Annotated in this window: 43 protein-coding genes (2 of these 43 only partly in view); 14 read left to right on the top strand and 29 right to left on the bottom strand. The window is 69.1% G+C overall.

What is annotated here, in order from left to right; genetic code table 11:
• Nucleotides 1–170 carry the start of a response regulator transcription factor gene (locus VXM69_RS11490; protein WP_049030065.1) on the bottom strand. Its footprint begins 508 nt before the window's first position, so 170 of the gene's 678 nt are visible here — the first part of the coding sequence; its start codon is at nt 168–170; its stop codon lies beyond the left edge, outside the window.
• A gap of 377 nt (nt 171–547) precedes the next feature.
• On the opposite strand from VXM69_RS11490, the gene VXM69_RS11495 reads away from it, so the two are divergent.
• Nucleotides 548–1,039 (top strand): hypothetical protein, encoded by a 492-nt coding sequence (locus VXM69_RS11495; protein ID WP_034189422.1) that lies wholly within the window; start codon nt 548–550, stop codon nt 1,037–1,039.
• Nucleotides 1,040–1,066: 27 nt separating this feature from the next.
• Here VXM69_RS11495 and VXM69_RS11500 read toward each other — a convergent pair whose 3' ends face one another.
• The 8 genes from VXM69_RS11500 to VXM69_RS11535 form a co-directional block, all read right to left on the bottom strand.
• Nucleotides 1,067–1,573: a hypothetical protein gene (locus tag VXM69_RS11500; protein ID WP_034189421.1), complete on the bottom strand. Its 507-nt coding sequence runs from the start codon at nt 1,571–1,573 to the stop codon at nt 1,067–1,069.
• 132 nt (nt 1,574–1,705) lie between these two features.
• Entirely contained in the window at nt 1,706–3,127 is a 1,422-nt protein-coding gene (locus VXM69_RS11505; protein ID WP_124607708.1) for a sigma-54 dependent transcriptional regulator, read from the bottom strand.
• Between the two features lie 111 nt (nt 3,128–3,238).
• Nucleotides 3,239–3,823: a hypothetical protein gene (locus VXM69_RS11510; RefSeq protein ID WP_367188623.1), complete on the bottom strand. Its 585-nt coding sequence runs from the start codon at nt 3,821–3,823 to the stop codon at nt 3,239–3,241.
• Nucleotides 3,824–3,978: 155 nt separating this feature from the next.
• Nucleotides 3,979–5,577 carry a chemotaxis protein CheA gene (locus tag VXM69_RS11515; RefSeq protein WP_367188624.1) on the bottom strand — a complete coding sequence of 533 codons (1,599 nt, stop codon included), beginning with the start codon at nt 5,575–5,577 and terminating at the stop codon, nt 3,979–3,981.
• Nucleotides 5,578–5,621: 44 nt separating this feature from the next.
• Nucleotides 5,622–5,903: a hypothetical protein gene (locus VXM69_RS11520; RefSeq protein WP_069707110.1), complete on the bottom strand. Its 282-nt coding sequence runs from the start codon at nt 5,901–5,903 to the stop codon at nt 5,622–5,624.
• A gap of 73 nt (nt 5,904–5,976) precedes the next feature.
• Nucleotides 5,977–6,567, bottom strand: coding sequence for a hypothetical protein (locus VXM69_RS11525; RefSeq protein ID WP_367188625.1), 591 nt, complete (start codon nt 6,565–6,567; stop codon nt 5,977–5,979).
• A gap of 111 nt (nt 6,568–6,678) precedes the next feature.
• Nucleotides 6,679–7,002 (bottom strand): hypothetical protein, encoded by a 324-nt coding sequence (locus VXM69_RS11530; RefSeq protein WP_069707117.1) that lies wholly within the window; start codon nt 7,000–7,002, stop codon nt 6,679–6,681.
• Nucleotides 7,003–8,075: 1,073 nt separating this feature from the next.
• The gene (locus VXM69_RS11535; protein WP_367188626.1) at nt 8,076–8,474 is read right to left on the bottom strand and encodes a hypothetical protein; all 399 of its coding nucleotides are present in this window, start codon (nt 8,472–8,474) and stop codon (nt 8,076–8,078) included.
• 410 nt (nt 8,475–8,884) lie between these two features.
• Between VXM69_RS11535 and VXM69_RS11540 the strand changes: the two genes are divergently transcribed.
• Nucleotides 8,885–9,109 carry a hypothetical protein gene (locus VXM69_RS11540; protein ID WP_226104081.1) on the top strand — a complete coding sequence of 75 codons (225 nt, stop codon included), beginning with the start codon at nt 8,885–8,887 and terminating at the stop codon, nt 9,107–9,109.
• Between the two features lie 44 nt (nt 9,110–9,153).
• Here the strand turns inward: VXM69_RS11540 and VXM69_RS11545 are convergent, their stop codons facing one another.
• A complete protein-coding gene (locus tag VXM69_RS11545) occupies nt 9,154–10,077 on the bottom strand; it encodes an AraC family transcriptional regulator (protein ID WP_059556784.1) in 924 nt (307 codons plus the stop codon).
• A 180-nt stretch (nt 10,078–10,257) separates the two neighbouring features.
• Here VXM69_RS11545 and VXM69_RS11550 point away from each other — a divergent pair, with 180 nt between their 5' ends.
• The 7 genes from VXM69_RS11550 to VXM69_RS11580 all read left to right on the top strand — a co-directional run bounded on the left by VXM69_RS11550 (nt 10,258) and on the right by VXM69_RS11580 (nt 30,392).
• On the top strand, nt 10,258–10,719 hold the full coding sequence (locus tag VXM69_RS11550) for a (2Fe-2S)-binding protein (protein ID WP_011354470.1): 462 nt from the start codon (nt 10,258–10,260) through the stop codon (nt 10,717–10,719).
• Nucleotides 10,720–10,721: 2 nt separating this feature from the next.
• Nucleotides 10,722–12,932, top strand: a complete 2,211-nt coding sequence (locus VXM69_RS11555; protein ID WP_367188627.1) for a molybdopterin cofactor-binding domain-containing protein — start codon at nt 10,722–10,724, stop codon at nt 12,930–12,932.
• Between the two features lie 313 nt (nt 12,933–13,245).
• Nucleotides 13,246–13,644, top strand: a complete 399-nt coding sequence (locus VXM69_RS11560; RefSeq protein WP_034189412.1) for a winged helix-turn-helix domain-containing protein — start codon at nt 13,246–13,248, stop codon at nt 13,642–13,644.
• A 372-nt stretch (nt 13,645–14,016) separates the two neighbouring features.
• Nucleotides 14,017–15,171: a type III secretion system cytoplasmic ring protein SctQ gene (gene sctQ, locus VXM69_RS11565; protein ID WP_367188628.1), complete on the top strand. Its 1,155-nt coding sequence runs from the start codon at nt 14,017–14,019 to the stop codon at nt 15,169–15,171.
• Nucleotides 15,172–15,174: 3 nt separating this feature from the next.
• Nucleotides 15,175–15,849: a type III secretion system export apparatus subunit SctR gene (sctR, locus tag VXM69_RS11570; protein WP_367188629.1), complete on the top strand. Its 675-nt coding sequence runs from the start codon at nt 15,175–15,177 to the stop codon at nt 15,847–15,849.
• Nucleotides 15,846–16,634 carry a lytic transglycosylase domain-containing protein gene (locus tag VXM69_RS11575; RefSeq protein WP_367188630.1) on the top strand — a complete coding sequence of 263 codons (789 nt, stop codon included), beginning with the start codon at nt 15,846–15,848 and terminating at the stop codon, nt 16,632–16,634. The genes sctR and VXM69_RS11575 overlap by 4 nt, the downstream gene beginning before the upstream one ends.
• Nucleotides 16,635–16,880: 246 nt before the next feature.
• Nucleotides 16,881–30,392, top strand: a complete 13,512-nt coding sequence (locus VXM69_RS11580) for an LWXIA domain-containing protein (protein WP_367188631.1) — start codon at nt 16,881–16,883, stop codon at nt 30,390–30,392.
• 40 nt (nt 30,393–30,432) lie between these two features.
• Here VXM69_RS11580 and asnB read toward each other — a convergent pair whose 3' ends face one another.
• The 15 genes from asnB to VXM69_RS11655 all read right to left on the bottom strand — a co-directional run bounded on the left by asnB (nt 30,433) and on the right by VXM69_RS11655 (nt 46,731).
• Complete coding sequence (asnB, locus tag VXM69_RS11585; protein ID WP_367188632.1) at nt 30,433–32,400, bottom strand: asparagine synthase (glutamine-hydrolyzing); 1,968 nt, start codon at nt 32,398–32,400, stop codon at nt 30,433–30,435.
• Between the two features lie 276 nt (nt 32,401–32,676).
• Nucleotides 32,677–33,708 (bottom strand): EscU/YscU/HrcU family type III secretion system export apparatus switch protein, encoded by a 1,032-nt coding sequence (locus VXM69_RS11590; RefSeq protein WP_034189406.1) that lies wholly within the window; start codon nt 33,706–33,708, stop codon nt 32,677–32,679.
• Nucleotides 33,709–33,724: 16 nt separating this feature from the next.
• A complete protein-coding gene (gene sctT / locus VXM69_RS11595) occupies nt 33,725–34,534 on the bottom strand; it encodes a type III secretion system export apparatus subunit SctT (RefSeq protein WP_034189405.1) in 810 nt (269 codons plus the stop codon).
• The gene (locus VXM69_RS11600) at nt 34,528–35,175 is read right to left on the bottom strand and encodes a hypothetical protein (protein WP_175029176.1); all 648 of its coding nucleotides are present in this window, start codon (nt 35,173–35,175) and stop codon (nt 34,528–34,530) included. Before VXM69_RS11600 ends, sctT begins: the two co-directional genes overlap by 7 nt.
• Complete coding sequence (sctN, locus tag VXM69_RS11605) at nt 35,168–36,547, bottom strand: type III secretion system ATPase SctN (RefSeq protein WP_034189403.1); 1,380 nt, start codon at nt 36,545–36,547, stop codon at nt 35,168–35,170. Before sctN ends, VXM69_RS11600 begins: the two co-directional genes overlap by 8 nt.
• Nucleotides 36,544–37,173, bottom strand: coding sequence for a type III secretion system stator protein SctL (gene sctL, locus VXM69_RS11610; protein ID WP_034189402.1), 630 nt, complete (start codon nt 37,171–37,173; stop codon nt 36,544–36,546). Before sctL ends, sctN begins: the two co-directional genes overlap by 4 nt.
• Nucleotides 37,155–37,904 (bottom strand): SctK family type III secretion system sorting platform protein, encoded by a 750-nt coding sequence (locus tag VXM69_RS11615; protein WP_367188633.1) that lies wholly within the window; start codon nt 37,902–37,904, stop codon nt 37,155–37,157. Before VXM69_RS11615 ends, sctL begins: the two co-directional genes overlap by 19 nt.
• On the bottom strand, nt 37,901–38,782 hold the full coding sequence (gene sctJ / locus VXM69_RS11620; RefSeq protein ID WP_034189400.1) for a type III secretion system inner membrane ring lipoprotein SctJ: 882 nt from the start codon (nt 38,780–38,782) through the stop codon (nt 37,901–37,903). Before sctJ ends, VXM69_RS11615 begins: the two co-directional genes overlap by 4 nt.
• 50 nt (nt 38,783–38,832) lie before the next feature.
• Nucleotides 38,833–39,312 carry a hypothetical protein gene (locus VXM69_RS11625; protein ID WP_034189520.1) on the bottom strand — a complete coding sequence of 160 codons (480 nt, stop codon included), beginning with the start codon at nt 39,310–39,312 and terminating at the stop codon, nt 38,833–38,835.
• A gap of 148 nt (nt 39,313–39,460) precedes the next feature.
• Nucleotides 39,461–39,673, bottom strand: coding sequence for a hypothetical protein (locus VXM69_RS11630; protein WP_034180511.1), 213 nt, complete (start codon nt 39,671–39,673; stop codon nt 39,461–39,463).
• A 141-nt stretch (nt 39,674–39,814) separates the two neighbouring features.
• The gene (gene sctD, locus VXM69_RS11635) at nt 39,815–41,149 is read right to left on the bottom strand and encodes a type III secretion system inner membrane ring subunit SctD (RefSeq protein ID WP_034189399.1); all 1,335 of its coding nucleotides are present in this window, start codon (nt 41,147–41,149) and stop codon (nt 39,815–39,817) included.
• On the bottom strand, nt 41,130–43,166 hold the full coding sequence (gene sctC, locus VXM69_RS11640) for a type III secretion system outer membrane ring subunit SctC (protein ID WP_069706830.1): 2,037 nt from the start codon (nt 43,164–43,166) through the stop codon (nt 41,130–41,132). The genes sctD and sctC overlap by 20 nt, the downstream gene beginning before the upstream one ends.
• Nucleotides 43,166–43,444 (bottom strand): type III secretion system export apparatus subunit SctS, encoded by a 279-nt coding sequence (gene sctS, locus VXM69_RS11645; RefSeq protein WP_006480854.1) that lies wholly within the window; start codon nt 43,442–43,444, stop codon nt 43,166–43,168. The genes sctC and sctS overlap by 1 nt, the downstream gene beginning before the upstream one ends.
• A complete protein-coding gene (gene sctV, locus VXM69_RS11650) occupies nt 43,441–45,648 on the bottom strand; it encodes a type III secretion system export apparatus subunit SctV (RefSeq protein ID WP_367188634.1) in 2,208 nt (735 codons plus the stop codon). The genes sctS and sctV overlap by 4 nt, the downstream gene beginning before the upstream one ends.
• 255 nt (nt 45,649–45,903) lie before the next feature.
• Nucleotides 45,904–46,731: an autoinducer binding domain-containing protein gene (locus tag VXM69_RS11655; RefSeq protein ID WP_034189396.1), complete on the bottom strand. Its 828-nt coding sequence runs from the start codon at nt 46,729–46,731 to the stop codon at nt 45,904–45,906.
• Nucleotides 46,732–47,015: 284 nt separating this feature from the next.
• On the opposite strand from VXM69_RS11655, the gene VXM69_RS11660 reads away from it, so the two are divergent.
• Entirely contained in the window at nt 47,016–47,912 is an 897-nt protein-coding gene (locus VXM69_RS11660; RefSeq protein ID WP_059556957.1) for a LuxR family transcriptional regulator, read from the top strand.
• A gap of 85 nt (nt 47,913–47,997) precedes the next feature.
• Here VXM69_RS11660 and VXM69_RS11665 read toward each other — a convergent pair whose 3' ends face one another.
• Together VXM69_RS11665 and VXM69_RS11670 are read right to left on the bottom strand one after the other, a co-directional pair.
• Nucleotides 47,998–49,644: an Nramp family divalent metal transporter gene (locus tag VXM69_RS11665; RefSeq protein ID WP_034189395.1), complete on the bottom strand. Its 1,647-nt coding sequence runs from the start codon at nt 49,642–49,644 to the stop codon at nt 47,998–48,000.
• A 121-nt stretch (nt 49,645–49,765) separates the two neighbouring features.
• On the bottom strand, nt 49,766–49,903 hold the full coding sequence (locus VXM69_RS11670) for a hypothetical protein (RefSeq protein ID WP_167361904.1): 138 nt from the start codon (nt 49,901–49,903) through the stop codon (nt 49,766–49,768).
• A 1,083-nt stretch (nt 49,904–50,986) separates the two neighbouring features.
• Here VXM69_RS11670 and VXM69_RS11675 point away from each other — a divergent pair.
• Nucleotides 50,987–51,256, top strand: a complete 270-nt coding sequence (locus VXM69_RS11675) for a hypothetical protein (RefSeq protein ID WP_034189394.1) — start codon at nt 50,987–50,989, stop codon at nt 51,254–51,256.
• A gap of 119 nt (nt 51,257–51,375) precedes the next feature.
• Nucleotides 51,376–52,863 carry a carbohydrate porin gene (locus tag VXM69_RS11680; protein WP_175028965.1) on the top strand — a complete coding sequence of 496 codons (1,488 nt, stop codon included), beginning with the start codon at nt 51,376–51,378 and terminating at the stop codon, nt 52,861–52,863.
• 79 nt (nt 52,864–52,942) lie between these two features.
• Here VXM69_RS11680 and treA read toward each other — a convergent pair whose 3' ends face one another.
• Nucleotides 52,943–54,670: an alpha,alpha-trehalase TreA gene (gene treA, locus VXM69_RS11685; protein WP_367188635.1), complete on the bottom strand. Its 1,728-nt coding sequence runs from the start codon at nt 54,668–54,670 to the stop codon at nt 52,943–52,945.
• 136 nt (nt 54,671–54,806) lie between these two features.
• Nucleotides 54,807–55,436: a TetR/AcrR family transcriptional regulator gene (locus VXM69_RS11690; protein WP_367188636.1), complete on the bottom strand. Its 630-nt coding sequence runs from the start codon at nt 55,434–55,436 to the stop codon at nt 54,807–54,809.
• 212 nt (nt 55,437–55,648) lie between these two features.
• Between VXM69_RS11690 and VXM69_RS11695 the strand changes: the two genes are divergently transcribed.
• Nucleotides 55,649–57,037 (top strand): MFS transporter, encoded by a 1,389-nt coding sequence (locus VXM69_RS11695; protein ID WP_367188637.1) that lies wholly within the window; start codon nt 55,649–55,651, stop codon nt 57,035–57,037.
• 398 nt (nt 57,038–57,435) lie between these two features.
• Nucleotides 57,436–57,671, top strand: partial view of a polyprenyl diphosphate synthase gene (gene uppS / locus VXM69_RS11700; protein WP_367188638.1) — the start only. 535 nt of this gene lie beyond the right edge of the window; only the first 236 of its 771 coding nucleotides appear in the window; it begins with the start codon at nt 57,436–57,438; its stop codon lies beyond the right edge, outside the window.

Below are 57,671 nucleotides of genomic sequence, written 5' to 3' on the forward strand. Positions count from 1 at the left end.
ACCAGCACGACATCGCAGTCGACCGCGCCGAGCGACGCGACCAGTTCGGCCGTGCTCCGGCAGACCGCGACGAGCTCGATCGCGCAGGCGCTGCCGGCGACCTGCTCGATGCCGGCCAGCGTCAGCGGCCAGTCGTAAGCGACGACGATGCGAACATTGAATTTCCTCATGCGCAGTTCCTGGTGGTTCGCCGGCCGCGCGGCGCGGTACGCGGGCGGCCGGCCAAGCGTTGAAAGGATGGGCAGGCTATTTTTAGCCTGCCACCCGATTCTAGGAAGCCGTGCGCGGGCGGGATATCGGACGGCACGTGGATCGGCCGCCGGGGAGGTAATACAAGTTTGATATTTGCGCGGGTTCAGGCGGCCGGCGGCCAGCGGCGACGGTCGCGGCATCGGCCCGATGGCCAAGGTTGCGCGCCATGCGGTCGCCAGCAGGTAAAATTACGGTCTTTGCATGCCACTCCGGGCTCGCCGGCGGCGAGCGATGCGCCGCTACCGGCCGCGCGCCACCGCCCTTTTGCCGGCTGCCCGCACTCGCCCCTTTCCTCATGACCGACTCCGATCTGCAATCCGACGACACCTCCATCCACGAAGACGGCCTCTGGCGCGACAACGGCTGGACGGCCCGCATCATCAAGAACGAAGACGACGACGGCTGGGCCGTCGAGATGATCAAGGACGGCGAGTCCGAGCCCGCGCTCGTCGGGCCGTGGACGATGGGCCGCGACAAGAAGAATCCGAAACCGATGGACGCGAACGCGTTCCGCACGCTCGTGAAAACCGCGACCGAGGTGCTGATGCGGCACGAGCAGCAGCGGCGCGCGATGCTGCACAAGGAAGTGACGGTCCAAGGCGACGACGGGCAGGAGGTATCGGTGACGCTCGACATCGTGCCGGACGAGTTCGAGCCGTACGCGCAACTGAAGGCATTCGATTCGTATGGCGAGCTGCTGGCCGAAGCGAAGGTGTCGGCCGGGTTCAAGCTCAACAAGGCCAGCGCGGAACGCTGGGTCGCGTCGGGCTTCGAGCGGCCGGCCTGAGCGGGCGCGACGCGCCGGCGCGCGCGATCAGGTGCCGGCGCCCTGCTCCGCACGCGCGAGCCGGCGCGCCGCCAGCTTGCGCCGCACGAACTGCTCGAACTGCTGCGTCGCGACCTCCGGATCGCGCGCGGCCAGCCCGAGCGCGTTGCGCACGAGCTGGATCGGCGTCAGCACGATGCCCCACGGCAGCCCCCACCAACCGAGCGCGGCCGACGCGAGCAGCGCGAGCACCTGCTTCCGGCGTCCGCAGCGGCGGCAACACACGTGGCGCCGCGTCGCCCAGCGGGTGACGAACACGAGCGACACGACGCGATGCGACGCATGGACGTCGACCGGCCGCCCTTCGCGCAGGCAGATCGGGCACGGCCCGTAGCGCCAGTCGTCGACATACTGCCGGACTTTCGCGTCGGGCACCCGTTCGGCCTCGACGATGATCGGATGCGCGCGGGCGCACACCCGGCTGCAATAGCGGCGGCCGTCGATCGACCGGCCGCCGACCAGGAACGTCCTGCCGCAGTGACTGCACTCTGTCACGATAACCCTCGGATAAGCGTGATGCGCCGCGTGTCGGCCGCAAGCGCGGCGATGCGCCGGCGGTCCGCACGGGTCATTTCCTGTCTTAACGGCCGCTGTCGCGCAGTCTTGAGCGCCGCGCACCGGCGCCCATCAGCCGTGCAGCCCGTGCGCGGTCATCAGGCGGTACAGCGTCGCGCGCGAAATGCCCAGTTCGGCCGCGACGTCCGCATGCTGGTGGCGGTTGCGCAGCAGCGTTTCCTCGATCGCGCGCCGCTCGGCCTGCCGGCGCGTTTCCGCCAGCGTCGGCGGCCGCCGCGACGTGTACGCATGCAGTTCGAGATCGGCCGCCGAGATCAGCGGGCCGTTCGTCATCACGACCGCGAACCGGATCCGGTTGATCAGCTCGCGCACGTTGCCCGGCCAGGGATAGTTGTGGATCGCCTCGACCGCGCAGGGCGTGAAGCCGCGAATCCGGTGCGAACCGTCGCCGCGATAACGCCGCAGCACGTAATCGGCAAGCAGCATGATGTCGCGGCCGCGTGCGCGCAACGGCGGCTCGTCGATGCGCAGCACGCACAAGCGGTAGTACAGATCGGCACGGAACCGCCCTGTTCGCATCGCGGCCTCGAGATCGACGTGGGTCGCCGATACGATCCGTACGTCGACCGCGATCGACTGGTGCCCGCCGAGCCGCTCGATCTTGCCCTCCTGCAGGAATCGCAGCAGGCTCGCCTGGCTCTCGAACGGCATGTCGCCGATCTCGTCGAGAAACAGCGTGCCGCCGTGCGCGGCCTCGATACGGCCGATCTTGCGCTGGTGCGCGCCCGTGAAGGCGCCGCGCTCGTGGCCGAACAGTTCGGCCTGCAGCAGCGTGGACGGGATGGCCGCGCAGTTCACGGCGACGAACGGCGCATCGGCCCGCAGTGACTGCTGATGGATCGCCGCCGCGGTCAGCTCCTTGCCGGTGCCGGATTCGCCGGCGATGAACACGGTGGCGTCCGTGTTCGCGACCTTGCGGATCGTCGCGAACAGCCGGCGCATCGCGTCGCACGAGCCGATCATCGCGCCGGCGGGCGGCACGCCATCGGCAGCCGGGTCGCCGTCCGCGAGCTTCAGCATCCCGTACGCATGGCCGACCAGATAGCCGATCGTCGTATAGGCCGTCGCGTTGCGCACGTAGTCGAAACAGCAACGACGGATCAGGCGCGCGATCGAGAGGTCGCGCAGCCGCTCGCCGTCGGCGAGCGCGACCCAGCCGACGCGCGAGTCGCGCAGCAGCGCCTCGAACGACGCGATGTCGGGCGAACCGAAACTGCCGAAATCGACGATGCCGGCATGCGGGCGGTTCGCCTTGACGAGATTCAGTGCGTCCGCAACGGTTTTCGCGCGCCACACGTCCCAACCGCGCGACGCCAGGCAGTCGGCGAGCGCGGCGTCGTGCCGCTGCGACAGGTAGACGAGCGGCCGCGACGGCACCGCATGATTGCGCCGGGCGGCGACGAACGACATCGCGCCGGCCTCCCTTTCGACATCCTGCGGGCCCGACACTCTCAGCTGGCAGCAATAGTTCACGATGGCCTCGCCGCGTAGGGTTGGTTGTCGGAACGGCCATTGCCGGATCGCATGCGGCGGGGCCCGTGGTCCCGCGGCGCGGCGCCGCCCCGTCCTCGAATCGATGTTTCGTTATCGGCAGAACACGACGCGCTGCGTGTAGATCTGCGGCTCGATGGCCGGCTTCACCGACGTGTTGAGATCGTCGCGATAGGCATGGTAGGTCTTGCCGTTCACCGTCACGTCCTCGGCCCGGGCCGTCTCGATCCTGTCGAGCCCGCTGTGCTGCCACCCGCTCACGCGGTCCGCCGCCGTCACGCTCGACTCGCCGGCGATCTTCTGCGTGATCGCGCTGCCGTCGCTCCACGGCTGCGTCTGCATGTCCTCGGCATGCTGCATCGCGCCGACCGTCTTGCCCGTCGACGTCGGGTCGTTCTGCGCTTCGAACGGCGCGCCGCGACCGTATACCGGCGACTTCCACGACGGCGCATGACCTTGCTCCGGCATCATGTAGACCATCTGCGGATCGCCGATCATCACCATCGGCGCGCATGCGGTGTTGTCGGCGCGGCCCAGCGTCGTCAGCGCCTGCTGAACGCTCACGGCATTCGCGGCGGTCTGCTCGCTCAGGATCACGAACACCGCGGGATTCTGGAAAACCGTCTGCGCAGCGGCTTGCACGCTGACCAGCAGCAAAGCGACCAAAAAGATCCTCATGATTGAGGCCTCCTTGCATCCTCGTCAGGCAAAAAGAGGTGTTGATCTCGGGGATGGGACCAACACCCGTCCAACCGGAAACGTCCATCGGGCATCGGGGCCGGGCGCCGGCCGGGCGACCGGCATTCGGCCGCGCGGCAGACAGCCCCGCGTGCTTACGACGACGTGCTCGTCGAGATGACGGCCGGCGCCGGCGCAACCGGTGCGGCCGGTGCGGCCTGCTGGTCGACCGTGGCCGGCGGCAACGCCTGGGCCGGGTCGCTCAACGCCGGCATGTCGGCGGCGGGCGCAGCCGGTGCGGCAGCGGATTCGGCCGCTTCTGGCACCTTCGCGTCGGCAGTCGGCATGTCGGCCGGCGCTGCTGCCTCAGGCAGCGCGGCTTGCGGAGCGGGCGCTTCGACAGTCGCTTGCGGCGCCGGCTCGGCAGCCTTTGCATCGGCTGCCGGCGCCGTGACGACGGCAGCGGCCGGCATCGGTTCGGCAACCGGTTCGCCTGCGGCCTGCGCTGCGTTGTCGGTGGCGGCCGGCATCGGCTCCGGTGCCTTGTCGGCGACGGGCTGCACGGGTTCGGGCGCCTTCGTGTCGGCAACCGGCTGCGCGGGCTCGGGCGCCTTCGTGTCGGCAACCGGCTGGGCGGGCTCCGGCGCCTTCGTGTCGGCAACCGGCGTGGCAGGCGCTTGTGATGCCTTGTCGGCCACCGCCGGCGCGGCAATGACGGCCGCAGCCGGCACGGCTGCCATCGCGGCTGCCGGTACGACCGCGGCGGCAGGCGCGGCGGCGACGGCAGGTGCCGCAGCAACCGCGGGCGCCGCTGCCGCCGGTGCAGCCACTGCCGGCGCCGCGGCGGCAACAGCGGGCGACGCGACCGCCGGGGTGGCCGCGGCGACGGCCGGGGCGGCGGCGACCGGCGCGACCGCCGGCACCGGAATCGGAACCGGCACCGAAACAGGCGCTGCCTGCACCGACGTCGTCTGGATCGGACGCGTCGGCGCGGATGCCGGCGCGGCCGAGCCGAGCGGCGGCAGGCCCATGCGGTCGCGCACGATCGGGTCGCGATACTTCACGTCGTCCGCGACGGTCGCTTCCACGCTCGGCGCCACGTTCGAACGCGCGAGCGGCGCGGTCGTGCCCGGGCACAGGTGGCCGGTCGCTTCCACCGCGCGCCGGTTCGCATCGCTCTGGCACAGCAGCGCGAGCGCCACATCGGTCAGGCCCATCGCACGGAATTCACGCGCATCGAGACGCCGGACGCAGGCCTGGTCGACCAGCGTCGTGCCGCCCGTCGCGCCGAAGCCCGGGAACGACACACCGACGCTCACCGAACCCATGCAGGTATCGGACAGCGTGGTCGTGAGGCCGGGCGCCTGGATCGACGGGTTCGTCTTGATCGTCTGCGTACCGGAGTAGTTGACGTTTTCCGAGGTCTGGGTGTTGTACGGGTTGGTGCCGGGCGCGCCCGACGACTGCAGCGACTGCGGCGTCACATTCGTGCCGCCGCTGGTGCTGGACGGCATCGTCACGTTGACGTTCACGCTCGAATTGCCGCTGCTGCGCACCCCGCTGGAGCTGGTGGCATTGCCGCCGCGCGAGCTCGTGGTGTTCGTGTTCATGCTCGAACCGCCACCCTGGCTGACGGCCGTCGACGACGTCGAGGACTGCGCGCTCGACGTCGAGTCGGCGGTTTGCGCGTGGGCACCGATCGTGGTCATCGCGAACATCGCCGCGCATGCCACCTTGATCCTGTTGCTGTTCATTTCACTCTCCGGACGAGGTTTGACCTCCGACCCAGGCAACCGTACTAATTCCCCTGAATGCCTTCAGTTTTCGCTGCTTCCCCGAACTGCTTCCAGCCGCTGCCCAGCTGGGACCACGAGCCGGCCGACACGCCCTGCCACTGCTGGGCATCCGGTCCGCCGATGGCATTGCCCGACGAAAGCGTTTGTTGTTCTGACGGTTTGGTTGTCTGGTCAGGATTGTTTGACGTCTGCATAGTCGATTGCCCACCATCGGCAGCACGGTCAGCGCCATACGCCGTCAGAGACGCGAACATCAGAGCGGCGGCAATCAGGTTCTGCTTCATGCCAACTCCTTACGTGACAACAATGCGGAAAAGAGACCAGCGTCGCTGGGAAACTGGTCCCCCCCACACCTGACTAATGACTGCTCCCGGTCGCGCTCGAACTGCCCTGGCTTCCGCCCGATGCGGACGGCGAACCGGCCGGACCGGTACTCCACACGGTCGACGAGTTGTAGTGATTCGAACCCGCGATCGCGCCCGACCCACCACTGCCCGTCAGCCCGGCGGCGCCCGCGTTGGCGTTGCCGTTGTCGTTCGCACCCGTGGCCGTGTAGTGGTTCGCGCCGAGTACGATCGTGGCGGTCACCCCTCCCGACAGCGCATTCGCGTTCTCGTTCGTTTTGCTGTTTCCAGCGAACGAGCCTGCGGCACCGATACCGCCGCCTGCCGCGAACGCGCCTCCGTTCGTGCCCGAACCGCTGGCCGTCGAAGTCGAGTTGTGGAAGGCGGATGCGGTGCCGGCGGAACCGGCGGGTGTCACGGTACTGCCGGCGCTTGCACCAGCCGTCGATGTCGAATTGCTCGTATAGCTGCCGGACCCGACCAGTACCGAACCGGACACACCCGCTGCGACGGATTGCGTCTGGTTGTTCGTGAACGAACCTGCTGCCAATGCGGCCGACGATAGGACGGTGAGCGCTGTCGCTAATATGACTTTGGCTTTCATAGCAATTCCTTGCTGTGAGGAAGTTCGACGGTGGCGGAGCCGGGCTGGCCCTCGCGGGGCAGAACCCGGCATCCGTACCGCCAGCCAATGACGAACGCTACGCGCCGCGGCTTAGTGGTGATACGTCCAGCCGGTCGAACCGGCATTCGCGCCGCTGCTGCCACCAGCCTGTGCGCCGCCGAAGCCGAAGCCGCCGACGGTCGACGTTTGGGTGTGGTTCGTGTACGAGATCGAACCGCTGCTGCCGCCACCGGCCGTTGCACCGGCTGCGCCGAGTGCCGAGCCCGAATCGGTTGCGGAGAAGTGGCCGAACCCGACGACCCCGGCCATCGTCTGGCCACCGCTCGACGAATTGCTGCTCGACACCGTGCCGCTGCCTGCAAACGCTGCACCCGAAACCGCCAGAACTGCTGCTGCAATCAGAAGCTTCTTCATGGTCGACTCCATAACGGCGTGGAGAGAATGAGCAAGGAAGACTGCACGCCATCAACCTTCCTGCCTCGAGCAATCCTTAAAAAATAAGGATTACTATCAAATCAAGAAATTCGTGCTGGCTCTTAATTTTAATTTTTTGTCTATTTTTGACAGCCGAAGTCTAGTTTTATGTTTTCAGCTTGTCCAAAATTTATGCGTAGGTGTTTTCTATTATTTTTATGACCATTGAATATTTTTAAAAAAACACCTCCAATTTCGCAACCGGAATGACGCGCGCATCCTCCGGCTCACGATTTTCGATACCCCGTCGAAAACGGATACCGGCATTGGCATTCGTTTCGAAATCAAAAATGCGCGAATATATACCACCGCAAAATACGACAGCCGTTCAAATGGCGCTCGTCAGCCGAGCGACGACGGTGCCGCATTGCAGACAGATGGCATGTTTGCTCCCTGAGCTGGCGAAGAAAGGGCGTCCGGACAATCCGGCCGACGTGCGTTCGATCTAATCCGGCCGACGTGCGTTCGATCTAATCCGGCCGGCGCCGGTACTGGCCCGGCGCGATCGAAACCGCCCTGCACGGTTGAAGACGAAACGGCGTCACACTGTCCGGCACGAACAGCCTGACCCATCCGGGTGAACTGAATGAAAGGGGGCACCCCTGTCGCCCGCTCGTCACGAGGCGCGACAACCGCCGCGGCAGGCGGCCGGCGCGGACGCCGGGAAAGCGATGGAATACCCGCGACGCCGGCACTGCGTCGTGAGCAACACCCCGATTTCTCCGACTACCCCATTGGTGCGCAAAATACGCGCGGATCACACTACTGCTTATGGTCTTCATCGCCGTTTCCCCGACTGCTCACTGACGAGTTGGTCGCCCCCACATCTTTGTTGCATCGTGTCGACCGCCCGCCGATGCGTCCAATACCGCAAGCAGCGTGCCACGCGTTGCGCCATCGTTCGTTGCGCGCGCCGAACCGCCGCCAGGCCGCGGCTTTTCGCCGGAAACGTCGTTTTTTGTTTCAGGAATGTATCGCGGCAAAGGTTTGGCACACGTCGCGATCGCTGCGCTTCATGACGCAATCCCGTGATTAGACGGACGAATCCAGCCCGCGGCGCGTTGCCGGACGGCAGGTTGAACGGGTGTTTCAAACTTGAGAAGCGCGCCGCGTCGCCCGCCGGGCGGCATCCGTGTTTCCACTGACGAACGACGCTTCGATGCGTATGCGGCCCGGCTTCCGTGCGAAAACGAACGAGAATCGATCCACCCTGCGTACGGCCCCGGCGCCAGACGCAACGGCCTTCGATGCGTCTTCGGCTTGCTTATCCCCGGTTCGGCAAAACGAATTTGATTCATTCGTGAAAATACCGACACGATCGCGCGACGAAAAATGTTGCCATCGCGACCGTTACCGGCGTAATAATTAAAACAAATGTAAACATGGAATGCCGGCAAAAGCACAAGCACCATTTTTCATTCCGGCTCAACCCACCTTTCACGCCGGATACACCCCGAGGATGCGACACATTCGAGAAACGTTTTCAAGCATTTATCCGCTCGATTCTCATCGATGAAACATGCCGATTCAACGTGCGCCTTACGTTAACAATCTCGTAAAAGCCTGATTTATCGAGCGTTTCATCGTATCGAATCGCATTGATCCGGCGCTCGCCCGGCTCATTCGCCTGTCCCCACGATTCACGCGTGAAACGCCTGCACGCCTGTCGATCGGCGAAGGCATGGCCGTGCCCGCGCCCGGCGGCGGCGTGTCGTCCGTGGCATGCCGATTGCCTGATGTCCGGCTCTCACCGAGCGGCACGCCACGGCACACGGAGCACCGGCGGCGGCCCGCTCGCAACCTGCGTGTCGGGGAAACGGCGATGAAGATCACCACCGATCGATCGGCGCTTGCGCCATTCAAGCATCAACGGGGTTGTCAGCGAAACCGGAGCGCCTGTCGTGGCGCTTCGTCGACATCGGAACAGGCGGACCGGCGCTTGCCGAAACGGCACCCGTGCAGCGGGATGGAGCGCGTGCGCGACGCCGTCGGACAGATCGACCTGTGGTTCCTCGAGATGCTCGACGAAGGAGACGGCGATGAATGACCGCGCACCGCCCGAGACACGTGCCGGCCGGTGCCGGCGGCACCTCAGCCGAGCAATTCCTTCTTCCGCAGGTGCACGACGTCGCGCATCGGCGGCGCGCCGAACAGCCGGCTGTATTCGCGGCTGAACTGCGATGCGCTTTCGTAGCCGACGACGGCGGCGACCGACCCGACGTCGCCGCCCTGCCGCAGCAACAGCCGCCGCGCTTCGTGCAGCCGCAACTGCTTCTGGTACTGCAGCGGGCTCAGCGTCGTCACGTGCTTGAAATGATGGTGCAGCGACGACACGCTCATGTTGACCGCCTGCGCGAGCGACTCGACGCGCATCGGCTCCGCGAAGTGATCGCGGATCCATTCGATCGCGCGCGCGATCCGGTGCGTCTGGCTGCCCGCGATGGCCATGTGTCGCAGCCGCGTGCCCTGCCCGCTCGTCATCAGCCGGTACAGCACTTCCTTTTCGATCAACGGTGCGACGACCGGAATGTCGGCAGGCGTATCGAGCAGGCGCAACAGTCGCAGCGCGGCGTCGAGCAGCGGCGGCGTCAGTTCGGCGAGCGCGATCCCCTCGCCTTCCGGACCCGCATCGGGCTCGGGCAGCCGCATCTCGGCCGCCAGCTCGACGATGCGCTGCGGATCGAGCGTCAGCGACAAGCACAGGTACGGCGCCTCCGGCGACGCGCGCGTCACGCGCGAGAGGATCGGCAAGTCGATCGACGTAATCAGGCAATTGTGCGTGTCGTATTCGTAAGCGTGACCGGCCACGATCACGCGCTTCGCGCCCTGCGCGGCGATCACCAGCGCGGCCCGCGACACGCCGCAGCCGAGATCGACCGGACGCGTGTGCCGATGCAGCATCAAGCCCGGCACGGCCGTCGAATGCGAGCCGTCGGCCGGTGCGAAACGGCCGATCAGCGATGCCAGCTCGCGCCGCCCGGATTCGCGCGACGCCACGATATCGGTCATGTCCATGACGCATCCTCGAATGATTTCCCGTGTCGCGGGAGCATAGCGAAACGGCCCGCCGCGTGCCGGGGATTTGCAGGATTGTTCAATAAATTTGCAGGATTGGGTAGACGCAAAAAGCGGCGGCTCGCGCACACTCCCGGCTAACCTGCCCGTATGGCGGGTTTTCCCCATGGAGACATAAAAATGCCTACCTCGTTTGTCCTGAACGGCAAGAACGTCACGCTCGACGCCGATCCGTCGATGCCCGTCCTCTGGGCGATTCGCGAACACGCGGGACTGACCGGCACGAAGTTCGGCTGCGGCATGGCGCAGTGCGGCGCGTGCACCGTGCATCTCGAAGGCCAGGCCGTCCGCTCGTGCGTGCTGCCGCTCGCCGGCATCGCGGGCAAGCACATCACGACGATCGAGGGCCTGCAGAGCAAGCCCGCGCACGCCGTGCAGGCCGCCTGGGTCAAGCTGCAGGTGCCGCAATGCGGCTACTGCCAGTCCGGCCAGATCATGTCGGCCACCGCGCTGCTGGAACAGAACCCGAAGCCGACCGACGCGGACATCGATGCCGCGATGAACGGCAACCTGTGCCGCTGCGCGACCTACGCCCGCATCCGGGCCGCGATCCACGACGCAGCCGCGACGCTGGGAGCCTGACCATGACGATCGAACTCGACAACACCGGCTCCGTGCGTCCGTCGCGCCGCACGTTCCTGAAGACCGCGGGGGCCGCGGCCGCGGTCAGCCTGACCATCGGCTTCGACTTCACCGGCTTCGGCCGCCGCGCGCTCGCCGCGACCGCGCCCGAAGCCGGTTTCGCGCCGAACGCATTCCTGCGCATCACGCCCGACGGCACCGTCACGGTCATCGCGAAGCACGTCGAAATGGGCCAGGGCGCGTATACGGGCATCGCGACGATCGTCGCCGAGGAGCTCGACGCGAACTGGTCGAACGTGCGCGTCGAAAGCGCGCCGGCCGATGCGAAGCGCTACGCGAACCTCGCGTTCGGCACGATGCAGGGCACCGGCGGCAGCTCGGCGATGGCGAACTCGTGGCAGCAGCTGCGCGAAGCGGGCGGCAAGGCGCGCGCGATGCTGGTGTCGGCCGCCGCGGCCCGCTGGAAGGTGCCGGCCAGCGAGCTGACGACCGCCAATGGCGTCGTCACGCACGCGAAGAGCGGCAAGACGGCGCCGTACGGCACGCTCGTCGCCGATGCGTCGAAGCTGCCCGTGCCCGACAAGGTCACGCTGAAGCAGCCGGCCGATTTCAAGCTGATCGGGCACCGGATCCCGCGCGTCGACGCGTCGGCGAAATCGAACGGCACCGCGCATTTCACGCTCGATACGACCTTCCCCGGCATGCGCATCGCGCTGCTGCAGCGCGCGCCGCGCTTCGGCGCCACGGTGAAATCGTTCGACGCGACGGCCGCGAAGGCCGTGCCGGGCGTCGTGTCGGTCGTGCAGGTGCCGGGCGGCGTGGCAGTCGTCGCGAACGGCTTCTGGGCCGCGAAACAGGGCCGTGACGCGCTGAAGGTCGAGTGGGACGACGCGCACGCGGAAAAACGCGGGTCCGGCGAGATCATGCGCGAATACCGCCAGCTCGCCGACAAGCCCGGCACGTCGGCGCGCAAGGACGGTGACGCCGACGCGGCGATCGCGGGCGCGGCGCGCAAGATCAGCGCGTCGTACGAATTCCCGTATCTCGCGCACGCGCCGATGGAGCCGCTCGACGCGGTCGTCAAGCTGACGGCGAACAGCTGCGAAATCTGGGCCGGCGACCAGTTCCAGACCGTCGACCAGGCCAACGCGGCCAGGACGGCGGGGCTGAAACCCGAACAGGTGCAGATCCACACGCTGTATGCGGGCGGCAGCTTCGGCCGGCGCGCGAACGCGTGGTCGGACTACGTGGTCGAGGCCGTGTCGATCGCGAAGGCGCTCGGCGCGGACGGCAAGCCCGTCAAGCTGCAGTGGACGCGCGAGGACGACATCCAGGGCGGCTTGTACCGCCCGATGTACTTCCACAAGCTCGACGCGGGCCTGACCGCGGACGGCAAGCTGGTCGGCTGGCGCCACCGGATCGTCGGCCAGTCGATCCTCGCCGGCACGCCGTTCGAAGCGTTCATGGTCAAGAACGGCGTCGACGCGACGTCGGTCGAGGGTGCGGCGAACCTGCCGTACGCGGTGCCGAACGTGTCGGTCGAGCTCACCACCGCGAAGACCGGCGTGCCGGTGCTGTGGTGGCGCGTGGTCGGCAGCTCGCACACGGCCTACGCGGTGGAGGCGTTCATCGACGAAGCCGCGCACACGGCGGGCAAGGATCCGTACGCGTTCCGCCGCGACCTGCTCGAGAAGGAACCGCGGATGCGCGCGGTACTGGATCTCGCCGCGCAGAAGGCCGGCTGGGATCCGGCCAAGCCGCTGCCGAAGGGCCGCGGGCGCGGGATCGCGGTCGCCGAGGCGTTCAAGAGCTATGTCGCGCAGGTCGCCGAGGTGTCGGTCGACGCGGACGGCAAGGTGAAGGTCGAGCGCGTGGTGTGCGCGGTCGATTGCGGGATCGCGATCAATCCCGACATCGTCGCCGCGCAGATGGAGGGCGGCATCGGCTTCGGGCTCGGCGCGGCGATGCACAGCGCGATCACGCTGAAGGACGGCCAGGTCGAGCAGCGCAACTTCGACGGCTACCAGGTGCTGCGGATGGCCGAGATGCCGAAGGTCGAAGTGCATATCGTGCCGTCGGCCGAGGCGCCGACCGGCGTCGGCGAGCCGGGCGTCGCGCCGGTCGGCCCGGCCGTGGCGAACGCGATCTTCGCGGCGACGGGCAAGCGGCACTACGTGCTGCCGTTCGATGCGGCGGAGGGCGCGAAGGCCTGATGTGCAGGCGCACCGGCCGCGGGGCGAAACGCCCCCGTGGCCGGTCTCCATCCAGCCGCCCCTCGCGTTACGTCAGACGTAACGCCCGTCACCCGTAACATCCCCACCCGATGCTACGTAACAATCCTTCAATGATGCTCGGACCCCTTCAGTGTCCGCCGCGCCTCTCCCGTTAAAAATTCTTTTAAATTCAAGGCTGCCGGGCCGCGCGCAGCCGTGCCGCCGCCGGTCGGCGCTCGATAATCCTCTGCCTGGCCCGAAAGTTGCAGCACAGGACCCGCAAACACTCCTTAATGGACATGTGAGGGCCACCATGGATTGCAAATACCTGTACATCGACAACATAAAAATCAACTTCGTGCGCCGCACGATCGAAATCGACAACAAGGTCGTTGACGTGACGCCGCGCGAATTCGACGTCGTCGAATTCCTGCTCGACAACATGAACAAGATCGTGCCGCGGCAGGCAATCCAGGAAGCCGTGTGGGGCCGCGAGCTCGGCGTGTCGTCGCGCACGCTCGACACCCATATCTCGCGGATCCGTTCGAAGCTGCAGCTCGAACACGACAAGAACCTGCGGATCATCCCGATCTACGCGGTCGGCTATCGCCTGGTGCTGTTCGGTGCGGCCATGACGCACGTCGAGCGCCACGATGCCGCGCCGGTCCTGCGTGCCGCGCCGCAACCGGCGATGGCCGCCGACTACGCGTGACGCTGCCCCCGCGCGCCGCCTGCTCGCGGCGCAGCGGCCACGTCCCCCCCACCGCGCTGCGCCCAGCCGCAGCGCCTCGCGGCCTGCCAGCCGGATCCGGCCTGCACGCCCTCCGGCCCGCCAGCCAGTCGCGACCCGACCGCCGCCTCCGGGCGGCGGTTGCTTTTGGGCGCCGGCCGCCGCCTGCCCGGCTTCATCACGCTTCGTAGCACCCCGCTAGCTCGATCGCCGCACGATGCGTGCGACTACGGATTCCGGCCCGGCACGCGGCCATGGCCGTCCCTACAATCGACGCAGCAGCCGCGCGCCCTACGGCGCCGCCGGCCCCGGAACAACCCGTCGAATCAACGCCGAATCCGCCCCGATCCCGCCGTGCCTGCGCAGTTCCTGACGAATGCCGACGCCGGCGACGCCGCGAGCCGGGCGATGCCCGCCGCTTCCGCGCCCCCCGCCGCTGCGCCGGCGGCGGTCGCGCTCGACGCGTCGCCGTACCTGCCGCGCCTGTCCGCCGCCGCCGCGCGCGGGCTGTCGCACGCGTACGGCGCGACGGGCGCCGTCCCGGTCACGCTCGGCGAGCACGCGTACGAGGTGCGCTGGCGCGTCGACGCGGAGCCGGCCGCCGATGCGCACGCGTACCGCTTCGTCATCGGCCCGGCCACCGGCACGCTGTGGATCGATCCGGTCGCGGAAACGGAATGGCTCGGCGACGCAGCCGATCCGGCCGTGCCGGCCGTGATCCGCGCGGCGCTGCTCGCCGACCTGGGCGCGCCGCTCGCGGCCGTGCTGCAGGCCGCGACGCGGCAGCGCGTGGAGCTGCTGCCGCCGCCCGAGCGCGTGCCGGCCTGGCGTGCGGCGCCGGCCGCGCTGCGCTTCGAGCTGCGGCGTGCCGATGCCGCGTGGCGTTGCCATGGCGCGCTGCTGTTCGACGTGCCGGATGCACTGGCCGTGTTCTTCGCGACCGCGCCGGCCGCGCTCGCCGATGCGCGCGCGGCCTACGCGAACCTGCCCGTGCCGCTCGTGTTCGAGATCGGCCGCACCGAGCTGACGACGGCCGAACTGGCCGACGTCGTCGGCGGCGACATCATCGCGATCGAACGCTGGCAGGCGCACGAGCAGAACCTGCTGTGCGTCGCGCGACTGCCGGCCGCGCCGGCGTGGGAAATCACCGGACGGCCGTCGGGCAACCGGCTGACCGTCGAACGAATCAGGGAGATGCCTTTGGAACCGACCCGCACCGACCACGCGCCCGTCACGACACACGATGCGCCATCCGCCGATGCGCCGCGCACGCTCGACGGCCTCGCGGTCGACCTGCGCTTCGAGCTGCCGCCCGCGTCGATGCCGCTCGGCGAGCTGAGCACGCTGCAGCCGGGCGCCGTGATCGAACTGCAGCAAGGGATCAACCAGAGCGTGATCCATCTCGTCGCGAACGGGATGCTGATCGGCACCGGCCACCTGATCGCGGTCGGCCAGAAACTCGGCGTGCGCGTCGTCACGCTGACGCAACCCGCGCCGCGCGAGCGCTGAACGATGGGCAACCTGCCGAACCCGGTCGCGCTGATCGCGGTGATCGCCGCGCTCGGCATCGCGCCGTTCGCGGCGCTGATGGTGACGAGCTACACGAAGCTCGTGGTCGTGCTCGGCCTGCTGCGCTCCGCGCTCGGCATCCAGCAGGTGCCGCCGAACCTCGTGCTGAACGGCATCGCGCTGATCCTGTCGCTGTTCATCATGGCGCCCGTCGGGATGTCGATCCGCGATGCGCTGCAGGCGCGCCACTTCGACGCGTCGGGACAGCTGTCGACGGCCGACGTCGGCGCGCTCGCCGATGCCGCGCTGCCGCCGATCAAGGAATTCCTCGTGTCGCACACGCGGCAGCGCGACCGCGAGTTCTTCGTGCGCACCGCGACGTCGGTCTGGCCGAAGCACCGCGCCGACGGCATCAAGGACGACGACCTGCTCGTGCTGGTGCCGAGCTTCACGCTCGCCGAGCTGACGAAGGCGTTCCAGATCGGTTTCGTGATCTACATCGTGTTCATCGTCGTCGACCTGCTGGTCGCGAACATCCTGCTCGCGCTCGGGATGCAGATGATCTCGCCGACGACGATCTCGGTGCCGTTCAAGCTGCTGCTGTTCGTCGCGCTCGACGGCTGGTCGCTGCTCGTGCACGGGCTCGTGATGTCGTACCGCGTGGCGGGTGTGGGATGAACGCGCGCGGCCTGCGAATCACGGCGGCGTGCCTGTGCGCGCTGGTCGTGCTCGCGCTGGCGGGCCTGCAGCCGCGTGACGCGCGGGCGGCCGGCGCCGCCGCGGGTTTCGCTCGACTCGCGCGCGCCTGCGCGCCGAACGTCGATCCCGACACGCTCGCCGCGCTGGTGCGCACCGAGTCGGGCTTCAATCCGTATGCGATCGGCGTGGTCGGCGGCCACCTGACGCGCCAGCCCGCGTCGCTCGACGAAGCGCGCGCGACCGCGCGCGAACTGTCGTCGCGCGGTTACAGCTACAGCGTCGGCCTCGCGCAGGTGAACGCGCGCAACTTCGCGAAATACGGGCTCGACGAAACGACGATGTTCGAGCCATGCCGCAACCTGCAGGCCGGCGGCGCGATCCTGACCGAATGCTTCGCGCGCTCGTCGGGCACCGGCCGCGCCACGCAGGCCGCACTGCGCGCGGCGCTGTCGTGCTACTACAGCGGCAACTTCACGACCGGCTTCTCGAGCGGCTACGTGAGCCGCGTCGTCGCGAGCGCGCAGCGCAACGCGCGCGAAGGCGGCGTCGAACCGATCCCGGTGGTGCGTGACGTGCCGCCGCCGGCGCGGCAGCGACGCATGGACGCGGCCGCGACCACGCCGCCCGATCGCGCGCGCAGGCTGCCGTTGCCGGCTGCCTCCGCCGACCCGCCGTCGTGCCATGCGCGCCCGGTCGTGATGATGTGCCACGGCTTGTCGGCGAGCCAGACGAAGCGGCTGTGCGTGCGGTGTCTCGATCAGTGACCGCATGAGCGCGCGCGGCGCCCTGCACGCGCGTCGCTTTCAGGGGTCCGAACCACGCCGCGCGGCACGGCTGCCGCACGCGGCGCCCGTCTCGTAGCCCGCGCGGCGCCCGGGCGCCGGCCCCTTCCTGCCGCTACGAAACAGCGGTGTTCCCGTCGCCGGGGGCGTCCGTACACTCGAACGATCACGTCGCGGCGCGCAGGGCGCCGCGCGTGCCGCGCATTGGGCGGTTCAACGGAGACGAGCATGCTGTTGATCGACGGAGTGGGACTGGGTGTCAACTGGCAGCGCTTCCTGTCGGAAACGCTGAATCCGGTCGTCGCACCGCCGCCCCCGCCGCCTCCGCCGCCGAAAAAGGACGATCCGGCCGCCGGGCCCGCGAACCCGAGCGTCGCCCCGCCGATTCCCGTCACCGCATCGCTGGCCACCGATCCGTCGAAGCCGACCAACGCCGAGATCCAGTCCGCGACGTCGCTGATCCAGAACATGGCCGCGCAATATACGGCGCCGCCGCCCGACATCACCGTCGAGAACGACAAGACGCGCGCGGTGCAGAAAGCGATCCAGGACGCGCAGACGAACTACGACAACGCATCGCAGACGCTGCAGGGCGCGCAGAACGTGCTGCACCTGGTCAACCGCGATCCCGAGTCGACGGCCGACGACCGCAAGACCGCGCAGGCCGACTACGCGAAGGCGCGCACGGCGGCCGACACCGCGCAGCGCGAGCTGAACGTGACCACCGACGCCGGCTACATGATCCTGTACGGCGAACAGGCGAACGCCGACATGCCGGCCGGGATGAAGATCGACGATTCCGGCAAGGTGACGGACGCCGGCGACGCGCAGCACGCGGCCGACCAGCAGTTCAAGACGCTGCTGGCCGCCTTCCCCGATCATGCGAACGATCCGAACTGGGTACCGCAGCCGGGCGACTGCAAGAATCCGCTGCAGATCCGGCTCTACGACGACTGGCAGACCGCCAGCGCGAAGGCGGCCGTGGGCGCGTCGAAATACTTCGCGGACGTCGCGAATTCCAACCTCGCGTATACGCAGTTCCAGTCGTACCTCGCCGATCCGGACTACAAGGCCGCGCTCGATGCGGGCGTCGGGCGGCTGAACGATGCGCTGCAGCCGCTGGAACTGCAGGTCACGATGCCCGATGCCCCCGCTTCACAGGATGCCGCGCAGCAGGCGGTCACGTCCGCCGCGAAGGATGCGAACTACGCGAACGCCGCGTACGGCGCGGCCAACGACAGCCTGGCGCTCACGAACGCGCAGCAGCGCTACGATTCGGCCAGCGGCAAGGAAGGACCGACGGTGGTCGTCGCGAATGCGGTGTCGGACGCGAAGACCGCGCTCGCCCGCGCGCAGACGGCCGCGAACACGAGCGGCGGTTATCTGCAGATGCTGTCCGCGCAGCGGCAGGTCGACGCGCTGCAGGCCGACTATACGAAGAAGCTGGACGCATCCAACGCGTGGCACAAGGACAATCCGCACGCGATGATCAAGGATCCGCAGGTCGATATGGACCTCGGCGATGCGTATGCGAAGCTCGATCAGGCGAAGCAGCAGGCAAGCATCGCGCACGACGGTTTCGTCGTCGCGTACGGTGCGACGCTCGCGCAGAAGTACGACGATCAGGCATCGCAGATCAAGGCGCAGGTGAACGCGCAATCGATATTCACGAAGCCGAGGCTTCAACCGCCGCTGCTGACGCCGTCGCTGTCGACCGCGAACGGCCTGCCGGGGCTGCCCGCATCGTCGTTGTCGACGGCGACGTCGGCCGCTCCCGCCGGCACGCCAACGCTGCCGAGCGCATCGCCGCTGGCCCCGCCGACGTTGCCCGGGTCCAACGGCGCAGCGTCGCTGCCCGCGTCGCCGCTGCTCGACAGCCCGTTCCTGCTGCCGCAGTCGTCGGGCCCGTCCGCCGCGCAGGCCGGCCCGACGATGCTCGACGTGAAGCGCATGCAGACCGTCGCGGGCGCGATCCGCGCGGCCGACGGCCGGATGTCGGATTCGGTCAACGAGCGCGCGACCCAGCTCGCGCTGTCGCAGGCGCGCATCCAGCAGACGCAGGCGAAGAGCACGCTCGCGTCGGTGCAGAAGCAGTACGACGACTGGGCAGCCGCGAATCCGCCGCCGATGCGTTTTCGCACCGTCGCGGGCGACGACATGATCCCGGCGCCGTCGATGCCGCGGCCCAACCTGTACCAGGACCCGCTCGACAAGGCGAAGGCGGCCGTCACGCAGGCCGACAATGCGGTGCAACGTCTGCAGCTGCTGAGCGAGACGTCGCATCAGCAGGTATTGATGGATCAATTCGACGCGGGACTCGACGAGCGGCTGCGCTACGCGGCGCCCGACTCTGACGCCGGCAACGACTACAAGAAGGCGCTGCACGACTTCTACGAGGCGCACCGCGGCGAGCTGTCGAACTCGCTGCTCGACGCGGCGAGCGCGAGCACGCAGAACGGCGATACGATCGCGTTCGGCAAGCTGACCGACAACGAGCAGCGCAACCTCATCGGCGTCGCGCTCGGCATGCAGCCCGACGTGCCGAACACGGCATCGTCGAGCGATGGCTCGGATCCCGTATCGCCGACGAAAGACGACGTCGCGCGCTACACCGACAAGGACAAGCTGTCGACGATCAACAGCGTGCGCGACAAGCTGCTGTCGATCGGCGGCGGCGCGACGACGCAGGTCAACGTGCTGCCGATGGTCTACGCCGCCAAGGATGCCGGCATGACCACCAGCGCGCTGTTCAAGGTCAGCGGCAAGGACGGCACGCAATACGTCGACGAGACGGCGAGCACCTACAACGACATCAACGACTACATCGACAACAACGAGCTGTCGAAGGACGGCACCGTCGATATCGCGACCGGTCACAACGCGGACGGCTCGCTGCAGCTCGTGTCGAAGGCCGCGCATCACGAAAGCGGCTTCGACAGTTTCCTGAACACGCTGACCAGCACGGGCCTGAACATCGGCATGATGGTCGGCGGGATGGCGCTCGAAGGTCTCGGCACGCTGCTCGACGGCACCGGCATCGGCGCGATCGTCGGCGTGCCGCTGAACATCCTCGGCGCGGGGATGATGTACACGGCGATCGGCGCGACGATGACGAGCGCGGGCCTCGATCTGGCCAACCGCGCCGACCACGGGCGCAGTCTCAATCCGTTTACCGACGCGGGCGCACGGGCCGACTTCATCAACCTCGTGCCGATGGGCGCGGCGGGCGCCGCGAAGCTCGCCGGCAGCAAGCTGTTCACGCGCGCGGTCACGGCGCTCACGCGCACGCCGAAGGTCGCGTCGGTGCTTACCACCGGCGCGCGCGCCACCGCGGTCGTGACGGGCGTGGGCGGCGCGGTCGAGGCGTTCGGCGAAGCGGGCTACGACTATTTCGTCAAGGGCGACACGAAGGCGGCCGGCGAGCAGCTCAAGTCCGGGATCACCAACGTCGCGCTGATGGCCGCCGGTGGCCTCAAGGAACGCGCGGTGACGTCGGTGCGCACGCACACCGGCCGGCCGGTGCCGATCCGCGGGGCCGACGGCGACACCGTCACGGTCGACAGCCAGATGCTCGGCCGGATCCTGAACAAGGGCGACGTGTCGTCGCTCGCCTACGGCCGCACCCGGGCGACGCTCGACGGGGAAGCCGTGAAGGTGTCGCCCGACGGCATGCTGATGGTCGGCGACAAGATCCTGACCTACGACAACCAACCGATCCGCGTGCTCGACAAGACGTCCAGCAAGCAGATGCCGCCCGGCAAATCGGTGGTGCTCGGCGAGGACGGCACGCTGTCCGTCGTGTCGGCCTCGCCGAAGGAATGGACCAACGGCACGCGCATCGACGACGTGACGGGAACCGGCGAGCGCCTGTCGTTCGGCCCGGACGGCGAGATGACCACGACGCCGAACGTCGTCCCGAAGACGCGGCTCGAACTGCTCGATCACACCCTTGCGCAGACGAGCGAAGCGATCCGGCAGGCAAGCGGCGCCGACACGCAGGCGCCGCGCAGCCTCGCGCAGACGGCCGCCGAAAGCGAAACGGCCAGCACGGCGAACAACGCCCGCAGCACCCAGCGCGCGAGCCAGGAACGCGCGCGCGTCGATCAGCAGCACGACGAAACCGAACTGGACCGCACGTCGGCCGCGCGCAACGACCGGCGCAGCGAGGACGCGCAGGCGTTGCGCACGCGGCCCGCCGACCTCGAGGAACCCGCCGGCGGCGGCACGCGAACGAAGACGGATGGCTCGCCGCCGCGCGTCAACGTGAAAATCGTCGACCTGACGGACGAAGCGCCGGCCGCCCGGGCGGCCGCGCGCGATCCGGCCGGCGTCGCGGTCCCGCGCGGGCCGAGCGCCGAACCGCTGGAGGTCGGCGACCGCACCGTCTATGTCGTGCGCGACCGTACCGCGCAGGACGCGCCTGGCGCACGGCCGTCCGCGTTGCGCCCGCAGGATCTCGACGAGCCGGTGATCGTCGTCGCGGGCGAACATGACGCGGCACTGGCGCCCGAACTCGCGAACCGCTGGCAGAAGCCCGTCTACGCCGCCGCACCCGACGCGTTCGGCGCCGACGGCCAGCTGCGCGCCGACGCACGCGTGCTGCGTTTCGATCCCGCGCCGGAAACCACGGCGGCCGAAACCGGCTTGCCGGGCGCGGCCGCGGCCGACGAAACGCCGCCGGCATCGCCCCGCCCGGCTGCCGGCGACGACACGGTGATCGTGCTGGCCGGCAAGCGCGGCCCGAACGAACCGGCGATGCCCCGTACGGCCGCGCCGCCCGAGCCGGTCAAGGCGCTCGACGGCGTGTTCAGCGCGCCGAACCGCGTGCTCGTGCTCGTCAAGCCGGAACGCCCCGGTGCGCCCGAGCGGAACGCGGAGCGGGAAACGGCCGCGGCCGACCGCGGCACGCGCGCGATCGACGACGCGGGCGACCAGACCGCACGCGCACCGACCGGCGGCGAACGTCGCGCCGCAGCGAACGACGACATCGGCCTCGCCGCCGCGCACCCCGAAACGACCGAGACCGTCCCGCCCGACCCCGGCGCATCGAAGCCGGGCTGGGTCACGCGGATGCAGATGCGCTTCGGCGGCGCGGCGCTGCCCGAAGCCGCACAGGCGCTCGCGATGCAGTCGGGCACGCTCGCCACCCAACTGCGCATGCTGCAGGACGCCGGCTGGCGCGTGACGCTCGGCAAGCGCGGCGGCGGCAGCCGCATCGACCCGCGCAAGCGTCGCGTGACGATCGACGGCGCGCTCCAGCATCCGGGCAGCATCACATATACGCTCGCGCACGAAGCGCGCCATGCGGTCGAGGCGATGGCCGGTGTGCTGAATCTCGACTACGGCAACCGCAGCCGCTTCACGCGCAAGGCGCTCGAAGCCGAGGCGCGCGCGCAGATCAACGCGTTCGAGGCACGCTACGAAATCAAGCTCGCGGGTGGCGGCGACATTGCCGCGCATGTGCGCCTGCCCGGTGCGATCGAGCGCGAAGGCGCCGCGTGGCGCGCGCCGTCGCACGACTACGCGGGCACGGTCGGACGCCTCGTCGACGCATTCGCGGATGCGCCCGTGTCGGGCCGCGACGGCGAGACCTACCGCGACTTCTACGACGACGTATGGTCGCGCCAGAAGCGCCGCGGCGGCATCCCGCGCCGGATGCCCGCGCCGCAAACGCACGAGACCGCCGACGCGCCGCGCGGCGTGCGCAGCTTCGACGAACGCGTCGCCTGGAGCCGCGCGCATGCCGACTATGCATCGCCGTTCGGCGACGGGCCCGTGCCTGCCGCGGCCGACCTGCAAGCAGCGCGCAGCCGCCACTTCACGATGCTGCAGGACGAAGGCGTGCTGATGCTGCATGCCGACACGTTGCCGGACGGCACGCTGCTCGCGGGTGGACAACCGGCCAGCGTGCATGAATACGCGCTCGACCAGGCGCCGTCGTTCCTGATCAAGGACGGCTATTCGATCGTGCTGTCGGCGAAGCACGGCGGCGATGCGGCTGCCGCGCAGCTCGCGAACCTGTGGCAGCGGCCGGTGTATGCGCCGCCCCCGCACGCGGTCGGCGAACGCGCGGCGCTGCTCGACACCGGCGTGTTCCGCCGCTACGACCCGGCGCCCGCGGCACCGCACGATCTCGGGCCGCTGGCGGCCGACGCCGAAGGCGTGCACGTCGAGGGCAATCCGGCCGCGCGGATCGACGTCGAGCGTCACGTCGGCGAACTGCTCGGCGCCGGCGGCGAAAAAACCGTGTTCGCGCTCGGCCACGATGCCGCGCTCGCGGTTTACGACCACGGCCCGCATACGTCGGAAGCCCGCCAGATCGAAGCGGCGATCGACGAGAGCATCGCACTCGACGATCTCGCCGCGTACGACCTGAAGACCGTGACGATGCACGGTCCGTTCTCCGCGCTGAACCGCGTCGCCGTGCTGTACCGGCCGCTGGGCGTGTTCCACAGCTACGGCTTCGAGACGGGCGCGCTGCCGCGCGTGGTGTCGCGCGCGGCGCTCGAGCATATCCGGCAGATTCGCGAAGTCGTCGAACGCACGGGCATCGGCTTCGACCTGCAAGGCCTCTTCACGCGCGGCGGCGATTTCCTGCTGAGCGACCCCGGCCCGATCGGCACGGGCGCGGGCGCGCACTTCACCGCGCTGCAGCGGCTCGCGGTGATCGAGCGCGCGCTGACGCAGGGCCTCGAGCGCGGCAACATCGAACTCGCGCATCCGCGGCTCGCCGAAACGCCGCCGCCCGATGCGTTCGTGCAAAAACCGTCGGTCATCACGCGCGTGCGGATGCGCTTCGGCGGCGCCCCGCTGCCGAAGGAAGCGTACCGGCTGATCGACGCGTCGAGCCTGCTGTCGCAGCAGCTTCGGCTCGGCACCGACGCCGGCTGGAAAGTCGTGCGCGGCAAGCCCGGCGGCGGCAGCAAGATCGATACGCGGCGGCGCCGCGTCACGATCGACGGCGGCCTGCGGTCGACCGGATCGATGGTCTACGTGCTCGCGCACGAGGCCCGCCATGCGCTCGAGGCCGCGACCGGCACGCTCGGGCTCGACTACGGCTCGACGCAGGGTTACGTGCGTAGCGCGCTGCTCGCCGAGGCGCGCGCGCAGGTCAACGCATTCGCGGTGCGCGACGAGATCCGGGCGAACCTCGGCGTCGACATCGGCCGCCACGTCGCGCTGCCCGAGGCGATCGCCAACGAATACGGCCGCGCGCGGCCCGGCGACGCCGCCTCGCTCGCGCGCCTCGCCGACGCGTTCGAGCACAGCCCGACGTCGCTCGACGGCGGCGTGACCTACGGCGAGCTGTATCGGCGCCACGCGCAGGCCGCGCGGCGTACCGGGGTCACGATGCCGGCGCCGCGCGACACGGCCGCCACGCTCGCCGAGGAAACGGCATGGTCGCGCGCCCGCCCGGTGAAGGCGTCGCCGTTCGACGGCAAGCCGGTAGCCGGCGTCGACGCACTGACGCTCGACCGCTCGGGCCCGCTGTCCTACGACCGCGACGGCCGCATCGTGATCGTGCATGGCGTCACCGACGCGCAAGGCCGCCTCGTCGATCCGGACGGCCGGCCATACACGCCGGTCGAGGTCACGCTCGCGCACCGCTCGGTGCTCGGCCTGCCCGGCTCGTCGGTGATCCTCTCGGCACGCAACGGCCGCGACGCCGCCGCGTGGCTCGCGAACGTCTGGCAGCGCCCCGTCTACGCCCCGCCGACGATCGCGGTCGGGCTCGGTGCCGAGGCACGGCTCGGCCATACGAACGCGTGGCTGCGTTACGATCCGGCGCCGCACCTGCGCCCGGACCTCGGCGCGCTCGAGGTCGACGGCAACGGCGTCCACGTCAGCGGCGATCCGGCCGCCCGCGTGCCGGTCGAGCGCTTCACCGGCGCGGCAACCGGCGCCGGCATCGAGAAGACCGTGTTCGAGCTCGGCCGCCGCAATGCGATCGGCCTCTACCTGGGCACCGACAATCGCGCGATCCTCGGTCACATCGAATCGATCCGCCTCGAACAGGAAGGCCTCGCGGCGCTGCGCGCGCACGGGCTGCGCACGCTCACGGTCGGCGGCCCGTTCGCGGCCTTCGATCGCGTGGCCGTGATGTACGCGCCGTTCGCGTCGCTGAGCAGCCACGACGTGATGGCCGGCGTGCTGCCGGCGCGCGTCACCCGCGACGCATTCGCGCAGCTCGACCGTGCGCGCGACATCACCGCGCGGCACCGCCTGTACTACGACTTCGAAGGCGTGTTCGACGCGCACGGCGACTTCTACCTGAGCGACCCGTCGACGGTCATGACCGATGCGCCGAAGCTGAACGTCGAAGGCATCGTCCGCGAGATCGGCGCGCTGCGCGTGACGCTCGAAGACGGCATCGCGCGCGGCGCGATCGAGCTCGCGCATCCGGGCATCGCCGAACACCTGCCGCCCGACGCATTCGTGCAGAAGCCGTCCGTCATCACGCGCATCCGCATGCGTTTCGGCGGCGCGCCGCTGCCGAAGGCCGCTCATGCGCTGATCGACCGCTCGAGCCTGTTGCGCCAGCAGGTCGCGCTGGCCGGCGAGGCCGGCTGGCAAATCGTGGTGGGCCGGCCCGGGCGCGGCAGCCGGATCGATACCGCGAAGCAGCGGATCGTGCTCGACGGGCAGTTCCACGGCACCGGCACGCTCGTCTATACGCTCGCCCACGAAGCGCAGCACGCGGTCGAGACGATCACGCGCCGCCTCGCGCTCGATCGCTCGTCGCCGGAGGCGCTGACCGACAGTGCGCTGATGGCCGAAGCGCGCGCGCAGGCGAACGCGTTCGCGGTGCGCCGCGAAATCCTCGACGACGGCGGCATCGACATCGCCCGGGACGCCCGCCTGCCCGACGCGATCGCACGGGAAGCCGACCACGTGATGCCCGGCGACGAAGCCGGGCTGCGCCGGCTCGCGGCCGCCTTCGGCGATGCCGCGCCGTCCGTGCCGGGCCACATGAACTATCGCGCGTACTACGCGAACCAGGCCGACGCGATGCATGCGCGCGGCGTGCCGCGCGAGATGCCGGCGCCGGCACCGCAGCCGGCGTCGAACGTGCCGGCCGCCGCCGCGACGGCGGACGCCGCGAGCCGCCGGCATGCGCTCGATCACCTCGCGTCGCACGGCAAGCGCGACCTGGTCCGCATCGACGGTTCGCAGCTCGCGTCGCTCCAGCAGATGAAGGAGGCGTTCGGCACGAATGCGCACGTGCTGATCGCCGAGCATGAACCGCGGCCGGACGCGTCCGTCGAGGCGCGCCATGCGCAGCCGAAGTTCGTCGCGAGCATGCGCACCGACGGCAACGGTACGTTCGTCGACAAGGCGTCCGCCGATCCGGCCGCGCCGATCCCGGACGCGGTCTATCGCGCGCTGAAGGACAACGGTGGCGCGCAACGGGCGGACGTCGATTTCTACGTGTCGCCCGTGTCGCTCGCGCAATTGCGCGAGTACGGCGGCGCCGCGCGGATCACCGCGCGCAGCGACGGCCGCACCTGGGAAGCCGAACAGGCGGCGGCGACGCCCGACGCGAGCGTCGTCACGACGCTGAAATCGCTCGCCGACGCGCCGCGTTTTCGCCGGCCGAAGCAGGCGGCGAAGGCGGCCGGCGACGGCGCGACCCTTTACGCGATCGACAAGGAAACCGGCAAGGTGCTCGGCTACGCGACGCGCAACGCCGCGCACGACTGGACCTATCACGAGTCGACCTCGCTCGGCGACGCGACGATCGCACCGCGCGATCTCGGCGCCGCGTTCCGCCGGCGCGCGCGCAATCTGTCCGGCGGCCGGCGCGGCGTGCGATTCGTCGTGACGGACGTCGCGCACGACACGGTCGAGCGCTACGGCGGCTTCGCGCCGGCCGCGATGCGCAAGGCGCTCGGCGACGAGAAGCCGCCGATGCAGAAACTCGGCACGCGTGTGCAGCGCGGCCTCGCGAAGGCCGATCCCGGCGTGCGCCGCAAGATCGCCGAGATCGACGGCGCCGACAGTCCGTTGCTGCCGCCGAAGCTCGTCCCGGACAGCGAACAGCTCGCGATCGACTTCAGCGGCGCGAACACGCTGCATCTGATGCGCGCGCTGGAGCTGAAGGCCATCCGCGGCGATCACTACGTGTACGTGTACGAGACCGATCATCCGGTCGCCGAATCGCTGCATGCGCGCCGCGGCATCATCGCGATCCGCGACGGCAACGCGCGTTGGTACGACGACGCCGAGCAATTGCGCGACCGGCCGGACGCGGGCCGCCCGCTCGACGAGATGCCGCTCGGGCGCGGCCCGTTCGGCGCGAATCAGCACTTCCTGCTGTCGACGCTCGCGCCCGATGCGTTCGATCCGCGCGCGACCGCCACGCAGAAAGCCGCGCTTGCGCAACGGCTCACGCAGTTGCTCGACGAGAAATCGAATTTCGATGCGCTGCCGGCGAAATTCGACCTCGCGACGCGCTGGATCCGCACGCAGATCGCCAGCCAGATCGATCGCGTGAAAGCCGCGCAAGCCGACCTCGCCGCCGCCCAGCAGGCCGCGCAGCCGGCGGGCGGCGGCACGACCCGCCCCGCCGGCCGGGTGCGCAACGCGCTGCGCGGCAAGGGCGGCCGGCGCAGCCGCCGCGCCGCGAATGCGTCGAATGCGTCGAACGTGCCGGCCGCGCCGAAGCCGCCGAAAACGCCGGCCGCCAAGCCGCTGACGCTGCGGCCATACCAGCCGAGCCTGGGTTCAAGCACGGTCGCGGAATGGGTGATGCGCTACGGCGCCGCCAAGGTGGCCGACTGGTTCCCGACGGTCGACCGCGTGAAGGCGGTCGCCGCACGCCGGAACCAGCCCGATGCCGGCGGCCTCGCACTGACCGACGAACCGCAGACGATCCTGGCCGACGCACCGATGCTGAAAGCGCTCGGCATCCCCCTTGGTCTCGCGCGCGAGGTGTCGAGCATGCCGTCGCGCGGGCCGGTCGCCGATCCACGCGGCGATCACAACCGGTTCGTGAAGTGGATGCAGGCGTACGCCACGCGCCACAGCGCGGCACGCATGATCGACAAGCGCGCGATCCAGGCGTTCGTGCGCGCGCCGGCCGAGATCCAGGACCGCGTCGCACCGATGGCGCGTGCGTTCAACCTGCGCGACGATCCGGCGCTCGCGGTGCGCTACATCGACCAATATGGCGGCGCGATGCCGGTGGTGTCGATTCCGGTCGATCCGCACACGCTCGCGGCCGCGCGCGGCGGCAAGCACGACCCGGCGTTCATCCGGCGCGCCCGCCAGTTCGGGTCCCCGATCGGCGCGCGCTACAACGAGGCCAACGCGACGATCACGCGCGAGGCGCCGGACGGCACCACGCGCACGCTCGAGCTCGACGACATCGCGCATCTGCACCAATGGCTCACCGCGGCGTCGCGCTACGGTTTCCAGCTTCGTCTCGAAGCGGCGGCCGGCCGCCCGCTCGTGTCCGCGGACGACCGCCGCACGATCGCCGGCACCAACGACAGCTACGCCGAATACACGCGGCTCATGACGTCGTTCGAGCGCTGGTCGCACGATCACCCCGGCGCACCCGCGCCGAACGTGATGCTGAGCTTTCACGGGTGGGACGCCGTGCTCGAACCGGTGCCCGGCGCCGGCCACGTCGAGCTGCTCGATGCGCTGCTCGACCGCAAGGCGATCGACTGGCTGCACGTCGGGCTGTCGTACGGCACGCACGGGACCGACTTCATCGCGAACCAGGACCTGACGCGGGCGCTGGCGGAACGGATCGTCGACTATTACCAGACCGACCGTCACGGCAAGTTCGCCCGGCTGCACGGCGCCGACGCGCTCACGCGCGTCTTCGAACCGGTAAGCCCCGAGGCGTTCGCGAACCAGCAGCAGGTGCTGTTCGCGGAAATCGCGCGCATCGGCAAGTCGAAAGGCCTGTCCGACGACGCGCTCGCGACGCTGCGCAGCGAACTGTACGAACGCAACACGACCGCGCTCGTCAACCAGGCCCGCAAGGCGACGATCGAGCATGCGATGACGCAGTGGGCGTCGGCCGACCATCCGCCCGCCACGCGCACCGAAAAACTCGCCCGCCGCTTCGGCGAACGCTGGCTCGCGGAAGCCGGCGGCCGCGCGCCCGCGCGCGGCACCGTCGTGACGAGCGCCGATCCCGCCGGGCCGCTGGCCGACAGTCGCGCCTACTGGCAGTCGGTGGTCGAGCGTGAAGCGCTGAAGAACGATCCGTCGAAGCCGATCAGCGTCGGCCGACAGATCGCGGCGAACCCGAAACAGGCCAAGATGATCGAGGAACTGCAGGCGCTCGCGCAGATCAACGCGCTGCGCGTGCACCGGCCGTCGTTCCGCAAGGCGGAGCTGTGGAAGTCGATCGGCTTCAGCTCGCTCGTCACCGGGGCGGGCGCGCTCGTGATCGCCGATACGCTCGGTGCGACGCACGTGCTGCGGCACGACATGCTGAGCAGCGCGACGTCGTCGTTCCTGCTGGGCTCGCGTCTCGGCCGCGTGTTCCAGGTCATGCACCAGGGCGCGGTGCGCAGCCTGCAGGCCGGCGATCCGAAGGCCGCGCAGGCGGTCCTCACGCGGCTCGAAGTGACGCTGTCGCGGCAGTTGCGCTCGGGCGCGCACGATTACGGCCAGAACCGGCGCGCCCAGCTGGAGCAAATCTCGAACGAAGCGCGTACGCTGGCCGCGCAGTACGTCGAACTGAATCGCGTCGGGCTGATGAGTTTCGACGACGCGACCACCCACATCAAGGCGCTCGCCGCGGACGTGCTCGCGCAGATGCAGGGCACCGTCGGCGGCACGTCGCTGCAGCAGCTCCATACCGGCAACCCGCGTCACCTGTTCGGCATCGCGGGCCGCGCGGGCGCCGCGATCACGTCGACCGCGACGCTCGCGGTCGGCATCAGCGGCGTCGTGCACGCGCACGGCGCGTTCGATCTCGCCTACGGCTCGGCCGCCATCGCGAGCGGTGCGTTGGGTGCCACGTACGCGGGGCTCGTCTATACGATCGGCGCGCACCGCGTGAATGCCGACAAGCGCAGCCGCATCGTGCGCTTCACCGATTCGGCGAGCGACTTCATGGCCGTCGCGTACGGCGGTCTCGGCACCGGCGTGCAGTGGAGCGGCGGCCATTACGATCTCGCCATCGCGACCGGCGTGTCCACCGCGCTGCTGCTCGGCGGGCGTCTGAACACGCATTTCCCGAACGCGACGCCGCTGATCAAGAAGATCCCCACGGCCGTCGTGCTGATTCCGGTCGGCGCGTTCGCGTACAAGCTGATCGAAGGTCTGTGGACGACGTTCTTCGGCTCGGGGTCCGGCGCGTCGAATCAGTCGAATCAGTCGAATTCGTCGCAATCGCATCTCGCGCCCGGCGCGTCGCCGAGCGCTTCGGCCCATCCTTCGGCCAGCGCCGCGCCGAGCGCTTCGGCGACCGCGTCGCCCGGTACCTCGCCTGCCGCGCCGGCTTCACCGTCGGCCAGCGCCACGCCGTCGACCGCGCAACCGTCCGGGTCGCCGCAGCCCTATATCGTCGTGGCCGGCGATTCGCTGTGGGTGATCGCCGACCGGCATCGCCAGTCGCTGCTCGACGCCGCGCACGTGTCGCGCGCCGACCAGCAGGCGATGCCGCGCGGCGAGCAGGATACGCTCGCACTCAACGAGATCCTGCAGCTCAATCCGTCGGTTTCACGCGATCCGAACCAGTTGTCGGTCGGCACGCCGCTGATCGTGGGCTGATATCGGCGCGCCGTCCGCGGGGCGCCGATATCACGCCGCATCACGCCGCCCGCTGATGTTCCAGCCACGCCTGGAACATCAGCACCGTCCACAACGGGTGCTGCCAGTTCATCCGGCCGGTCTGGTGCTGCCGCCACAGCCGCTCGACCGCGGTCGCGTCGAAGAAGCCTTCTTCGCGCAGCCGCGACGGGCGCAGCAGCGCCTCGGCCCAGTCGCGCAGCGCGCCGCGCAGCCAGTGATCGACGGGCGCGCAGAAGCCCTGCTTCGGCCGGTCGATCAGCGCGGACGGCACGTACCGGTCGAGCAGCCGGCGCAGCAGCGCCTTCGACTGCCCTTCCGGCAAGCGCACGGACGCCGGCACGCGCCACGCGAATTCGACGACGTGATGATCGAGGAACGGCATGCGCGTCTCGAGGCTCACGGCCATCGCCGCGCGATCGACTTTCGCGAGAATGTCGGTCGGCAGGTAGGTGAGCGTGTCGATCGCCATCGCCTGCTCGGCGAAGCTCAGGTGCGCGGGCCACGCCGACACCGTGTCGAGCGGCGTCGGCGGCTCCTGCCCCGACAGCGCGATGCGCTCGGGATGATGCACCGACGACATCAGCAGCCGGTACAGCCCGATGCGGCTCTCGGCCGTCATCACGTGGCCGAGCTTGTGCAGGCGATCGCCGATGCGCGTCGCCGTGTCGCGCGCCTCCACGCCGCCCCACGCGCCCTGCGCGACGGCCGCGAGCTGGTCCGCGTGATCGGGCCGCAGCGCATGCAGCGCGGCCGCGATCCGCGCCCGCACGGCCGCCGGCACGCGGTGCAGCTTGCGCCACAGGCGCGGCGTCAGGAAGTAGCGCGTATAGCCGCCGAACAGCTCGTCGCCGCCGTCGCCGGACAGGCTCACCTTCACGTGCCGGCGCGTCAGTTCCGACACGAGGAAGGTCGGGATCTGCGACGCATCGGCGAACGGCTCGTCGTAGATCGACGGCAGCTTCGGGACGACGCCGAGCGCATGGTCGGCCGTCACGTAGAGTTCGGTATGGCGTGTGCCGAGGTGGCGCGCGACGGCCTTCGCGTAACCGGCTTCGTCGTAGCCGGCCTCGTGGAAGCCGATCGTAAACGTGTCGACCGGCGTCGACGATTGCGCCTGCATCAGCGCGACGATCGTCGACGAATCGATGCCGCCCGACAGGAACGCGCCGAGCGGCACGTCCGCTTCCATCTGCCGCGCGACGGCCCGGCGCAGGATCGCGTCGAGCTGGTCGATGGCTTCGTCGGCATTGCCCTCGAACGGCTGCGCACGGCCCGCCTCGATCGTCTGCTCGAGCGTCCAGTACGCCCGCACGCGCGGCGTGTCGCGCGCATGCTCGAACTGGATGTAGGTGCCGGGCGGCAGCTTGTGGATGCCGCGATAGATCGTGTAAGGCGCAGGCACGCTCGACTGACGCAGGTACAGGCACAGCGCGTCGCGATCGATCGCGCCGTCGAAACCCGGATAACCGCGCAGCGCCTTCAGCTCGGACGCGAACACCAGCGCGTCGCCGATCCGGCCGTAGTAGAGCGGCTTCTCGCCGATCCGGTCGCGTGCGAGCGTCAGCACGCGCGACGCGCGATTCCACAGCGCGAACGCGAACATGCCGGTCGCGCGGCGCAACGTTGCCTCGATACCCCACGCGACGATCGCCGCGATCAGCACCTCGCTGTCGGAGTGGCCGCGCCACGCCGGTGCGCGACCCGCGCGCTCGAGCTCCGCGCGCAGTTCGCGATGGTTGTAGATTTCGCCGTTGAAGACCATGACGTAGCGGCCGCACGCGGATGCCATCGGCTGCCGGCCATGCACCGACAGGTCGAGGATCGCAAGTCGCCGGTGGCCGAGCGCGATGCCGGCTTCCGGGTCGACCCAGATCCCCTGCCCGTCCGGCCCGCGATGCGCGAGGCTCGTCGTCATTCGCGCGAGCGTGCCGCGCGCTGTCTCCTCATCGAAGGCGACGCTATTCAGAAAGCCGTCGATTCCGCACATTTGATTTGTCTGCCCCTGTTGACCTGTTCCGTCATGTACCGCGCAAACTCGCGGCCGCCGTCGGGCGTGACGGTCGGGCCATATTACGAAGAAATAAATCAGCAATAATTCACTGGTGAACGCAGACGAAATCCGGAAAAAAACCCGCGTCAAGCCCCGGGGGCGGATCGCCCCGCCAAGGGGCCATATCGAATGGGAATGGACGGCCGATGCGCGACGCGCGCAGGAAATAAGGGCGGCATGCACAAACGCTCACCGCCACCGCGCCACGCCGCGTCACCCCCCGCCGGTCGCCCATTTCAGCAACTGCGCGACCTCGCGGAAATGCTGCGGCTGAATCGTGCCGTTCTCGGGCGTCGTCTCGTACAGCGCCTGGGCGAGCCCGACGTTCGCGAGCGTCGGGCGTAACGCGTCGCGGGCGAGCCGCACGATCCGCTCGGCCGCGTCGCCCTCGCCGCGCGCGAGCACCCACGGCAGCGTGCCGATCCCGCCGTAATAGAGCGCCACCGCGACGCGCGGCGAATACACGACCACCGACGCGTAGCCGATACGGTCGGGCAGCGACGCGAACTGCGCTTCGCGCGCGAGCTGCCGGCGCTTCGCCTCGATGTGCGGATCGCCTTCGTCCTCCTTGTGCTCGCGCCGCACTTCGTCGATCGACATCTTCATCTTCTGGTTGAACTCGTGCCGCTGGTGCACGATGTCGATCAGCGCCATCACGATGTAGATCAGCGCGGCCCAGCCGAACAGCAGCATCAGCAGCTTCACGATCAGCGCGAGGATCGAGACCGGCCGCGTGAAACCCGACTGCACCGCCGGGTCGAGCGACTCGACGATCAGCCAGCCGAGCGTCGCGACCAGCAGCGCCGTCTTCAGCAGCATCTTCGCGAGATTGACGAGGTTGCGCAGCGACCACAGGTTCTTCATGCCCTCGGCCGGATTGAGCCGCGACAGCTGCGGCACGAGACGGCTCCACGCCATCACGCCGCCCACCTGCACGAAGCCCGCGAGCAGCCCGGCCAGCAACCCGGCCGCGACGATCTGCGCGGACAGCGTCGCCCAGTCGCGCGCGGCGCCGTCGATCAGCACCGCGAGCCGCGCGGCCGGGTCCGCCGCGCCCACCGCGTCGAACACGAGCCGGAACAGCGCCTGCAGCCGCGCGAACAGCGAACCGATGCCCACCGCGAGCGCGACGCACACGCCGACGAAGAACGCCGACGAAACCGTCTCCGCGCTCTTCGGCACGTCGCCTTTCTCGCGCGCCTCGCGCAGGCGCTTCGCGGTCGGCTTCTGGTCCTTTTCGGCCATGTCGGTGCCGCCGCGCTCAGCCGCCGCCGTGCGCGGCGAACAGCGCGCGCAGCAGCGCCATCAGCCCGCTGTCGGGGCTCAGCAGCGAATGCAGCGACGCGTACACCACCGGCAGGAACAGCATCATCATCAGCAGGGCCAGCGCGCTCTTCAGCGGCTGCGAGAACACGAAGATGTTCAGCTGCGGCACCGCGCGCCCGACGAGGCCGATGCCGAGCTCGACAAGGACCAGCACGATCGTCACCGGCGCCGCGAGCTTCACCATCCATTCGAAGATCGTGTCGGTCTGTCGCACGATGAAGGTCTGCAGCATCGACGAGAAATCGGGGCCGAGCGAACCGATCGGCCACCACGCGTACGACTGCGCGAACAGCTGCACCAGCACCTGCAGGCCGCCCGCCGTGACGAACAGCGTGATCGCGACGAAATTCAGGAATCCCGATGTCGGACCGCCCTCGTGCCCGCCCATCGGATCGAAGAACGCGGCGCTGCCGCTGCCGGTCTGGAAGTCGATCAGGTAACCGACGCCCTGGATCGCGAACAGCACCGCGCTGAACGCACCCGCGAGCAGCATGCCGACCACCGCCTCCTTCGCGACGAGCAGGCACCACATCAGGAACGGCAGCGCGGCCACCTGCGCGGAATCGATCGCGGGCGCGACGAATGCGGCGATCACGACGGCGATCCCGTTGCGCACGAGGCCCGTGATGATCTGCTCGTTGAACACCGGCACGACGAACATGACCGGCAACAGGCGCGGCATCACGTAGAGCAGCGGCCGCAGCGTGCCCGCGACGTCGTTGAAACCCGCGGCCTGATCTAGCATCGGCGCTCCGCGGCCGCGGGTGGCGCGGCATCGTCGGCCGCGGCCTCGCCAGCCGGGCCGGACATCTCCGCATCGAACGCGGCGGCCGCTTCAGGCGGCGTGGACGCATGACCGGCCGTATCGCCCGCCCCGGCCACCCCGGCCACCCATGCGCCGGCCGTCGAGAAACGCCGCACCGCGTAACCGTCCGCGACTTCGTCGGCGTCGCGCTCGATCCGGGCGGCGCGCGCCTGCAGCGCCTTCTCGCCGGCCTTCTCGAGCTTGTCCTCGGCGGCCTTCGCCTTGCGCGCGGCGCGCTGCAGGTCGGCGAGCGTCGCCTCGTGGCCGCGATGCAGGTGCGCAGCCTGGTTCACCGATGCGTTCGCGGTGCCGATGTGGCGGTCGAACGTGCGTGTATCGGCCGCGGCCTCCTGCAGCGCGCGCGCCTCGCGCAGATCGTCGGCGAGCCGCACCTGGATCGCGGCCTTCGCGGCAACCTGTTGCGCAAGCTGCGCTTGCGCGGCATCGAGCGCGCGACGGCTCTGCGCGGCGACGCCCTGCTGGCGCGCGGCCGCGACGCGGGCGATCTGGCTGCGCATCTCGCGCACGCGCTTCAGGCGCGCGAGCGTCGCGAGCACGAGGCGGTCGTCGGTTTCAGACATGATCGTTCGCCAGCTTCATCAGCTTCGCGAGCTGCGCATCGAAACGCACGTCCTCGTTCGACGCCTGCGCGCAGAACGCGCCGATCGCGTCGCGCGCGCGCAGCGCGAGATCGCCGAGCCGGTCGCTGCCTTCGCGATACTCGCCGATCTGCACGAGCAGCTCGATCTCCTGGTACTTCGCGATCAGCTCGCGCACGCGCGCGGCCGCCTGCTGGTGCGCGCGGCTCGCGACGAGCGGCATCACGCGCGACAGGCTCGCGAGCACGTCGATCGCCGGATAGCGGTTCGCGAGCGCGATCTTGCGCGACAGCACGATATGGCCGTCGAGGATCGACCGCACTTCCTCGGCGATCGGGTCCGATTCCTCGTCCCCTTCGACGAGCACCGTATAGAGCGCGGTGATCGACCCGTGCGCACCCTGCCCCGCACGCTCGAGCAGGCGCGGCAGCACCGCGAACGTCGACGGCGGGAAGCTGCGCCGCGTCGGCGGCTCGCCGCTCGCGAGGCCGACCTCGCGCTGCGCGCGGGCAAAACGCGTCAGCGAATCGACCAGCAGCAGCACGCGCTTGCCCGCGTCGCGGAAGTGCTCGGCGATCGCGGTCGCGACCAGCGCGGATTTCACGCGCTCCATCGCGGGGCGATCGGAGGTCGATACGACGACGATCGACCGCGCGCGCACCTCCGGCGACAGGCTGTGCTCGATGAATTCGCGCACCTCGCGACCGCGTTCGCCGACGAGCGCGATCACGTTCACATCGGCCTGCGCGCCGCGCGCGATCATCCCGAGCAGCGTGCTCTTGCCGACGCCGGACGGCGCGAAGATGCCCACGCGCTGCCCGACGCCGAGCGTCATCAGGCCGTCGATCACGCGCACGCCGGTCGGAAACGGCGTGTCGATCATCTTGCGCGCGAGCGGATTCGGAGGGTCCTGCTGCGTCGACACCCACGCGGCGCCCGTCACGGGCCCGCGATCGTCGAGCGGCCGGCCGAGCCCGTCGAGCACCCGGCCGAACAGCCCGTCCCCCACCGGAAACACATGCTCGCGCCCGGACGGCACGACGGTCGTCTCCGGCGACAGCCCCGCCACGTCGCCGAGCGGCGTGAGCAACGTCGTCTGCCGCGAGAAACCGACCACCTCCGCGAGCAGCGTCGGCTGGTTCGGCGTGCGCAACTCGCAGATCTCGCCGAGCCGCGCGCGGATGCCCGTCGCGTTCAGGATCTGCCCGACCGCGTGATTGACGCGACCCTGCACCGATACCGGCGAGAAGAACGCGAGCCCCGCGTCGAGTTCGCCGACGAGGCGGCCGCGATCGAACGGCGCGCCGTCGTCGTCACCGCCGAACGGTTGCGGATCGTCGAGCGGCGCGTTCATCGCGCGGCGCCCTTCAGCGCATCGCGGCGGATCGCCTGGCGCAGCGCGTCGATCTGCAGGTCGAGACTCGCGTCGATGCGCCCGGACGGCGTCTCGACCGTGCACGCGTGGCGCTCGAGCCGCGCGTCCTCGACGATGCGGATCTTCTGCCGGTTCGACTGTCCGGCGAACGCGCCGTCGAGCGCGTCGCGCATCTCGTCCTGGCGGCCGGGCGCGACATGCACGACCAGAAACGCCTCGTCGCGCACGAGCGGCGCGATCCGCGCGAGCGCGGCCTCGTACAGCTTCTGCGTGCTCATCTCGCCGACGATCGCGCGCACGGCTTTCACGACGATATCGGCCATCGCATCCTTCATCGTCTCCATCGTGCGCGTGGCGGCAAGCGCCTGCGCGTAGGCCTGCGCGGCCTGCTCGCGCTGCGCGCGGCGCATCCCTTCGTCGTAGCCGGCCGCCTGGCGCTTGTCGAATTCGCGCTGCGCGTCGGCGACGATGCGCGCGGCCTCTTCATGCGCGGTCGCGATCACCGCGGACGCATCGAGCAGCGCCGCGTACTCGCGCTCCTTGAGCACCTTGCGCTCCGACAGCAGCTGCAGGTTGTCGCTCGTGATCAGAAAAGCCAGTCCCATGACGCAAGCCTCTCGGGAATCAGAAACAGGAACATCAGTTCGCCGAACTGGTCGCGCTGGGCGCGATTCAGCAAGTAAGGCGCCTCGTCGTCGATCGCGCGGTTGAATTTCAGGCGCACGCGCCGCGCGACCGCCTCGCCGGCCGCGCCGATGAAATCCGCGAGCAGCCGGCCGCCGCGCGCGCGGATCACGACCGGCAACGCGGCGGGATCGGCACGCCACGGTTCGAGCGTTTCCGCCAGCGCGCCGAATTCCGGCGCGCGTTCGAGCACGAGGTCCAGCGCGTCGCCGCCGAGCCGCGCCACGACTTCCGAGCGGACGCGGCGCCCAGCCAGCGCGTCGCGCAGCCACGCGCGATGCAGCAGCAGCCCCGCATACCCGGCCAGTTGCTCGAGCGCCGCGCCCGGCAGCAGCGCGAGCCGCGCGCACGGGTTCGCGACGTCGAAGTCGTGCCGGCCGTCCACGTCGTTCGCCGCGAGCAGGTGCCGCGCGAGCAGCTTGCGGCCGGCCGCGCCGAACGCGTCCGGCGAGCGGTAGCGCGCGGGCCAGTCGGCCGGCACGCGCGTCACGTGCAGGTAGCGGTCGGGCCGCAGGTTGAAGTCGCAGACGAGCGCATGAAACGCCGCGCGGCGCGGCGCGGGCGGTGCCGCGAGCGGCTGCAGCCACGGCGGCGGCGCGGCGTCGGCCGGGTTGAGCCCGTCGCCCGGCGGCGGCGCGTGCGGATCGCTCATGCGCCGTCGCGCGCACCGTCCGCCGCGCGCAGGCCGCCGCCCGGCTGCGACGCGCCGCCGGCACCGTTCGCCCCGCGCGGCGCACCGAGCAGGCCCGCGAGCCGCGCGCCGAACATCCCGCGCCGCGCGGCCGACAGCGCGATGACCGCGCAGGTCAGCAGGATCAGCGCGAACACGAGCCAGCCGAGCGGCGAACGCAGCCGCAGGACGTCCGACACCGCGCTGCCGATCCCGTCCACGCGTGTCGCGCGCGCGGCGGCCGGCTGCAGGAACAGCGACACGTTGTCGTACTGCAGCCCTTCGATGCTGTGCGCGACGAGATCCTTGACCATCGGCGCCATCGCGCGCAGGTCGACGCCGGGCCGGTAGCGGATGTATACGGCCGCCGACGACGGCTTGATCTTGTCCGCCAACGGATCGTTCTCGGGAATCACGACCTGCACGCGCGCGACCACGACGCCCTCGATGTCCTGCAGCGTGCGCGACAGATCCTGCGACACGCCGTACAGGTAGCGCACGCGCTCCTCGGCGGGCGTCGACACGAGGCCCTGCTTCTGGAACAGCTCGCCGAGGCTCGCATAGCTCGGCTTCGGCAGCCCGTTCGCCTGCAGCACCGTGAGTGCCGACTGCATGTCGCCGTCCGCGACGCTCACGAGCCACGCGTTGCGGTCCGACGTGTCGCGCGCGTCGTTGTCCTTCGACGCGCTGATGCCCGCGTCGCCGAGCACGGCGACCATCTGGTTCGCGTCGCGCTCCGACAGGCCCGAGTACAGCTCCTTCTGGCACCCGGCCAACAGCACGAGCAGCCCCGCGAGCAGCGCGCGCGCCGCCCGGCTGCGCCACGCATGCACGCGCGGCGTCGAATCGATCGTCGTCATCGTTTGTCCGCTTCAGGGCGCGCGAGACCGGATCCGGCCCACGCGCGCCATCACTCCTGCGTCTTCAGCACCGTGTGCGTGAAGCCGTTCGCCGCCTGCGCGACCGACAGGCTCAACTGGTATTCCGAAATCGTGGTGGTCGCCGTCCACTGGAAGTCCATCGCCTTCACCATCGTCATCAGCGGGTCGCTGCGGCTGTCCGCCATCGACGTCAGCATCTCGCTGCGATGCTTGTCGATGTTCGCGTACCGCGAATCGAGATCGTTGCCGTAGGTGCGCAACCGCTCGACGAGCGACGACTGGTTCGCCTGCGCGGGCGTCATCTGCACGGCCGGCGCCGCATCCGCCGGCGCGCGCGACATCGCGACGCCCGACGCGGACGGCGGGGCCGCCGCCGATGCCCCCGGCTGCATCAGCGCATCGAACTGGCGCACCTGCGCCGGATCGGACGCCGCACCCGTTTGCTGCTGCGCGGCGCTCGCGAGCGCGGCCGCGCCCGGCGGCGCCGCGCCTACGCCTGTCACTGACATGTTCATGCCCTCCTCGAGTGGCCGACGCCGGACCGGATCGGTCGGGCCAGCCCGGAACAAACCGGCCGGCACGCACGCATCCGCCGCCGGACGCCCTGCTCGGGCAGACCCGGCGCGCGGCCACGCGCGGCACGGCCGGCGACCGGCGTCATGCGCGGCCGGCCGAGCTCAGGTGCTGCGCAACCTGGGCGTTCGCCGTCCCCTCTTGCGCGGTCACTGCGTTGCTGGTTTCGAACGTCGCCGTCGACTGCTGGACCTGGAAGTTGATCTTCGTCAGTTCGAGCTGCGTCTTGGTCAGGTCGTCGGCCTGCTGCTGGACCTGGTTCGTGTTGGTTGCACCACCTGCTGCCTGCGTACCCATGTTGTGCTCCTTTAAGTGAAGTTCATCCACCTTCCGGCGGCGGCCCCATGCCCCGCCGGCGACGTGAGGCGCCGCACCGCTGCGACGCCTCGCGTAATGCGCGCACCGCGCGCCGCGCGATGCGCATGACCTGTCGCGGCGCTAGTGCGCCTTCTCCTTCGATGCCGCCGCGGTTGCCGCCGCCTCCGGCAACAGCGTCGGCCCCGGCACCGGCTGCGCGACCCCGGCGGCCGCGCCGCTCGCGAGCGGTGCCACGGGCGGCGCCGGCGCCTGTTCGGGCGCACGCGCCGACGGGCCGCCGAGCGGCATCGTGATGCGCTGGCCGCCGCGTTCGAACACGACTTCGTCCGGACCGATCGACACGACCGTCGCCCCCTCCTTCAGCCGCGCGCCTTCGAAATAGCGGCTGCCGTCGGCCGTCTCGATGTAGCGCTGGTCGCCGTCGCCCGCGAACACGGTCGTGATCTCCGGAATGCCAGCCGTGCCGCCCAGCGTCGTCGCCGTGCGCGGCGCGGCCGGATCGGCATCGCGCACGTGATCGACGACTTCGAGCGCCGGTCGCGCATCCTTCATGTAGTTGCGGATGCGCGGCTCGATCTGCGCGCGCGCGGCCGCGCCCGTCAGTTCGATCCGGCCGCGGCCGAGATACGTCACCGTCAGCGCCGTATCGCTGAAATAGGTCTGCGCGGTCGCCACCAGGTCGCTGACCACGTAGATGTTGCCGAGCGCCGCGTTGTCGACCTCCGCGACGATCTGCGCGACGCGTTCGCGCGCGGCCGGATCGCTGACGTAGCCCGACACGATCACGCCATCGTCGCGCGGCGCGACGGCCAGCTCCGGATACGCATGCAGCAGCTGCTGCAGCCGGTGCGTGCGCGCGAGCACCGATTCGTGCTGCCACGGCAGGCGCCCCGACCACGCGACGAAGCCGTAGCCGAGCGCGCCGAGCAGCACGCCGATCCACAACGCGACCAGCGCGATCACGAGCCGGCGGCTGCCGAGGCGGCGCAGGCCGCCCGTGAGCCAGCCGAGCCACGCGGCCTCGCGCGCGGCGTCCGGCGCATCGGCTTCGTCCGGCACCGCGACGCTCGCCTGCGCATGCCGCGCGATGCCGAGCCGGATCGAGCCGACCGTCACGACGTCGTGCGGCGTCAGCGAGCGGCGCCCCGCGCCGAGCGGTTCGTCGTTGAACAGCACCGCCGCGCCGGTCTCGCCGCCGTGGTTCTGCACGGTCACCGCGAGCGCGCCGACCTGCAGGCACACCTGCTTCGCGCCGATCTCGCGATCGGGCAGGATCACTTCGCAATCGGCCGCGGTGCCGACCCAGTTCGCGCCGCGCGCGAGCGACATCGTGCGGCCGTACATCGGCCCGCTCAGGAAGCACAGGTTCCACGGCGACGCGAGCGCGGCCGCGCCGCCCCCCGCGCCGCCGGGCAATGCGCCGTCGCCGTGCGGATCAATGATGCTCGTCGACATGGGGAGTGGCTCCTGCGGTCGTCGCGGGCTGCGCCGCCGCATCCTGCGGCGGCGGCAGCGCGGGCGGACCGAACTTCGTGCCGGGCAGCGGCTTCGGCGTCAGCGGCACCGCGACGTCGTTGTCCGGCGGGCGGTACATCGACAGTCCTTCCTGGCCGGCCGGCGCGTCGACACCCGGGTTCACGGGCGAGCCGTCCGGCGCATACATCGACGCGGTCGTCACCACGCGCGGCGTCAGCAGGTAGAACCGCTCCATGTGGTTGCCCGACTTGTCGGTGTACTTGAACAGGTTGCCGATCAGCGGAATGTCGGACAGCCAGGGCACGCCGCTCTTGTTCAGCTTCACCTCGTCGTCGTTGAAACCCGCGATCAGCAGGCTCTTGCCCTCGTCGATCATCGACTTGGTGACGATGTTGCGCTGCTGGATCACCGGAATGTTCGACACGGCCTGCCCTTGCACGACGTTGCCGTCCTGGATGTCGATCGACATCATCACGCTCTGCGGATTGCCGGACACGGCCGCCGCGTTGCGGATCGCCTCGTCGACGATCATCGGCGTCACCTTGATGCTCGTGCCGGTCGTCACGCTGTACAGCGACGAATCCTGGTAGCCCTGCACCTGCACGTAGAACTGCGTGAGGTTCTCGAGGATCGCCTCGGTGTTGTCGAGCGCCAGCACCTTCGGTTTCGAACGCAACTGCGCCTGCCCCTTCTGCGCGAGCGCGTTCACGCGCGTGAGCAGGTAGTTGCGCAGCGAGCCGCCGATCGATGCCGTCAACGCAATGCCGGTCGGCAGGAAGGTGCCCGTCTGCCCGGTTTCCGACGTGCCGACGCCGAACGTGAGCGGCGGATTGCCCGAGCCGTTGTACTGCGTGTTGCCGTTCAGCGGATTCGCGCCGTTGCCGATCTGCACGTCGCCGTGCGTCGTGTGCAGGCGCCAGTCGATCCCGAGGCTGTCGAGCGAATCCTCGTTGATGTCGATGATCGTCACGTTGATCTCGACGATGCGCGGCCGCTCGTCGAGCTGGTTGATCAGCGACTGGTAGCGGTACATGTTCTCCGGCAGGTCGCGCACGATCACCGCGTTGATCGCCGGATCGGCGACGATCTGCGGCAGCGTGTCGCCGCCGCCGGCGTTCCCGAACGGTGCAAGCCCGCCGCCTGCGCTGCTGTCGCCCGCGTAACCGCCCGCGCGCGGGCCGCCGGCGATATCGGGGAAGTCGAGCCGCGGCACGGCGATCGTCAGCCCCGAGCCCAGCTTCACCTGGCGCGCGGCCTGTCCGAGCGGCGTGCTCGACGGCAGCGCGTTCGTGCCGCCGCCCTTGCCGAACAGGCGGCTCAGGATCGTCGCGACGCCCGGCACCGTCACCTCCTTGCCCGAGCGGTTGATCGTGAAATCCGACGCCCAGCCGTACTTCAGCCGGAACGCGCGGATATCCGCATGCGCGCCGTTCGCCGACGGATCGCCGACCGAGCCGACCGCCTGCCGCACGAGCTCGACGTAGCGGCGCGGGCCGGCCACGTACACGCTGTTCGCGCGGTCGTTGATCACCAGCGTGTAGCGCTTGTCGGGAATCTGCATCGCCTGCAGCGCGCGGCCGATCTCACCGGCTGCGTTCGGCGGGATCGGGATCATCTGCGTCTGCGACTGATCGGCCGGATCGACGTACAGGAACGAGCCGTCGTAGTACCACGTGAGCCCGTAGGTCGAGCAGATCGTGTCGAGCGTCTGTTGCGGCGTGCCCGAGAAGCGGCCGCTGATCACGCCGTCGACCTTCGGGTCGACCACCGCCGTCACGCCCTGCGACGACGCGAGCTCGCGGATGAAGTCGCCGATCTTCTTGCCGTTCGCGACGATCGTGAACGGCTTGTTGCGCCAGCGCAGGTCCGCGGCCCGCGCATGCTGCGCGGGCGCCATGCACAGCGACGCCGTGAGCAACGCGGTCGCGCACATGGCGAGCGCGGCCCGTTGCAGGCTGCGCGGTTGAAACCGGATCGAGGCGACGCGTCGACGCATCAAAGGACTCCTGTGGAAGAAACGAACATGCGTTCCAGCGCCTGCTGCGCGAAGCGCAGCACTTCGCCGCCGAGCCAGCCCGACAACAGCACGAGCGCGACCATCACGGCGATCAGCCGCACCGCGATGCCGATGTTGGCGTCCTGCACCTGCGTGACGGCCTGCAGAATCGCGACGACGAGGCCCGTGACGGTGGCGATCAGCACGATCGGCAGCGACAGCAGCAGCACGAGCATCAGCGCCTGGCGCGTCAGGTCGAGGATCGTCGAGCTCGTCATTGCACGGCTCCCGGCGCACGCACGCCGGCACCCGCGCCGACCGTGCCGTCGTCCGGCGGGTTCTTGACCCAGCCGACCGTATGCAGCTGCACGTCTTCCTCGACCTCCTGGTACGACAGCACCGCGAGGTCGGGCAGGACCGGCTGCAGGATCGTCTTCACGTAGCGGCGCGCGCCGAGCGCGACCATCACCGCGAGCCGCACGGCGCCCTGCGCATTGCCGTGCCCGCCGGCGCCGCCCGCCTGCGCGGCCTGCACGATCGCGCGCACCTGCTCGCCGATGTCCTGCTTGACCGCGCTCGACAGCGCGAGGAAATTGCCCTGCTTGGTGGGCATCACCGCGCTCTCGATCCGCTCCTGCAGGTTCTGCTCGAACAACACGACCCGCAGCTGGCGCGTCGTGCCCGCGTGGCGGTCGGTAATCATCCGGCGCAGGTCGACGCGCACGAGCTCGACCAGCGCGATCACGTCGTCCGGTTCGTTCGGCGCCCACGTGATCAGGCTTTCGAAGATCACGCGCAAATTGCGGATCGGTACCTGCTCGGCCAGCAGCCGGCGCAGCACCTCGGTCACGCGCTGCAGCGGCACGAGCCGCGTCAGCTCGCCCACGAGTTCCGGGTGCTCGCGGCGCACGAGGTGCACGAGCGCCTGCGTTTCCTGGATCCCGAGCAGTTCGTCCGCATGCTGGCGCACGATCTGCTCGACATGCGCGGCGAGCGCGCTTTCGCTCGACAGCCACTTGCCGTCCGGCGCGGGGCCGTCGGGCTTGATCCACAGCGCCGTCGCGAACGGGCCGAATGCCTCGGCCGGCTGGCGCTCCGCGCGCTCGGGCAGCGGCGCGACGCCGTCCCACAGCAGCCAGCCCGGCTTCAGCGCGCCGTGCGCGGCGAGCACGTCCTGCAGATAGATCCGGTACGTGCCGGCCGCCGCGCCTTCGTCGTCGTTCAGCGTGATGCGCGGGAACACCGTGCCGATGTCCGCATCGACGCGCGCTTTCGCGCTCGACAGCGCGGCCTGCAACTGCGCGAGGTTCAGGCTCGCGCGCAGGTCGTCGGACAGCGACACCGCGATCAGCGACGTGACGCCGGCCGCATGCGACACCTTCGCGGGCTGGCCGTCGTCGGCCGCGCCGACGCGCCCCGCGATCTGGATCAGGTTGAAACTCGGCGCGGCCGTCTTGCGCTTGAGCTGCGAGAACGCGAACATGCCGAGGCCGATCGCGATCAGCGCGAACGACCATTTCGGAAAACCGGGCACGACGAGGAAGCCGGCCAGCACGATCGCCGCGATCAGCAGCGCGCGCGGATGCGCCCCCAGCTGCTCGCCGAGCTGTTCGCCGAGCTGGCGCTGCCGCGCATCGCGCGTCGCGACGCGGGTCGTGACGATGCCGGCCGCGATCGACACGAGCAGCGACGGAATCTGCGACGCCATCCCGTCGCCGACCGTCAGGATCGCGTAACGCTGCAGCGCCTGGCCGATATCCATCCCGTGCATCAGCGTGCCGACCGCGATCCCCGCGACGATGTTGATGAACGCGATCACGAGGCCCGCGATCGCGTCGCCCTTCACGAACTTCATCGCGCCGTCCATCGCGCCGTGCATCTGCGATTCCTGCTCCAGCTTCTCGCGTCGCTCGCGCGCTTCGTCGGCGCTGATGATGCCCGCGCGCAAGTCCGCGTCGATGCTCATCTGCTTGCCGGGCATCGCGTCGAGCGAGAAGCGTGCACCGACTTCCGCCACCCGCTCCGACCCTTTCGCGATCACGATGAACTGCACGACGGCGATCACGAGGAACACCACGCCGCCCACCACGACGTTGTTGCCGACCACGAGCCGCCCGAACGCGTCGATCACGTGGCCCGCGTTCGCGTGCAGCAGGATCAGCTTGCACGACGCGATGTTCAGCGCGAGCCGGAACAGTGTCGTGAACAGCAGCAAGGCGGGAAACGACGAGAAGCTCACCGCCGACGGCACGTAGGTCGATACCGTCAGCAGTACGACGCTCGCGGCGAGGTTCAGCGAGATCATCCCGTCGAGCGCGGCCTGCGGCAGCGGCAGGATGAACAGCGCGACGACCGCGACGATGAACACCGCGATGAACAGGTCGGCGCGCGGCGATGCGCCCCCGAGACGCGGTCCGGACACGCCGCGGCCGGCGGAAAACAACCGCTGCCAGTCGCGGGGGAGCGCCTTCGGTTCAGCCATCGTGCCGTAGTCCTGTCGTTATCGCCGGCCGGCACGGGCAATCCTGCCCGTGCCGCGCGGACCGTTGAATGGGACGAGTGTAGCGACGGGAAACGATGGAAAAAGGGATGCGCCTCGTAGCGCGAAAGCGCGTTTTCCGGCGACGATCGAATCGGACTACGAAACCCGGCGGCACGCTCGGGCACGCGCCGCCGGAACCGCTTCCATTGCGGGCCGGGCCGCCGGCGCGCACGCCGGCGGTGTGCCGCTTCGGGGTTACAGGCGCCGCGCGGCGAGGTACGCGAGCTGCGCGCGGTTCTGCACGTTGAAGAGTTTCTCGAGCGACCGGATGTGATGGCCGACCTTGTGCAGCGACGTGCGCAGCGCGCTCGCGATCTCCTGGTCGGACAGCCCGTGCACGAGGCGATCGAGCACCTGCTGCTGCTCGTCGCCGAGCGCGAAACCGCGCATGCGTGCGATACGCGCCTCGAGGAACGGCAGCGCGACGCGATGCACGGCAAGGCTCACCGCCAGCGCGCCGCCGATCACGCGATCGTCGATCCATTCGGTGCCGTGCGTCTCCGACGTCACGTTCACCGCGACACGCAGGTCGAGACGCGGCGCCGACAGGCTGAAGATCACGCCGCTGTTCATCGCGTGCGCACGCAGATGGCCGGCGAGCGCCAGCACCTTGCGGTCGCCGCTGCCCTGCGCGGCCGCCTCGATCTCGTCGAGCCGCCATGCGACCGGAAAGCCGCTCTGCCGCACCTGCGCGAAACGCGGGTCGCTCTCGTAGAGCATCCCTTCGATGAACGGCTGCATGAACGTTGCCGGCGCGAGATCGCGCAGCAGATGGGCACATAGAATGCGCCGCCCGATCATTTCGTAGGCGCCGTAACCGAGCGTACTGAAACCGATTTGCCGCAATCGCGCATGGCATTGCGCGAAATCGATTGGCGCAAGGTCGGTTTTACCGGATCCGATTTGAATGCCGGTAAAAACGTCGCGCTCGATTGCCTGATATTCGCTCGAATAAGCGGCCGCGGCCGCGATATCGGCATGTGAGAACCATTCGACGCGTGGTGCGCCGTCAGCATGTGTCATGAGGAGCCCGCCCCTTTCCCAATATATGAAACTGCGCCCCGTCACGATCTGGTCTTTTCTTTATGATTTTCTGGTAGTCAATATACGCGCGTGAACATGAACCTTTCGCCGCAATTAGTATTACGGCATATTACGCATACACAGGCATTTTTGTACAATGCCCCCGCGTTTCGTCAGGGATGACGATCGGCGCATATCAAAACGATGCTCGATCGCACCGCCGCGAATGCCGTTCACGATACGGCCGCCGCCAGGCGATGCGCGTCGATTCCGAGGGATGGCTCATGTCCGATATTGCATTGCATGAAGAAGCGGTCGCCCCAACCTTTCCGCGCGCGTCGGGCGCCTGCGCGGATGCGCGCCGGGAGCGCACCGTGCAGGTCGTCTGGTGCGACGACGTGAAGGGCGGCGACGTCACGCAGCCGCACGCGCCGAAGCTCGGCGTCGCCGATACGCTCGCGCACGCGCAGAGCACGGCCGAGCGCAACCGGATCGTCACAAGCCTGCTGCATCTGACAGGCTTCTCGACGTTCGCGTACTTCGCGCTCGAATTCTCGCGCGAGCGCGTCGAAAGCCTCTATCTGCACGAAGCGTTCACGCCGCCCACCTATCGCGGCGACTACGTGCGGCACAACCATCACGACGTCGATCCGCGCACGCTCGGCGCGCGCGTCTGCAACATGCCGATCGTGTGGGACCTGCAGCAGCTGCGCCGCGAGTACCGCGAGCGCGAAGACGGCCCGAGCGAGCGCCCCGCCACGCTCGACGGCTTCCTGCAGACGATGCAGGACGACGGGATGTGCAGCGGCATCATGTATTCGATGGCCGTGCCCGGCACGCGGCTGCACGCGTTCATGAGCTTCACCGCGCCGCGCCGCACGCGCGAGTGGATCACGCCGGCGACGATCGAGCAGGCATTGTCGATCGGGTTGTCGGTGCACAAGTTCGCCTCGCCGCAACTGATCTCGACGTCGCGCGAGCGCGCGGTGAACGGGCTCACGCCGTTCGAGCAGGAACTGCTGCTCGGCATTGCCGAAGGCGCATCCGACAAGGAGATCGGCCGGCGCCTCGACACCAGCGCGCACAACGTCGACTATCATCTGCGCAAGCTGCGCAAGCGCTTCGGCGTCGCGAACCGGATCCAGCTCACGTACCTGACGTCGAAGCTCGAATTGATCTGAGCGCGGCGCCGCCGCTTGGCGAATTCGAACGCGTAAACGCACATGCCGGCCTCGAGGGCCGGCATGCGCGGGTTGCGGTGCGACGTTACTTCAGCAGCGTCATCTGCACGACCTTCACGATCACGAGCCCGACCGCGATCACGAGATAGCCGCGCAGCACGGCCATCCAGATCCGCGTCGCGAGCGTCATGTTCTGCGGCTCGAGCGTGTCGAGCGGCGGCATCCGCCACGTATCGCGCAGCGACCGGTCGACACCCGGCTCCACCACGCGCTTGTTGCGGCGAATCAGGACCGTCGCGAGATACCCCGCGATCGCAAGCACGGTACCGCCCACCAGCACGTCGACGATCGCTTCGCCGCTGATATCCGGATACATCACCGACGCGGTCAGGATGATCGACAGCAGCACGAGTACCCAGATCACAGCGCCCGTGAACACGTTGAGCTTCGTCGAGTTGACCCACGGGCCGAGCACCTGGCGGTCGTTGCACAGCACCAGCAGGAACACCGTGGCACTCGGCAGCAGCACGCCGGCCAGCGTCTGCACGGCTTCGGTCAGCAGGCCGAGCGGGCTGCCCGGGATCAGCACGAGCGTGGCCGCCGCCGCGACGATGCCGAAGTAGACGAGATAAAAGCCCTTTGCGTCGGTCACGCCGCGATGCAGCGAGTGGCGGATCTTGAACACGTCGCCGATCGCATACGCGGTCGACAACGACACCGCCGCCGCGCCGATGATGCATGCGTCGAGCAGCGCGATCGCGAACAGCGTCGCGCTCGTGCGGCCCGCATACTTCTCCAGGCCCGCGATGATGCCGCCCGCGTCGGTGAAGTTGCCGGCTTCCGGATGGCCGCTGAACAGCGCGGCGCTGAAGCCGATCATGGCCACCGCGCCGACCAGCACGAACGCGATACCGATCCACAGGTCGGCCTTCTCGTACTTCATGAAGCGCGGCGTGATGCGCTTGTCGATCACGTAGCTCTGCTGGAAGAACAGCTGCCAGGGCGCAACCGTCGTGCCGACGATGCCGATCACGAGCAGCATCACGTCCGACAGCTTCGCGTGCGCGGGCCAGTTCGGCACGAAGAAATCGCGCGACATCTGCGCGACGCTCGGATGGATCGACACGAGCACGGGCACGAGCAGCAGGCTCATCACGCACAGCCCGATCGCGAACCGCTCGAAGCGCCGGAAATCGCCGGTACTCACCGCGGCCATCGTCAGCGCGGCGGCCACGCACACGCCGGCCACCTTCGGCAATCCGAAGAAATCCAGCACGAACGTGATGCCGATGAACTCGGTGACGATCGTGAGCGCATTGAGCAGGAACAGGTCGATCACGCTGAACGCGCCCCAGAACTTGCCGAAACGCTCGAAGATCAGGCGTGCATGGCCGACGCCGGTGACCGCGCCGAGGCGCAGCACCATTTCCTGGTTCACGTACAGCACGGGCACGAGCAGCAGCAGCGTCCACAGCAGCGTCGTGCCGTAGTTCTGGCCGGCCTGCGTGTAGGTGCCGAATGCGCCGGCGTCGTTGTCGCCGACCATCACGATCAGGCCCGGGCCGATGATCGCGAGCAGCGTGCGCAGGCGCGCCCACCACGTGCCGCGCGCACCGGTGTCGTGGTGCGGGATCGTGCCGAGTGCGCCGCGGATGTCGCCGAGGTGGGCGTCGTCGAGCACGGCGCTGCGTTCGGCGGCGATCGGTGGAGAGACGTTGGATGGCGTGGACATGATGTGTTCCGTACGGCTAAGGGTTATGCGATTCGATAAGCGTGTGACCTTGGAATGCGCACGGGGCGACCGCCCGAAGGCGGCCACGCGTGCGCATGCCGAGGCGCGCTCGGCGCTTCCTTCAGTGGATTAACGATTTCAGCTGGTTCAGCAGGCGGGAGAACACCCGCGGACGGGCGTCGAGCGTCAGCATCGCGTCGTACTGGTTGCGCGATTCCGTGACGTGCGGAAGGTTCGACAGCAGAAGGCCGAAGTTCATGGTCTGGCTCCGTGCGGCGACGGCAGGCGTGCCGGCCGCGTCGTGGGCGCGGGGCCAGTCCGGGGCCTGAACGACGTGTCAGGCTAGTCGGCCGGATTGTCCCTGCGACCGGGGTTCAAAAGGGTCGGTGCGTGCAACGGGCATAAGGGACAACTGTCACTGTCGTTCATGGCGGCTCCCGTGCGGTGTTCCGGAAAACACGGTTGACCGCCGTCAGGCCGGCGGGCCGCCATTCGCGAGCCGGGAAAAGGCACGCGCGAACGCGGCCGCCTGCCAGGCGGCGGTGAAACCGGCCAACGCATGCGAAAACGCATCACGCTAACCGGCGCGAATCAGGGTGCACGTAGGGATTTGCTGCGGAATGCTGCTGCGCGCACCGTTTGCCCGGGAGACAAACGGCGGCTTCGATGAGGCGCGGACGTCGGTCGCTCAGGCGGAAATTTCGTTCGAAGATCGACTACTGCAGGCGTCCAAGGCGGCGGCCCCAAGAGTGAAGATGGCGGATTCTATGGACGGCCCGAAAGTGAAGTCAACCCCTCCCAACCCCATTTCTCGAAATAAATTCCCCCGCGTTTCGCCGCTGAAAGATTTGCCCTTGAAATGGCGCACCGAAACCTTTCAGCGCGTCAGGATGCACTCCGGCGGCGATGCGTGCGCGCAACGGCACGGAGTATCCCGCCGCGTGCGCTTCCGGCCCCCGCCAGGCCGCTGCCGCGCGACCGCGGTCCGTTGCGACGCGCAGGCCACGGACGTCATCTTTCGTGCGTTTTTTGCTTGCGCCGCAGCAAAAGTCGCGACTACAATCCGCCCCAATTCATCAAGGGAGTCCCCCCGTGGACACATGCTCTAGTTGCAGTTCGATGCCGGTCCAGGCCGGCCAAGCCATCGCGAGATAGCAGCCAGACGCATGTCTTTCGCCGCTAGCTCGCATTCGTCGGGTTAGCGCGCTTCCTCCCGGGCCGGCCATCGCCGCCTCGCCAGTCGCACGCTCCGTTACGTTCCACCCTCCGATCGCAGGTTGCGTCATGCGCCCGCGCTCGATCACGTCGTCCGGCGTTTGCCGGACCGGACGGAGGCAGCGTCATGTTCTTTCCATCCTTCGCGCTCAGACTCAAGCGCATCGCCCACGTCGCGTGCGACCGTGCATTCGTTTCCGGCCTCTCGCCGCTCGCCCACGCGTTCAGCAACTGGCGCGGCATCGCGCTCGCCCACGTGCCCGCGGCACCACGCCCGCTCGACTGCGTGCTGGTCGCCGCGATGGCGGCCGCGATCGCGCTCGCCGCGCTGCTGTGCGCGGCCGCCTCGCGCCTCGGCTTCGCGCAGGTGTGGCGCGTCGGCGGCTGGCTGCCGTAATCCCGTCGCCGCGCGGCGGTACCACTCGCCCCGGAACGCCGCGCGATCGTCTCGTCGCATTTCCCGCATCGCGCCTTCGTTTATTCAGTCTAGCTAATCAAACCATCAACGGAATCCGCATGAAGAATCACCTCGAACCTGTCCCGCGCAAGCGCCGCGTCAATGCGCTCGCCACGCTGTTGCTGTCGCTTGCCGCCACACCCGCGTTCGCGCAGGCGTCGTCACCGGCCGCGGCCGAACCGGCAGCCGGCGCCAGCGACGCCGCCGCGCCCGCACGACAGGCCGCCGATGCCGCCGCGCCCGCCCCCACCGGCTTCTGGGAGCGTTCGAACCTGCTCGGCGACATGGGCGGCCTGCGCGACCTGCTGGGCGATCACGGCGTCACGCTGAGCCTGCAGGAAACCAGCGAGTACCTGTACAACACGTCCGGCGGCACGCATCGCGGCGGCGCGTACCAGGGGCTCACGCAATTCGGTTTCAACGTCGATACCGGCAAGGCGATCGGCCTGCCGGGCGGCACGTTCAACGTGTCGGGGCTGCAGATCCACGGCACCAACCTCACGCAGCGCTACCTGCAGACACTGCAGACCGCGACCGGCATCGAAGCGAACTCGACCACGCGCCTGTGGGAGCTCTGGTACCAGCAGTCGTTGCTCGACGGCAAGGTCGACGTGAAGGTCGGCCAGCAGAGCGTCGACCAGGAATTCATGGTGAGCCAGAACGCGTCGACGTTCATGAACGCGACGTTCGGCTGGCCCGTGCTGCCGTCGACCGACCTGCCGGCCGGCGGCCCCGCGTATCCGCTGTCGTCGCTCGGCGTGCGCCTGCGCGTGAAGCCGGCCGACGCGTGGACCGCGATGATCGGCGTGTTCGACGGCAACCCGGCCGGCCGCACCGACGGCGACGCGCAGGTGCTGAACGCGCACGGCACCCACTTCAACCTGCGCAGCGGTGCGTTCGTGATCGGCGAGGTGCAGTACGCGCTGAACGCGCCGCCGGCCGATCCGAAGGCGCCGCAGCCCGTCGGCCTGCCCGGCACGTACAAGCTCGGCTTCTGGTATCAGTCGCAGCACGCGAACGACCCGCGTTACGGCACCGACGGCCTGTCGCTCGCGGATCCGGCGAGTCACGGCACGCCCGCCGCGCATCGCGGCAACTACGGGTTCTATGCGGTCGCGGACCAGATGGTGTGGCGGCCGTCGGCCGACAGCCCGCGCGCGCTCGGCGTGTTCGCACGCGTGATGGGCGCACCCGGCGACCGCAATGTCGTCGACTTCGCGGCCAACGCAGGCGTGACGCTGAAGGCGCCGTTCGCCGGACGCGACAACGACGTCGCCGGCATCGCGATCGGCTACGCGAAGATCGGCTCGCATGCGCGCGGCCTCGACGGCGACACCGGCGTGTACACGACGCCCGGCTATCCGGTGCGTCGCGCGGAGACGGTCGTCGAAGCGACCTACCAGTACCAGGTCACGCCGTGGTGGCAGTTGCAGGCCGACCTGCAGCACTTCTTCCGCCCGGGCGGCGGCATCCCGAACCCGAACGCGGCCGGCGCGCGCATCGGCGACGAAACGGTGGTCGGCGTACGCACGACGATCACGTTCTGATGCGCGCCGCATGAAAACACGGGCCGGTCGGCCGCTCGCGCGACCGTCCGGCCCGTTTGCTCGTGTGCCGCGCCGCGAATTACTCGCCGTACAGCCCGAGCAGTTTCAGCGTGACGCCGTTGGTCCAGCCGAACCCGTCCTGCAGCGGATATTCACCGCCTCCGCCCCCGCCCGTGCCGGCGCCTTCGACCACGTACTTCTCGACGAGCTTGCCTTCCGTCGCATACACATGCTTCACGTCGGACAGGAAGCGCGTGCCGATGTCCTTCGCGAGCGCCGGTTCGCCATAACGGCGCAGCCCGTCGATCGCGATCCACTGCAGCGGCGCCCACCCGTTCGGCGCATCCCACTGCTGGCCCGTGTTCTCGGTCGTCGTCGCGAGCCCGCCCGGTTGCAGCAGCGTCTTGCGCACTTCGCGCGCGGTCGCCTTCGCGCGCTCGGGCCATGCGACGCCCGCGAACAGCGGATACAGCGTGGCCGCCGTCACGCCGTCGCGCGGCTTGCGCAACTGCCAGTCGTAGTCGCCGTAATAGCCGTGACGATTCCACAGGTAACGGTTGATCGCGGCCGCACGCCGGGCCGCGCGCCCGGAGAAATCGATCACGCATGCCATGTCGCGCGCGACCGTGCAGCCCTTCACGATCGTCGTCTCGAGATGGAACATCAGGCTGTTCAGGTCGACCGGCACGATCGACGTCGTGCGGATCGTCGCGAGCGTCTTGCCGTCGCCGAACCAGCGCGAGCTGTAGTCCCAGCCGCTTTCGGCGCCCGCACGCAGGTCGCGGTAGACCTCGTTCGCCGGGCGGCCGGTTGCCGACTTCGCGGTCGTCACGTCCTCCAGATACGACTCGTCGCGCGGCGTGTCGCTCGCGTCCCAGTAGCGGTTCAGCACCGCGCCGTCGGGCATCGCGACCACGTGGCGCGCGGCCTGCCCGCGCGGCGTCGTGGTTTCGCCCTGCATCCAGTACGCGTGTTCCTTGCGCAGCTCCGGCAGGTATTTCTGGTAGACCCTGTCGCCTTCGGCCTGCGCGGCGAGCGTGACCATGTACGCGAAGAACGGCGGCTGCGAGCGGCTCGCGTAATACGTCCGGTTGCCGTTCGGGATGTGGCCGATCGTATCGATCAGATATGCGAAGTTGTCGAGCATGTTGTCGACGAGATCCTCGCGTCCCGACACCTGCAGGCCGAGCATCGTGAAATAGGTATCCCAGTAGTAGCCTTCGCGAAAGCGGCCGCCCGGCACGACATACGGTTTCGGCATCGCGATCAGCGAACCGTATTGGGGCACCGTGACGCTCGTGCGCGTGAGCTGCGGCCACAGCCAGTCGATGTGCTGGCGCAGCGTCTGGTTCGGCGGCGGCGTCACGCCGCTTTCCGGCGGCGGCGTGAAGTGCTGGCCGACGAACGTCTTCAGCGAAAAGCCCGGTTGCGATTTCTGTTGCTGATACAACTGCACGATCGTCGCGGGATCGGTATCGGGCGTCGCGTCGACGAAGGTCTTCTGGTCGGGGTAGATCTGCGCGGTCTGCACCGCGACGAACAGGTCGCCGTAGAGCTGGCTCGGCGGCGGCAGCAGCGTGCCCGATACGGCGGGTGCCGCGGCGGTGGCGGCCGCGGCCGGAGACTGGCCCGCCGCTTGCGCGGCGGTCTGGTTCGCGTTGTCGGCCTGCGCGGCGCAGCCTGCGACAGCGAGATAGGCGACGGCCAGCGTGGCCGCCCAGCGAAGACGCGGCGCGGGCGGCGCAGCGCGTGACGAGAGATGAACCGGGAAGCGAGTTGCAATCGATGCGGCACGACGTGGCGTCATGACGTGTCCCCTCCTTTCGATGGTGAATGGATCGGCAAGGGGTCTCGTTCGCGCGCGCGTTCGTCTCGATGGCCCTCGATCGATACGCGTCATGTGGTGGTGCGAGTCGGTCCGACTGTCGCACGAAACGCGCACATCAAGCAAGTTTCGATTCGCGCGACTCGCGCAGGTAACCGCGCACGGCCCGCCATGCACGCGCCTCGAGCGCCGCCGCATTGGTCTCGCCGCGCGCGCCCGCCGCGTCGACAATCCCTTTCACGATCGCCAGCAGATCGTGCGCGACGACGTCGGGCGCGGCGACACGCGGCGCATCGCGCAAGCCGAGCGCATGCAGCAGCGTCGCGTGGATGCGGTCCGCGACGCGTGCCGCACGCGCACCGAGCGGCAGCCGCGCTTCCTCGAAATCGATCAGCCGCGCCAGCACCGGCCGGCGCATCTGGTGCGCGACGGCTCCGCGCACCAGGGCGCGCAGCACGTCGTCGCAGGACGACAGCGCGGCCGCCCGGTCGACGTCGTCGAGCAGATGCGCACTCTCGCGCTCGACGAGCGCGGCCGTCAGCGCGTCGCGATTCGGGAAGTATTGATAGAGCGAGCCGATGCTCACGCCGGCCAGCGCGGCGACGGCGTTCGTCGTGTAACCGTCGAAGCCGTCGCGCTCCAGAATACGGGCAGCGGCCTCGACGATCGCGTCGACGGTGGCCGCCGAGCGGCGCTGGCGCGGCGCCTTGCGGGGCGACAGCGCGATACGCGAGGACGATCCGGACATGGCGGGCAGGCGAGTTTCGAATATGAGCAAACGCTCACATTCTAGAAACGCACGTGCCCTCCGTCAAAAGAAATCGGCACGCATGCGCAGTCGTTCCTTCCGCGCATCCGGCCGGAAAGGACGACTGTTGCAACATGCGGAACAACTGTTGTCATGCGTGACGCAACGGTCACATTGTGGGCATAATGGCGTCTTTACCGCGCGCCCAGCCCATGTCGCCCGTCTTTCTAGCACCGCTCATCGTTGCCTGTGCGTTGTTCATGGAAAGCGTCGACGCGAACATCATCGTCACCGCCCTGCCCGCGATGGCGAGGGACTTCGGGCACAACCCCGTCACACTGAACATCGCGATCACGGCCTACGTGGTCGGCCTCGGCGTGTTCATTCCGATCTGCGGCTGGCTCGCCGACCGCTTCAGCGCACGCTCCGTGTTCCGCACCGCGATCGGCATCTTCGTCGTCGGCTCGCTGATGTGCGCGGCCTCCAACTCGCTCGGCGTGCTCACGTTCGCGCGCTTCATCCAGGGCGTCGGCGGCGCGATGATGGTCCCGGTCGGCCGCATCATCATCTTCCGCGCGGTGCCGCGCTCCGATCTCGTGCGCGCGATGAACTACCTCGCGATTCCCGCGCTGTTCGGGCCCACGGTCGGACCGCTCGTCGGCGGCTTCATCACGACCTACCTGCACTGGCGGATGATCTTCTTCATCAACGTGCCGATCGGCCTCTACGGGATCTATCTCGCGAGCAAGCACATCGCGAACACGCACGAGCCCGATCCCGGCCCGCTCGACTGGTTCGGCTTCCTGCTGTCGGCGAGCGGCGCCGCCCTGCTGCTGATGGGGCTCACGCTGATCGACGGCGCGCTCACATCGCGCTCGAACGCGCTCCTCATGTGCGTGGCCGGCACCGCGATGCTGGCGCTCTACGTGCCGTATGCGCGCCGCAAGGAACGGCCGGTGCTCGATCTCAGTTTCCTGAAGATCCCGACGTATCACGCGAGCGTCGTCGGCGGGTCGCTGTTCCGCATCGGCCTCGGCGCGGTGCCGTTCCTGCTGCCGCTTGCGCTGCAGGAAGGACTCGGCATGAGCGCGTTCCATTCGGGGCTCATCACGTGCGCGTCCGCGCTCGGCGGCGCGGTGAGCCGCTCGACGGCCACGCATACGCTGCGCCGCTTCGGCTTTCGCACGGTGCTGATCTACAACGCGGCCTTCGCGGGCCTCGCGATCGCCGCGTACGGCGTGTTCCATCCCGGCATGGCGACCTGGGCGATCTGGCTGATCGTGCTCGTCGGCGGCATCTTCCCCGCGCTGCAGTTCACGAGCCTGAACTCGATGATCTACGCGGACATCTCGCCGCGCGACGCGGGCCGTGCCACGAGCCTCGGCAGCGTCGTGCAGCAGATGTCGCTCGGCCTCGGCGTGACGGTGGCCGGCCTCGTGCTGCACGTGTCGCACTGGCTGCAGGGCCACCAGAAGATGATGTGGTCGGATTTCTGGCCCGCGTTCCTGGTGGTCGGGCTGTGCTCGTTCGCGTCGATTCCGATCACGCGGCGGCTGCCGCCCGGCGCCGGCGACGAAGTGGCGCGCGGCAAACTGCAATGAGCGGCAACACGCGGTCGGCGCATCGGAATCGTTTCCGCCGCCCTCGGCCGCCTGTCGATTGCCTCGTTTTTATTTTTTAATTTCCGGTTTATTCAAGAAATCGAAACGCGCGAAAAACGCGGGCCGGAATGACGGCTTCGACAAGACATCAGCTGGAAAATCGCCTGCACCGAATCGGATCGGAGATCCATGCGCCGCGGTGCAATGCCCGCCCGGCCGCACGGCCGACGCACCGCGAATGCGCGCACGTCGTTAACTTGAAAATCCCGAATATATCGGCCAATAATGGGCGGTCGCATCGGCGCGAACATTCATCCCCACGCCGACATACGGAAGTTGGCATAACAATCCCCCTGCTGTTTGACGTTTCGATCGCTTCCCGCCTCGAAGGAGTCGCCATGACTCAAGAGCTGATTGTGCGCGCGCCGGAAACATTCGCCATCGATTCGCCCGCCGTACCGAGCGTTGCGGCACAGCCGCTGCCCACACATCTCGCCGTCATCCTCGACGGCAACCGGCGCTGGGCCGACCGGCTCGGCCTGCCGACCGCCGACGGCTACCGGGCCGGCGGCCGCAACGTGCATGCGCTGCTGTCGTGGTGCGAGGAAGCCGCCATCCCGTTCGTCACGCTGTG

The organism is Burkholderia sp. Ed8 (genome assembly GCF_040761425.1).
Taxonomy (GTDB): Bacteria; Pseudomonadota; Gammaproteobacteria; order Burkholderiales; family Burkholderiaceae; genus Burkholderia; species Burkholderia seminalis.

Coding starts and splice junctions, on each gene's coding strand:
- VXM69_RS11550 (WP_011354470.1), top strand. CDS start 10,258: ATGCCTACCTCGTTTGTCCTGAACGGCAAGAACGTCACGCTCGACGCC.
- VXM69_RS11575 (WP_367188630.1), top strand. CDS start 15,846: ATGAACGCGCGCGGCCTGCGAATCACGGCGGCGTGCCTGTGCGCGCTG.
- VXM69_RS11600 (WP_175029176.1), bottom strand. CDS start 35,175: ATGTCTGAAACCGACGACCGCCTCGTGCTCGCGACGCTCGCGCGCCTG.
- VXM69_RS11580 (WP_367188631.1), top strand. CDS start 16,881: ATGCTGTTGATCGACGGAGTGGGACTGGGTGTCAACTGGCAGCGCTTC.
- VXM69_RS11555 (WP_367188627.1), top strand. CDS start 10,722: ATGACGATCGAACTCGACAACACCGGCTCCGTGCGTCCGTCGCGCCGC.
- sctD (WP_034189399.1), bottom strand. CDS start 41,149: ATGTCGACGAGCATCATTGATCCGCACGGCGACGGCGCATTGCCCGGC.
- asnB (WP_367188632.1), bottom strand. CDS start 32,400: ATGTGCGGAATCGACGGCTTTCTGAATAGCGTCGCCTTCGATGAGGAG.
- sctJ (WP_034189400.1), bottom strand. CDS start 38,782: ATGACGACGATCGATTCGACGCCGCGCGTGCATGCGTGGCGCAGCCGG.
- VXM69_RS11515 (WP_367188624.1), bottom strand. CDS start 5,577: ATGAACAGCAACAGGATCAAGGTGGCATGCGCGGCGATGTTCGCGATG.
- sctV (WP_367188634.1), bottom strand. CDS start 45,648: ATGGCTGAACCGAAGGCGCTCCCCCGCGACTGGCAGCGGTTGTTTTCC.
- VXM69_RS11590 (WP_034189406.1), bottom strand. CDS start 33,708: ATGGCCGAAAAGGACCAGAAGCCGACCGCGAAGCGCCTGCGCGAGGCG.
- VXM69_RS11525 (WP_367188625.1), bottom strand. CDS start 6,567: ATGAAAGCCAAAGTCATATTAGCGACAGCGCTCACCGTCCTATCGTCG.
- VXM69_RS11495 (WP_034189422.1), top strand. CDS start 548: ATGACCGACTCCGATCTGCAATCCGACGACACCTCCATCCACGAAGAC.
- VXM69_RS11690 (WP_367188636.1), bottom strand. CDS start 55,436: ATGTCCGGATCGTCCTCGCGTATCGCGCTGTCGCCCCGCAAGGCGCCG.
- VXM69_RS11695 (WP_367188637.1), top strand. CDS start 55,649: ATGTCGCCCGTCTTTCTAGCACCGCTCATCGTTGCCTGTGCGTTGTTC.
- VXM69_RS11665 (WP_034189395.1), bottom strand. CDS start 49,644: ATGTCCACGCCATCCAACGTCTCTCCACCGATCGCCGCCGAACGCAGC.
- VXM69_RS11545 (WP_059556784.1), bottom strand. CDS start 10,077: ATGGACATGACCGATATCGTGGCGTCGCGCGAATCCGGGCGGCGCGAG.
- VXM69_RS11540 (WP_226104081.1), top strand. CDS start 8,885: ATGAAGATCACCACCGATCGATCGGCGCTTGCGCCATTCAAGCATCAA.
- sctT (WP_034189405.1), bottom strand. CDS start 34,534: ATGCTAGATCAGGCCGCGGGTTTCAACGACGTCGCGGGCACGCTGCGG.
- VXM69_RS11520 (WP_069707110.1), bottom strand. CDS start 5,903: ATGAAGCAGAACCTGATTGCCGCCGCTCTGATGTTCGCGTCTCTGACG.
- sctN (WP_034189403.1), bottom strand. CDS start 36,547: ATGAACGCGCCGCTCGACGATCCGCAACCGTTCGGCGGTGACGACGAC.
- VXM69_RS11675 (WP_034189394.1), top strand. CDS start 50,987: ATGTTCTTTCCATCCTTCGCGCTCAGACTCAAGCGCATCGCCCACGTC.
- VXM69_RS11660 (WP_059556957.1), top strand. CDS start 47,016: ATGTCCGATATTGCATTGCATGAAGAAGCGGTCGCCCCAACCTTTCCG.
- sctR (WP_367188629.1), top strand. CDS start 15,175: ATGGGCAACCTGCCGAACCCGGTCGCGCTGATCGCGGTGATCGCCGCG.
- VXM69_RS11625 (WP_034189520.1), bottom strand. CDS start 39,312: ATGTCAGTGACAGGCGTAGGCGCGGCGCCGCCGGGCGCGGCCGCGCTC.
- sctS (WP_006480854.1), bottom strand. CDS start 43,444: ATGACGAGCTCGACGATCCTCGACCTGACGCGCCAGGCGCTGATGCTC.
- VXM69_RS11510 (WP_367188623.1), bottom strand. CDS start 3,823: ATGAGGATCTTTTTGGTCGCTTTGCTGCTGGTCAGCGTGCAAGCCGCT.
- sctC (WP_069706830.1), bottom strand. CDS start 43,166: ATGCGTCGACGCGTCGCCTCGATCCGGTTTCAACCGCGCAGCCTGCAA.
- VXM69_RS11530 (WP_069707117.1), bottom strand. CDS start 7,002: ATGAAGAAGCTTCTGATTGCAGCAGCAGTTCTGGCGGTTTCGGGTGCA.
- VXM69_RS11630 (WP_034180511.1), bottom strand. CDS start 39,673: ATGGGTACGCAGGCAGCAGGTGGTGCAACCAACACGAACCAGGTCCAG.
- VXM69_RS11670 (WP_167361904.1), bottom strand. CDS start 49,903: ATGAACTTCGGCCTTCTGCTGTCGAACCTTCCGCACGTCACGGAATCG.
- VXM69_RS11535 (WP_367188626.1), bottom strand. CDS start 8,474: ATGGTGCTTGTGCTTTTGCCGGCATTCCATGTTTACATTTGTTTTAAT.
- VXM69_RS11560 (WP_034189412.1), top strand. CDS start 13,246: ATGGATTGCAAATACCTGTACATCGACAACATAAAAATCAACTTCGTG.
- VXM69_RS11615 (WP_367188633.1), bottom strand. CDS start 37,904: ATGAGCGATCCGCACGCGCCGCCGCCGGGCGACGGGCTCAACCCGGCC.
- sctL (WP_034189402.1), bottom strand. CDS start 37,173: ATGGGACTGGCTTTTCTGATCACGAGCGACAACCTGCAGCTGCTGTCG.
- VXM69_RS11680 (WP_175028965.1), top strand. CDS start 51,376: ATGAAGAATCACCTCGAACCTGTCCCGCGCAAGCGCCGCGTCAATGCG.
- treA (WP_367188635.1), bottom strand. CDS start 54,670: ATGACGCCACGTCGTGCCGCATCGATTGCAACTCGCTTCCCGGTTCAT.
- VXM69_RS11655 (WP_034189396.1), bottom strand. CDS start 46,731: ATGACACATGCTGACGGCGCACCACGCGTCGAATGGTTCTCACATGCC.